38 protein-coding genes and 1 tRNA gene (1 of these 39 only partly in view) are annotated in these 41,065 nt (G+C 73.5%); 17 read left to right on the forward strand and 22 right to left on the reverse strand.

The features are described from left to right. The 3 genes from ACI79D_RS17005 to ACI79D_RS17015 all read right to left on the reverse strand — a co-directional run. Nucleotides 1-477, reverse strand: partial view of a DUF427 domain-containing protein gene (locus ACI79D_RS17005; RefSeq protein WP_456919626.1) — the 5' portion only. 321 nt of this gene lie to the left of the window's left edge; the window shows 477 of its 798 coding nt (coding positions 1-477); the start codon lies at nucleotides 475-477; its stop codon lies off the left edge, out of view. 45 nt (nucleotides 478-522) lie between these two features. Continuing rightward, nucleotides 523-1,050, reverse strand: coding sequence for a DM13 domain-containing protein (locus ACI79D_RS17010; RefSeq protein ID WP_456919627.1), 528 nt, complete (start codon nucleotides 1,048-1,050; stop codon nucleotides 523-525). A 160-nt stretch (nucleotides 1,051-1,210) separates the two neighbouring features. Beyond that, nucleotides 1,211-1,390, reverse strand: a complete 180-nt coding sequence (locus ACI79D_RS17015) for a hypothetical protein (protein WP_456919628.1) — start codon at nucleotides 1,388-1,390, stop codon at nucleotides 1,211-1,213. Nucleotides 1,391-2,089: 699 nt separating this feature from the next. On the opposite strand from ACI79D_RS17015, the gene ACI79D_RS17020 reads away from it, so the two are divergent. The 6 genes from ACI79D_RS17020 to ACI79D_RS17045 are packed head-to-tail and all read left to right on the forward strand — an operon-like array spanning nucleotide 2,090 to nucleotide 6,674. After that, on the forward strand, nucleotides 2,090-3,046 hold the full coding sequence (locus tag ACI79D_RS17020; RefSeq protein ID WP_456919629.1) for an SMP-30/gluconolactonase/LRE family protein: 957 nt from the start codon (nucleotides 2,090-2,092) through the stop codon (nucleotides 3,044-3,046). A gap of 5 nt (nucleotides 3,047-3,051) precedes the next feature. Continuing rightward, nucleotides 3,052-4,254 carry a bifunctional GlcG/HbpS family heme-binding protein/cupin domain-containing protein gene (locus ACI79D_RS17025; RefSeq protein WP_456919665.1) on the forward strand — a complete coding sequence of 401 codons (1,203 nt, stop codon included), beginning with the start codon at nucleotides 3,052-3,054 and terminating at the stop codon, nucleotides 4,252-4,254. A 2-nt stretch (nucleotides 4,255-4,256) separates the two neighbouring features. Further along, entirely contained in the window at nucleotides 4,257-4,625 is a 369-nt protein-coding gene (locus ACI79D_RS17030) for a hypothetical protein (protein WP_456919630.1), read from the forward strand. A gap of 45 nt (nucleotides 4,626-4,670) precedes the next feature. After that, a complete protein-coding gene (locus tag ACI79D_RS17035) occupies nucleotides 4,671-5,873 on the forward strand; it encodes an SMP-30/gluconolactonase/LRE family protein (RefSeq protein WP_456919631.1) in 1,203 nt (400 codons plus the stop codon). 24 nt (nucleotides 5,874-5,897) lie between these two features. Beyond that, nucleotides 5,898-6,047 carry a hypothetical protein gene (locus ACI79D_RS17040; protein WP_456919632.1) on the forward strand — a complete coding sequence of 50 codons (150 nt, stop codon included), beginning with the start codon at nucleotides 5,898-5,900 and terminating at the stop codon, nucleotides 6,045-6,047. 21 nt (nucleotides 6,048-6,068) lie between these two features. After that, the gene (locus ACI79D_RS17045) at nucleotides 6,069-6,674 is read left to right on the forward strand and encodes a DUF421 domain-containing protein (protein ID WP_456919633.1); all 606 of its coding nucleotides are present in this window, start codon (nucleotides 6,069-6,071) and stop codon (nucleotides 6,672-6,674) included. Here ACI79D_RS17045 and ACI79D_RS17050 read toward each other — a convergent pair. Continuing rightward, on the reverse strand, nucleotides 6,671-6,892 hold the full coding sequence (locus tag ACI79D_RS17050; RefSeq protein WP_456919634.1) for a hypothetical protein: 222 nt from the start codon (nucleotides 6,890-6,892) through the stop codon (nucleotides 6,671-6,673). The genes ACI79D_RS17045 and ACI79D_RS17050 overlap by 4 nt on opposite strands. A gap of 216 nt (nucleotides 6,893-7,108) precedes the next feature. Here ACI79D_RS17050 and ACI79D_RS17055 point away from each other — a divergent pair, with 216 nt between their 5' ends. Further along, a complete protein-coding gene (locus ACI79D_RS17055) occupies nucleotides 7,109-7,741 on the forward strand; it encodes an RNA polymerase sigma factor (RefSeq protein ID WP_456919635.1) in 633 nt (210 codons plus the stop codon). A gap of 211 nt (nucleotides 7,742-7,952) precedes the next feature. Here ACI79D_RS17055 and ACI79D_RS17060 read toward each other — a convergent pair whose 3' ends face one another. After that, nucleotides 7,953-10,181 (reverse strand): LuxR C-terminal-related transcriptional regulator, encoded by a 2,229-nt coding sequence (locus ACI79D_RS17060; RefSeq protein ID WP_456919636.1) that lies wholly within the window; start codon nucleotides 10,179-10,181, stop codon nucleotides 7,953-7,955. Between the two features lie 247 nt (nucleotides 10,182-10,428). Between ACI79D_RS17060 and ACI79D_RS17065 the strand changes: the two genes are divergently transcribed. From ACI79D_RS17065 to ACI79D_RS17080, 4 genes are read left to right on the forward strand one after another with little or no spacing between them, the layout of a single operon-like run. Then, the gene (locus ACI79D_RS17065) at nucleotides 10,429-11,106 is read left to right on the forward strand and encodes a hypothetical protein (RefSeq protein ID WP_456919637.1); all 678 of its coding nucleotides are present in this window, start codon (nucleotides 10,429-10,431) and stop codon (nucleotides 11,104-11,106) included. Next, the gene (locus tag ACI79D_RS17070) at nucleotides 11,103-11,924 is read left to right on the forward strand and encodes a glucose 1-dehydrogenase (RefSeq protein ID WP_456919638.1); all 822 of its coding nucleotides are present in this window, start codon (nucleotides 11,103-11,105) and stop codon (nucleotides 11,922-11,924) included. Before ACI79D_RS17065 ends, ACI79D_RS17070 begins: the two co-directional genes overlap by 4 nt. After that, complete coding sequence (locus tag ACI79D_RS17075) at nucleotides 11,921-12,853, forward strand: cyclase family protein (RefSeq protein ID WP_456919639.1); 933 nt, start codon at nucleotides 11,921-11,923, stop codon at nucleotides 12,851-12,853. The genes ACI79D_RS17070 and ACI79D_RS17075 overlap by 4 nt, the downstream gene beginning before the upstream one ends. Before the next feature lie 34 nt (nucleotides 12,854-12,887). Continuing rightward, nucleotides 12,888-14,504: a GMC oxidoreductase gene (locus ACI79D_RS17080; protein WP_456919640.1), complete on the forward strand. Its 1,617-nt coding sequence runs from the start codon at nucleotides 12,888-12,890 to the stop codon at nucleotides 14,502-14,504. A 45-nt stretch (nucleotides 14,505-14,549) separates the two neighbouring features. Here the strand turns inward: ACI79D_RS17080 and ACI79D_RS17085 are convergent, their stop codons facing one another. The 3 genes from ACI79D_RS17085 to ACI79D_RS17095 are packed head-to-tail and all read right to left on the reverse strand — an operon-like array spanning nucleotide 14,550 to nucleotide 19,009. Next, complete coding sequence (locus tag ACI79D_RS17085) at nucleotides 14,550-16,274, reverse strand: MOSC domain-containing protein (RefSeq protein WP_456919641.1); 1,725 nt, start codon at nucleotides 16,272-16,274, stop codon at nucleotides 14,550-14,552. A 16-nt stretch (nucleotides 16,275-16,290) separates the two neighbouring features. Beyond that, entirely contained in the window at nucleotides 16,291-17,589 is a 1,299-nt protein-coding gene (locus ACI79D_RS17090) for a cation:proton antiporter (protein ID WP_456919642.1), read from the reverse strand. Nucleotides 17,590-17,608: 19 nt separating this feature from the next. After that, the gene (locus tag ACI79D_RS17095) at nucleotides 17,609-19,009 is read right to left on the reverse strand and encodes a dihydrolipoyl dehydrogenase family protein (protein ID WP_456919643.1); all 1,401 of its coding nucleotides are present in this window, start codon (nucleotides 19,007-19,009) and stop codon (nucleotides 17,609-17,611) included. 116 nt (nucleotides 19,010-19,125) lie between these two features. Here ACI79D_RS17095 and ACI79D_RS17100 point away from each other — a divergent pair, with 116 nt between their 5' ends. Both ACI79D_RS17100 and ACI79D_RS17105 read left to right on the forward strand, forming a co-directional pair. Next, nucleotides 19,126-20,955 (forward strand): glycoside hydrolase family 15 protein, encoded by a 1,830-nt coding sequence (locus tag ACI79D_RS17100; protein ID WP_456919644.1) that lies wholly within the window; start codon nucleotides 19,126-19,128, stop codon nucleotides 20,953-20,955. Nucleotides 20,956-21,141: 186 nt separating this feature from the next. Further along, nucleotides 21,142-21,441 (forward strand): anti-sigma factor family protein, encoded by a 300-nt coding sequence (locus ACI79D_RS17105; protein ID WP_456919645.1) that lies wholly within the window; start codon nucleotides 21,142-21,144, stop codon nucleotides 21,439-21,441. 1,433 nt (nucleotides 21,442-22,874) lie between these two features. On the opposite strand, the gene ACI79D_RS17110 is transcribed toward ACI79D_RS17105, so the two are convergent. The 4 genes from ACI79D_RS17110 to ACI79D_RS17125 all read right to left on the reverse strand — a co-directional run bounded on the left by ACI79D_RS17110 (nucleotide 22,875) and on the right by ACI79D_RS17125 (nucleotide 28,158). Continuing rightward, a complete protein-coding gene (locus ACI79D_RS17110) occupies nucleotides 22,875-24,587 on the reverse strand; it encodes an FAD-dependent oxidoreductase (RefSeq protein WP_456919646.1) in 1,713 nt (570 codons plus the stop codon). A 71-nt stretch (nucleotides 24,588-24,658) separates the two neighbouring features. After that, a complete protein-coding gene (locus tag ACI79D_RS17115; protein WP_456919647.1) occupies nucleotides 24,659-25,465 on the reverse strand; it encodes an SDR family NAD(P)-dependent oxidoreductase in 807 nt (268 codons plus the stop codon). Then, complete coding sequence (locus tag ACI79D_RS17120) at nucleotides 25,462-26,961, reverse strand: APC family permease (protein WP_456919648.1); 1,500 nt, start codon at nucleotides 26,959-26,961, stop codon at nucleotides 25,462-25,464. Before ACI79D_RS17120 ends, ACI79D_RS17115 begins: the two co-directional genes overlap by 4 nt. 510 nt (nucleotides 26,962-27,471) lie before the next feature. Then, on the reverse strand, nucleotides 27,472-28,158 hold the full coding sequence (locus tag ACI79D_RS17125; RefSeq protein WP_456919649.1) for a TetR/AcrR family transcriptional regulator: 687 nt from the start codon (nucleotides 28,156-28,158) through the stop codon (nucleotides 27,472-27,474). A 176-nt stretch (nucleotides 28,159-28,334) separates the two neighbouring features. On the opposite strand from ACI79D_RS17125, the gene ACI79D_RS17130 reads away from it, so the two are divergent. The 3 genes from ACI79D_RS17130 to ACI79D_RS17140 all read left to right on the forward strand — a co-directional run bounded on the left by ACI79D_RS17130 (nucleotide 28,335) and on the right by ACI79D_RS17140 (nucleotide 30,562). Then, complete coding sequence (locus ACI79D_RS17130) at nucleotides 28,335-29,105, forward strand: SDR family NAD(P)-dependent oxidoreductase (RefSeq protein ID WP_456919650.1); 771 nt, start codon at nucleotides 28,335-28,337, stop codon at nucleotides 29,103-29,105. A gap of 24 nt (nucleotides 29,106-29,129) precedes the next feature. Continuing rightward, nucleotides 29,130-29,966, forward strand: coding sequence for a MoaF C-terminal domain-containing protein (locus ACI79D_RS17135; protein ID WP_456919651.1), 837 nt, complete (start codon nucleotides 29,130-29,132; stop codon nucleotides 29,964-29,966). A gap of 239 nt (nucleotides 29,967-30,205) precedes the next feature. Beyond that, entirely contained in the window at nucleotides 30,206-30,562 is a 357-nt protein-coding gene (locus ACI79D_RS17140) for a tyrosine-type recombinase/integrase (protein WP_456919652.1), read from the forward strand. Nucleotides 30,563-30,770: 208 nt separating this feature from the next. Here the strand turns inward: ACI79D_RS17140 and ACI79D_RS17145 are convergent. The 9 genes from ACI79D_RS17145 to xylA form a co-directional block, all read right to left on the reverse strand. Further along, nucleotides 30,771-30,844, reverse strand: a tRNA-Pro gene (locus ACI79D_RS17145). Nucleotides 30,845-30,920: 76 nt separating this feature from the next. Continuing rightward, a complete protein-coding gene (locus tag ACI79D_RS17150; protein WP_456919653.1) occupies nucleotides 30,921-31,808 on the reverse strand; it encodes an alpha/beta fold hydrolase in 888 nt (295 codons plus the stop codon). Between the two features lie 79 nt (nucleotides 31,809-31,887). Further along, nucleotides 31,888-33,237: a ribosome biogenesis GTPase Der gene (gene der, locus ACI79D_RS17155; RefSeq protein WP_456919654.1), complete on the reverse strand. Its 1,350-nt coding sequence runs from the start codon at nucleotides 33,235-33,237 to the stop codon at nucleotides 31,888-31,890. Beyond that, nucleotides 33,234-33,923: a (d)CMP kinase gene (gene cmk, locus ACI79D_RS17160; RefSeq protein ID WP_456919655.1), complete on the reverse strand. Its 690-nt coding sequence runs from the start codon at nucleotides 33,921-33,923 to the stop codon at nucleotides 33,234-33,236. The genes der and cmk overlap by 4 nt, the downstream gene beginning before the upstream one ends. Beyond that, nucleotides 33,920-34,282, reverse strand: coding sequence for a chorismate mutase (gene aroH, locus ACI79D_RS17165; RefSeq protein ID WP_456919656.1), 363 nt, complete (start codon nucleotides 34,280-34,282; stop codon nucleotides 33,920-33,922). Before aroH ends, cmk begins: the two co-directional genes overlap by 4 nt. Nucleotides 34,283-34,395: 113 nt before the next feature. Further along, nucleotides 34,396-35,487 (reverse strand): MBL fold metallo-hydrolase, encoded by a 1,092-nt coding sequence (locus ACI79D_RS17170; RefSeq protein WP_456919657.1) that lies wholly within the window; start codon nucleotides 35,485-35,487, stop codon nucleotides 34,396-34,398. 80 nt (nucleotides 35,488-35,567) lie between these two features. Then, nucleotides 35,568-36,476: an aldose 1-epimerase family protein gene (locus ACI79D_RS17175; protein ID WP_456919658.1), complete on the reverse strand. Its 909-nt coding sequence runs from the start codon at nucleotides 36,474-36,476 to the stop codon at nucleotides 35,568-35,570. Beyond that, complete coding sequence (locus ACI79D_RS17180; RefSeq protein ID WP_456919659.1) at nucleotides 36,473-37,894, reverse strand: xylulokinase; 1,422 nt, start codon at nucleotides 37,892-37,894, stop codon at nucleotides 36,473-36,475. The genes ACI79D_RS17175 and ACI79D_RS17180 overlap by 4 nt, the downstream gene beginning before the upstream one ends. Before the next feature lie 3 nt (nucleotides 37,895-37,897). Continuing rightward, a complete protein-coding gene (gene xylA / locus ACI79D_RS17185) occupies nucleotides 37,898-39,085 on the reverse strand; it encodes a xylose isomerase (RefSeq protein ID WP_456919660.1) in 1,188 nt (395 codons plus the stop codon). 78 nt (nucleotides 39,086-39,163) lie between these two features. Here xylA and ACI79D_RS17190 point away from each other — a divergent pair, with 78 nt between their 5' ends. After that, on the forward strand, nucleotides 39,164-40,357 hold the full coding sequence (locus ACI79D_RS17190) for an ROK family transcriptional regulator (protein WP_456919661.1): 1,194 nt from the start codon (nucleotides 39,164-39,166) through the stop codon (nucleotides 40,355-40,357). Here ACI79D_RS17190 and ACI79D_RS17195 read toward each other — a convergent pair. Then, a partial coding sequence (locus ACI79D_RS17195; protein WP_456919662.1) for a pseudouridine synthase occupies nucleotides 40,354-41,065 on the reverse strand: 712 nt, incomplete at its 5' end. The two genes, ACI79D_RS17190 and ACI79D_RS17195, sit on opposite strands and share 4 nt — an antisense overlap.

Genomic DNA, 41,065 nt, shown 5'->3' on the forward strand with positions numbered 1-41,065 from the left:
GAGCAGGTGACCGTCCAGGTGCACACGGACGTGGCGGTGCGAGGGCAGCGCGTCCACCCGCACGTACGGATTGCGGGGATGGACGAAGATCTGCTCGTCCTCCTCGTACCAGGCGTCGAGGGCGCTCCAGTCGAAGCGGGCGGTGCCGGCGATCTCGTCGACCGCGTCGGCGCCGAAGACACGCACGCTCGCGGGACGTTCCTCGCTCCCCGCCCGTAGACCGTACCGGCGAGCGGTTCCGTGCTGGAGGCGCAGCTCGCGGCCCTCGTCGACCAGGACCGCATCGTCGACGTCATCGAGCGGGATGTAGTACTGGGGGTAGTAGGGGAACTCCCAGACATAGCGCGCACGGATCGAGTCGAGGACGGTGCGGCCACCCAGGGTGGCCCTCACCCGCCGCGGTGCCGGCTCGATGCGGCCGGCCTCGGCCGCCATGACGGGGTAGTCGCGAGCTGGGGTTCCTGACAGATCGGCCATGACTTCTCCAGGAGGTCTGCTCGCCCGGCGGCCCGGCGGGCCGCGTCACGTCGACGGGTCGAGGTCGGCTGCACCGAAGGGGACGTCGAAGCGATCGCACCAGACGACGACGCTCGTGTAGGCGGTGCTGTCGACGTCGGCGGGGACGGCGTAGTTCTGGTCACCGATGTTCCCCTTCAGCGGGCCCAGGCTGACGTGGTCGTCGTCGAAGGCCTCGGCCGGGCCGAGCGCCGGGTTCTTGGTCAACCAGACGACGAGCACCGGGCCGTTCGAGGTGGCGAACCCCTCGAACCGGACTGTCACCCGGCCGTCGGGCAGGCGGAGCAGGCGAGCGGTGCCCTCGGTCTCGTGCTCGCGAGAGGTGAAGCGGCCCGAGGCCAGTTCCAGGGGCCGCGCCGCGGTGGTCGAGTCGGTCGATCCAGGACCCGCCGACTGCGTGGCGGCCACGCTGGGCAGCACCTCGTCGACCCGCTGGTCGTACAGCAGCTTCTGGGGCTGGAACCACACGAAGGTGGCGGCAGCGAGGACGGTGAGCGCGCCTGCCGTCAGCCACCCCCATCTCCTGCGCCACACCGGGAGGCGCTCCTGGGGTCTGCCCGACCGGGCGGCGTGCTCGTCCATGCGACCGGGAACTTCATCGGCACGGGTCATGACCGGTGTCCTCCGCTGGGTGGTCGTCGTCACGAGGGGCAGCGCTCGATGAGGCAGGCGCCGCGCCGGGCGTCGAGGGGGGTCAGGCGGCCTGCAGGATGTCGCCCGAGGGGACGCCGGACGCCGCGGCGAAGGCGTAGGGGTGGGCGAAGGCGTAGCCGGCCTGATCGGGATCGGCCTGCAGTTGGAGGCACACCCCGGAGCTCCAGTTCCAGACGACGACCACCGCGTCGCTGGTGCGCTGGTCCCAGAACAGCGCCACTCGACGGCGCCCTGCTCGCGGCGAGCCAGCTCGACGAGCCCGGCCCCGTTCCTCGTGCTGCTCGACATGACCCACCACTCCTGACCGTCCTCGACGTTCGCCCGTGGCGAGGCTGCCTCGGGGGTCGGCGGCCCGCCGGAGCGGGTGCCTGTCCACTCCCTGGGTCGGAGCAGCAGCCTGGTGGTTACACGCCCGGGCCGCCGAACTCTCCGCTCGTGCCGGCCCACGGCAACGCCCGGCTCCAACCGCTGACCACGCCGTCAGAACGCTCCGGGCCCAGGGCGCCGCCGGGGACCCGAGTCGCCGGGCCAGCGATGTCCGGAGGACGTCGGGGCGATGGCCCTGTCCCACGGGACGATCCTCGAGTCGCGAGCCCGGTTGACAGTGCCCGGTGGGTGATGGAGCGGGTTCCGGACCCTTCTTCCGATCCAACCGGCGGTGCGCCGGCGGGACGGGCAGGGGCGGATGCGCCGATCACGCGGGACGACGTCGACCGAACGCTGGCGTCGGCGGGCGCCCTCGTGACGGTGGCCGCGGGCGGCCGCCGGTGAAACGCCCGAGGGCGATCCCGGACAACGAGTGCACGAGCTCCCGCGGAGTGGCCGGGACGGCGACAGGAGGAACTGACATGGGTTCTCGCGGCAGCAGGACCGGCGCGGCGCGAGCGGTGGATCGAGCGCACGACCGGTCCGGTGAGCGGTGACCGACCTGTTGGCGGACGCCTTCCTCCCCGCCGACGCAGGTCTTGCCGCCGTCGTGGGCTCCCGGCCGTCGCTGTCGGTCCTGGCCCGGTGCGACGCGCACGAAGGCCCGACGTACCTGGACGGCGCCCTGTACGTGACAACGGTGCCGAGCGGCCGGCCGCCCGCGGCGGTGATCAAGCGGCTCGCGCTGGACCCCGACGAAGCGGATCCCGGAGCCGAGCGGGGAACCGCAGTGCCGGGGATGGCCGTCATGCCGAACGGCATGACCACGTGGGCCTCTCGCCTGCTGGTCTGCGAGCAGGGCGGCTTCGACTCCCCGGCGCGGCTGTCCGCCCTCGACCCCCGCACCGGGGCCACCGCGGCCGTCGTCGAGGACTACGACGGGTGTCCCTTGAACTCCCCCAACGACGTCGTCGTGCGCCGGGACGGGACGATCTGGTTCACCGACCCGTCGTACGGCCATCTGCAGCACTTCCGGCCGCGTCCCGGTCTGCCCGATGCGCTGTACCGGTTCGATCCGATGACCGGTCGGCTGCAGATGGTCGCCGACGACCTCGACAAGCCGAACGGGCTGGTCTTCTCCCCCGACGAGACGGTTCTCTACGTCGCCGACAGCGGCGCGGTCCAGGGCCCGGGCAGCTACCACCCGGACCGACCGCACCACGTCTACGCCTACGACGTCGTCGGCGGGAACGCCCTGGGTTCCCGCCGCGTCCTCGACGTCGCGCCCGCAGGTGTTCCCGACGGGCTCGCCGTCGATGAGGACGGCCGGGTCTACGTCTGCTGTGCCGACGGCGTCCGCGTCCTCTCCCCCGATGGAACGCTGCTCGGCCGCATCGCCGTCCCCGGCGGCGCGGTGAACCTCACCTTCGGCGGTCGCGCTCGCGACCGGCTCTTCATCACTGCGGACACGGCCGTGTGGGTGGCCGTCCTGAACACGAGAGGAGCGTGACCGCCATGACCGTGGTGCGCACGCGGAAGGTCCTGGACGGGGTCGGCGTGGACGCCGTGCTCACGGCCGCGGAGAAGCACGCGACGGAACACGGCTACCGGGTCGTCATCGCGATCGTCGACGCATCGGGACGGTTGCTCGCCCTGCGGCGTACCGAGGGCACCCAGGTCGCCAGCGACCAGGTGGCCATCGACAAGGCCCGGACCGCCGCGATCTTCGTCCGCCCGAGCCGGGAGATCGAGCAGCAGGTGACGGACGGGCGGCTGGGCGCGCTGGCCCTCTCCGGCGCGCGGGCACTCACGGGGGGCGTGCCGCTGACCGTCGACGGCCAGGTGGTCGGCGCGATCGGGGCCAGCGGCGAGACTCCCGACGAGGACGAGTCGGTCTCCGCGGCCGGCGCGGCCGCGCCGATCAGCACGCGCGAGGTCCCGGCGCTGAGCGTCACGGCCGCCCAGGTGGCCGTCCAGGCCGTCGCCGACGCGGCCACATCCCGTGGCGTGGCCCCGGTCGCGGCGGCGGTCGACGCCGGCGGCGACCTGGTGTACCTCTGGCGCCCGGACGCGGCGCAGGTGGCCAGCGTCGGCGTGGCCACTGACAAGGCGCGCACCGCGGCGATCTACCGGCGGCCCAGCCGGGACTTCGAGCGGCAGGCCGCCGGCGGACGACCGTCGGCCCTGCACCTGGCCGGCGCGGTGCCCCTGCAGGGGGGCATGCCCATCGAGGTGGACGGCCACGTCGTCGGCGCGGTCGGCGTCAGCGGTGCTTCCTCGGCCGACGAGGACCAGGAGCTGGCCGAGATCGGACGGGACGCCGGCCGGCGGGCCGCCTCCGGTGCCAGTGGTCAGGACGCCGTCCACATCCCCGCGGGCGACCTCGACGAGAAGTTCCGGCAGGGTGGCCTGCTCCTCGACGCCGACCGCTACAAGGTCGACGCCGGGCGGCGCACCGCACCGGGAGCAGTCGAGTACCACGCCGCCGTCGTCGACGTCATGCGGGTGGTCCGGGGCAGGGCCACGGTGGTCACCGGCGGCACGATGCGCTCCGCTCGAGAGGTGGGGCCGGGCGAGCTGCGCGCCGAGTCCATCGACGGTGGGACCACTCACGAACTCGGCGAGGGCGACGTCCTCGTGGTGCCGAACGGTGTGCCGCACCAGTTCGTCGACGTCTCGGACCCGTTCCTGTACTTCGTGACGAAGGTGGTGGCCTAGCCATGGCGGCTCCCGCGCCGATCAGGCACAGCGCGACCGCCGACCTCCCCCGGCCGACGCAGCTCCTCCCCGGCGCCCCGGCCGCCGTGATCGATCTGCAGACCGACGAGGGCGCCGCGTCGACCGGGACGACCTGGCGGTACAGCGACGCCCGGGTCGTGGAGATCGACTTCGTCGAGGTCGGCTCGGAGACCGACCCCCTCGGCCCGGGCACCATCCCCAATCGGACCTTCGACGTGCTGCCGCACGCCGGACCGGCCGACTTCGACGACTCCCACTGGCGCGTGCTGTCCCCCGCCGACACCCAGCTGCGCCTGGCCGGCGGGAGGGTCTGCTTCAACTGGTACCGGCTGAGCGTGACCGTGCCCTAGCGGATCGGGGATCTCGATCCCACCGGCTGCACGGTCGTCTTCGAGGTGGTCGTCGACGACTACGCCGAGGTGTGGGTCGACGGCCGGCTCCCCGTGGCCCTCGGGGACGCCGGAGGTCAGGTGGTGGCAGGGTTCAACGCGCCCAACCGGGTGCTGCTCACCGATGACGCTCGACCGGGGCAGACGTTCCGGATCGCCGTCTTCGGCGCCAACGGCCCCATCTCGGCGTCCCCCCGCAACTACATCTGGCTGCGCGGGGCGACGCTGGACTTCTACCGCCCGGAGCAGGCACGGCGCACGGAGCCGGCGCCCTACGGCCTCACGCGGGCGGCCGCCGCCCTCGACGCGGTCCTGGAACCCGGTGCCGAACTCGAGCGGGTGGCCGGCGGCTTCGAGTTCACCGAGGGCCCCGTGTGGACGGCGGACGGGGCGCTGCTGTTCAGCTCGCCCAGCACCAACCACATCTACCGGTTGAGCCCCCGGGGCCGGGTGACGGTGTTCCGCTCGCACAGCGGATACGCGGGCGTCGACATCGGCCGCTTCGCCCAGCCCGGCTCGAATGGTCTGACCTTCGACCCGCAGGGGCGCCTGACGATCTGCCAGCACGGCAACCGGCGGGTGCTGCGCGTGGAACCGCACGGGGACGTCACCGTCCTGGCCGACCGGTACCAGGGCAGGCAGTTGAACAGCCCGAACGACCTCGTGTACCGCTCGGACGGCACGCTGTTCTTCACCGATCCCCCGTTCGGGCTGCCCGGCGGCTACGACGACCCGAAGAGGGAGTTGCCGTTCAGCGGCGTCTTCGCGGTCCGCGACGGCGAGGTACACCTCGTCGCAGAGGAGCTGACGGGGCCCAACGGGATCGCCCTGTCCCCCGACGAGCGGCACCTCTACGTCGGCAACTGGGATCCCGCCGCCAAGGTGGTGATGCGGTACGACGTGGCGGCGGACGGCTCGCTGTCCGGCGGGCGGGTCTTCTTCGACATGACCGGCGCCGAGGGCGAGGACGCGGTCGACGGGCTCAAGGTCGACCGGAACGGCACCCTGTACGTCTGCGGGCCGTCCGGCATCTGGATCCTCACCCCCGACGGCCGGCACCTGGGCACGCTGCACCTGCCCGAGAGCCCGCACAACCTCGCCTGGGGCGACCCGGACGGCCGCGCCCTCTACATCACGGCGCTGACCAGCGTCTACCGCATCCGCACCAGCGTTGCCGGCGTCCGTCCCGGCGCGGTGGAGGACCGATGAGCACCGGGCTCGACGTCGGGGGCGATGCTGGGCGACTCCGAGTACTGGGGGCGCCCGTCCGCCGACCAGCTCTGGCGAGATCTGCAGGACCTGTTCCGGCAGACCACGGCCGACTTCGACCCCACCACCGACCAGGCGCGCGCGGCCCGGGGCCGGGCCCAGGCCGCGGCATGACCTGAGCCGTCCGCGCCTGCCATGTCGGAGATCTGGACCCTCGACGTCCCGGCGGGCGAGAAGGTCGTCCGCACGATCGCCGTCTACGCCGCGCTCGCCCTCCTCCTGCGGGTCGCGGGGAAGCGGAACCTCGCACAGCTGAACTCGTTCGACCTCGTCGTCGTGCTGCTGCTCTCCAACGTGGTCCAGGAGGCGCTCATCGGGCCGGACGACAGCGTGACCGGAGGGCTGCTGGCCGCCGCCGTCCTCATCGCGACCAACGCGGTGGTCGTCCGGGTCATCTCCCGATCCGAACGGGCGGTGCGATTGTTCGAGGGCACCGACGTCCCGTTGATCAGGGACGGCAGGTTCCTGGACAGGTTCCTCCGGAGGGAAGGGCTGCGGCGCGCCGACGTCGAGGCCGCCTTGCGTGCGCAGGGAGCCGACGGTGCCGGTGACGTCGCCGAGGCCGCCCTGAGTCCCGGCGGCAGCATCGTCGTCTGGCTGAAGCCGACCCGGATGTCCGCGACCCGCGCAGACGTCGACGCACTCCACCGGCGGCTCGACGCCCTGCACCAGGCCGTCGAGGGCGTCACCTCGGGCGCCCACGGGAACGAGCACGGGGTCGGCTCCCGGAGGCCGGGCTAGGGGCTGGGCAGGACGTCGGAGGACTCCACGCCGAGCAGTTCCAGGCCGAGATCGCGGATGCGGTCGAGGATCCCGAACAGGGCGGCGGAGTCGACGCAGACCCCGGAGAGTGCGGTTCGCCCTCGGTCGACGCCGTCGAGGCCCAACGGCTCGAACGCGGCGGCGAGGCGGTCGCTGAGGACCCCATCGACCGTGATCCGGTAGAACCGTTCGGGCATGCCGCCAGGGTGCGCCGTGGGGAGCCCGGAGGCATCCACCGCGCCCTCATCTCACCCGGGTGAGATCGCCTTCGGGGGGAGGCATGCCCTCCCCTGCCGGACGAGGCTCACTGCCAGACAGCCCGGGGAGGGACGATGCCTTCGCTCAGCCGCCCGGCGCCGGTCGATCCGGACACCGCCGACCAGGACACCGTCGAGAGGGAGACCGTGTCCGGCGTGGATGCCACACCTTCGGACGCGGAGCTGCTCGACCGGCTGCGCGCCGGGGACGCCGCCGCGTTCGCCGCGATCGTGGACGGCTGGTCTCCCGTGATGCTCTCCGTCGCCCGGCGCTACGTCCACGACCGGCACGCCGCGGAGGACGTCGTCCAGGAGGCATGGCTCGGGGTCATCAGCGGGATCGCGCGGTTCGAGGGACGTTCCTCGGTCCGGAGCTGGACGTTCTCCATCCTGATCAACCGGGCGAAGAGCCGGTGGGTGCGCGACGCGCGCGTCCTCCCCTCCGCCGATCTGACCGGCTCTCCGCCGTCCGGACCCACGGTCGACCCGGCCCGGTTCCGCGGGCCGGACGACGCCTACCCCGGGCACTGGACCTCGACCGGTGCGCCGCGGCCCTGGGACCAGCCCGAGAGCGGGCTGCTCAACCAGGAGGTCGGCACGCAGCTGGAACGGGCACTGGCCGGACTACCCGAGCGGCAGCGCCTCGTGGTCGAGCTTCGCGACGTGCAGGGCATGTCCGCCGAGGAGACCTGCGCGGCGCTGCGCCTGTCCGCCGGTAATCAGCGCGTCCTGCTGCACCGCGGCCGGGCCGCACTGCGAGCCGCGCTCGAGGACTACTACGACGGCTGACGGCTGGTCCATCCTGAGGAACGCGGAGGCCTCACCCACGAGACCTCGCTGACGTGCCGGGGAGCCCCATGGACGACCTGACCGGTGACACCGTGCTGGTCACCGGGGCGGCGTCCGGGGTCGGCCGGGCGAGCGCTGTTCTGTTCGCCCGAGCCGGCCTCGCCGGGGGACGCCGGGGGACGCCGGCCGGTGCCCGGCCTCCCAGCTGTCGTCAGAGCAGGTCCAGTGACCGGGCGCGCAGGACCGCGTCGTCCCGCGACTCGGCGCCCAGCTTGCGGTAGATCGACCGCAGGTGCGTCTTCATGGTGTTCGGGCTGACGAACAACGACCCGGCCATCTCCCGTTGCGACATCGTCGTCGGGAGCAGCGCGAGAATGGCCAGCTCGCGCTCGGTGAGCGGCTCGGTCAGCGCCGCGGCGGACGGACGGACCCGCCGGGCGCGTTGCTCACGGCCGAACCAGTCCCGGACGGTCGGCCCCGGGTCGGCACAGTCGCGGAGCGCCGCGGCGGCCGCGTTCAGCCAGCGCTCGGCATCTCCTCCGCCGTCCGGGCCGGTGTGACGCGCCGCCTCCGCCGCGGTGATGAAGGCGGCGGCTCGCTCCACGCGCCCGGCGCCGCGACCGGCCAGCTCCGCGGCCGCACCGGCGGCGACGGTGGCGTCGTCCCACCGGCCACGCAGCACGGCCAGCCGCGCCGCGGCCAGGGCGGGGAACATCCCGACGAAGTGGGAGCCGACGGCGGCGTCCGCGGCTACGGCGTCCGCCCGGCCGAGCACCGCCTCCGCCGACCGCAGGTCTCGGGTGAGCACTGCGACCAACGCCTGTGCCCCGAGGGCGTAAGTCTGGGCCAGCCGGTTGTCGGTTTCCTCGGCCAGGGCCGCCGCGCGCCGGAGCCGCTGGTCGGCCTGCTTCAGCTCGCCCAGCCAGAGCGCGCAGTTCCCGCTCACCAGGTGCTGCACGGTGACGAGGAAGGGGTCGGCGGGCCGGCCCCGCAGGTCGGCGAGCCGCCCCACGGCCCGGGGCAGGTCTCCGGCCTTGAACGCGTGCAGCGCCCGGAGCACCCCGACGTGCACGTCGTCGGCGGCGAGGGACCCGGCGGCCGCCAACGCCGCACCGGCTTCGTCGAGCCGTCCGCGGTCCATGTGCAGCCAGACCCGGGCGACCGTGAGTCGGGGGTCGGCGGCGAGCTGCGCGGGGGGCAGCGCGTCCAGCCAGCCCTGGACGGTCTGCAGATGGCCGAGGTTGAACTCCACCCGCCACGCCTCGGCGATCAGCGCCCCCGCGAGTCCGAGATCCGACGACGCGATGGCGTGCCCGATCGCCTCGCCGGGCCTCCCGTGGTCCCGGAACCACTCGGCCGCCCGCCGGTGCAGCACCACCGGATCCGCGAGCCGGGACAGTTCCAGCTCGTACCGCAGCAGGTCGCGGAACAGCTGGTGGTAGCGGAACCACCGGCCCTCGTCGTCGAGCGCGCTGAGGAACAGGTTCGCCCGCTGGATCTCGTCCAGCAGCCGGGCGGCGTCGTGGCGCCCGGTCACGGCATCGGCCAGCGGCGCGCACAGTCGCGGCAGCACCGAGGTCTGGAGCAGGAACGCCCGCAGCCCTGGCGGCAGCGAGCCCAGCACCTCCTCGCCGAGGTAGTCGACGACGTGCCGGTCGGCGCCGGTGAACCGGTCGATGAAGGCCCCGCGGGCCTGCCGGTCCGGGCGATCCATGAGTCGCAGGGCCGCCAGCTGCAGCCCGGCCGCCCAGCCCTCCGTCCGCGCAACCAGCCGCTGCACGTCGTCGGCGGAGAGGTCGGGCACCGCTGCGCGGTCGAGCATGCGCGCCGCCTCCTCGGCGGTGAACCGCAGCTGCTCGGCCCGGATCTCCACCAGGTTCCCGGCCACGCGCAGCCGGCTCAGCGACAGCGGTGGATCGGTCCTCGAGATGACGATCAGGTGCAGCGCGCCCGGTGCGTGGTCGAGCAGGGCGGCGACCGACCGGTGCACCGGCCGGCTGCCGACGACGTGGTAGTCGTCCAGGACCAGCACGAGGTCGGCGGTGGAGGCCAGTCCGTTGACGAGCACGGGCAGGACGTCGCGCTCGACGTCGGAGCCGGCCGCGTCCAGGCGTCGCAGAGCCGCGGACCCGACGGAGGCGTCGGCCTGCTGCACGGCCAGGAGGAGATACCGCCAGAAGCGGGTCACGTCGCCGTCCGCGGCATCCAGTGACAGCCAGCCGCTCCGCACGCCGACCCCGCGCAGCCACTGCGCGACCAGCGTGCTCTTCCCCCAGCCGGCCGGGGCGACCACGAGGGTCAGCCGGGCGTCCACGGCTCGCGAGAGCCGCTCGTGCAGGCGCGGTCGCTCGATCGGCCGCGTCCCGAGCGACGGGACGAACAGCTTGGTGGTGATGACGGGCTCCACGGAGGCGTCCTCGCGCCCAGAGGGCGCCAGCACCGGCTCCTCCTGCGCGGGTGACACCGGCAACCTCTCGACCGACGAGAGCCTCATGGCCCGTCCCGCTCCCTCCCGGTGCGCGCCGCTCGCGACGCCTCCGTCGGGTCGGGGACCAGCCTGGCAGCCCTCGCGCCAGCGGGGGTAGAGCTCTCCAGCACCGGGTCGCGCGGCTCCATCGCCGGAACGCGCCCCGGGACAGCCCGGGATCCGGATGTAACGCAACCGGGCACGGGCAGGACTCCGGAGCATGACCATGACCGCACCGCGGGTCTCGGCGGCCACGCGGACGAGCTGGCATCGGGTGGCCGAGCACGTCCTCGCCGCGGGGCAGTTCGCCGCGAAGGGCACCATCCGGCTCCGGCCGTGTCCGGGGGGCTTCGCCACCACGGTGGGGCTCGGTGACCGGCAGCTCGCCGTCGTGGGCGACGAGCTGCTGGCGATCCGCGGGGACACGCGACGTTCCCAGCCGCTCACCACCTTGGGTCGCGCCGCGCGGTTCGCCGGCGTGGAGCTCGGGCTGCGCGGCAGCTACACCCCGGCCACGCCGGCCGACCCCGACGCGCAGCTGCCGGTCGATCTGACGGCCGCCCGCCGGCTCGCCGACTGGCTCGCGCTCGGCGACGCGGCGCTGCGCCGCTTCGCCGAGCAGCTCGGCGAGCCGATGACGCCGGTGCTCTGGCCCGAGCACTTCGATCTCGGCGTCGCCGCCGGCGCCGTCAACTACGGCGCCTCCCTGGGGGACGAGGCGATGCCGGAGCCGTATCTCTACGTCGGGCCGCACGAGGGACCGCCGTCCGCGGACCCGTTCTGGAACGCCCCCTTCGGAGCCGCGTCCGGCGCACCCCACATCGTCACGACCGACGACGCCGTCGCCTTCTTCTCGGAGGGACGCCGACAGGTACTCGAGGACAGGAGCGGGATGTGAAGGGTCTGCGGGGCAAGAAGGCGCTGGTCACCGGCGGCAGCTCGGGAATCGGCCAGGCGATCGCCATCCGGCTGGGCGAGGAGGGCGTCGACGTCGCCATCAACTACGTCGGCCCGCCCGCGGGCGCCGAGGAGACCAAGGAGGCCATCGAGCACGGCGTCGAGATCTGCATGAAGGAGATGTCGGCTGCCGGCACCCGCCCGATCCTCGTCGCCGCCGACGTCTCCCAGGAGGAGCAGGTGGCCGCGATGTTCGAGCAGGTGCACGCCGAGTACGGCGGGATCGACTTCCTGATCAACAACGCCGGGATCCAGATCGCCGCCGACAGCGACGAGCTCCCGGTGGACGCGTTCGACAGGGTGCTCGCGGTCAACCTGCGCGGCGCGTTCCTGTGCGCCCAGCAGGCGATCCGCTCCTGGCTGTCCCCGGGGAGCGGCGGCAGCATCGTCAACGTCTCCAGCGTCCACCAGGTGATCCCGAAGCCCCGGTTCGTCGGCTACTCGGTCTCCAAGGGCGGCATGCAGAACCTCACCCGCACGCTCGCGCTGGAGTACGCCGGCCGCGGCATCCGGGTCAACGGCATCGGTCCCGGCGCCACGGTCACGCCGATCAACCGGTCCTGGATCGACGACCCGGTCAAGCGGCGGATGGTCGAGAGCCACATCCCGATGCGCCGCGCCGGCGGGGCGGAGGAGATGGCGGCGGCCACCGCGTTCCTGTGCTCGGACGAGGCCGCCTACATCACCGGTCAGACGCTGTTCGTCGACGGCGGGCTGACCCTCTACCCGTCGTTCGAGACCACCTGGTCCTCGGAATGACGGCGCTCTCGCACCCGCCGTCCGTCGACGAGCGGACGGCGGGGTGGTTCCCGTCCCGGTGGGGACCCGACGACGAGGCCGGAGCGCTCAACGAGATCACCCCGGCCGGCGTCCTGGCCGCGGTCTCGCTGGTGCGAAGCGGCCGGGTGTTCGACCTCGCTCACGTGCTGCACGCCGACGTCCCCGCGTTCCCGGGCCGCACGTTCCGGTCGTACCTGACGACGAACTCCCACTTCGTCAACCGTCGGCGAACGGACGGCAGCCCGGAGGGCTGGGGCCGGAACTCGGTGAACTGGATCGTCGAGCAGATCACGGCCACCCAGCAGATGGGCACCCACCTCGACGCGCTCAACCACCTGCAGGCCGGCGACCGGACGTACAACGGCCACCGGCTGGCCGACATCGCCGAGGACTGGGGCACCAACCGGCTCGGCGTCGAGACCCTGCCGCAGATCGTCACCCGTGGCCTGCTGCTCGACATCGCCGCCGTCCGCGGCGTCGGCCGGCTGGAGCCGGGCGAGGTCGTCACGGTCGCCGACGCGGAGACCGCGCTGGAGGGTCGGTCGCTGCATCCCGGGGACGGGGTGGTGTTCCACACCGGCTGGGGCGGCTGGTGGGGGGTGGACGACGACCGGTACTCCGCCGGCGAGCCCGGGCCCGGCCGGGAGCTGGCCGAGTGGCTGGCCGCCCACCGCGTCGCGCTGACCGGCTGCGACACCTGGAGCTACGGCCCGGTGCCGGCCGAGGACCCGGCCGAGCCGTTCGTCGTCCCGCAGACCCTCAACGTCCGGCACGGCGTCGTCGTGCTGGAGAACCTGCGGCTGGCCGAGGCCGCCGCGGCCGGGCTGCGCGAGTTCCTGCTCGTCGTCAGCCACGCCAAGTTGCGCGGCGCCACGGGTGCGTGGGTGACGCCGCTCGCGATCACCTGACACCGCGCCACCGGAGACCTCCTGGAGAGACACCATGACCGAGCACGCCGACGTCATCGTCATCGGCTCCGGAGCCGGCGGGGGCGCCGTCACCTGGGCCCTGGCCCCCACCGGCAAGAAGATCCTGCTGCTCGAACGGGGGGACTGGCTCCCCCGGGAGACCCAGAACTGGGATCCGCAGGCGCTCTGGGCCGACAAGCGCTACCACAACAGCGGGCAGTGGACCGACGGCGCCGACGGCCGCCGGTTCTCCCCCAAGCAGCACTACTACGTCGGCGGCAACACCAAGTTCTACGGCGCGATCCTCTACCGCTTCCGGGAGCGCGACTTCGGCGCCGTGCGGCACGTGGACGGCGTCTCCCCCGCCTGGCCGATCTCCTACGCCGACCTCGCGCCGTACTACGACCGCGCGGAGCAGCTCTACCAGGTGCACGGCACCCGGGGCGAGGACCCTGACGAGCCACCTTCGGACGGCCCCTACCCGTGGCCGGCCATCAGCGACGAGCCCCGGATCGCGCAGCTGCGCGCCGACCTGACCGCCGCCGGCCTGCACCCGTTCTCGCTGCCGAACGGGATCCTGCTCGACGAGGCGCAACCCCACCTGTCGGCGTGCATCCGGTGCGCGACCTGCGACGGTTTCCCGTGCCTGGTCAACGGCAAGGCCGACGCACAGGTCATGACGGTGGAGCCGGCGCTGCGGCACCCCAACGTGACGCTGCGGACCCGCGCGCGTGTGGTGCGGCTGGAGACCGATCCCTCCGGGCGCAGCGTGAGCCGGGTGGTCGTCGACCGCGACGGGCAGCGGGAGGAGTACTCCGCCGACGTCGTCGTCCTGGCCGCCGGCGCCATCAACTCCGCCGCCCTGCTGCTGGCCTCCGCCAGCGACCGGCACCCGGCCGGCCTCGGCAACGGCAGCGGGCACGTCGGCCGGCACCTGATGCTGCACAACAACTCCGGCCTGGTCGCATTCTCGAAGACGCCCAACCCGACGCGGTTCCAGAAGACGCTCGGGGTCAACGACTTCTACTGGTCCGACCCCTTCGACCCGGAGTGGGAGTACCCGGTCGGCTCGATCCAGATGAACGGCAAGAGCGACGCCGTCCTCATCGGCTTCGACGTCCCCGACGCGCGGGACCCGGCCGACCTGGCCCGTCACTCCATCGACTTCTGGCTGACCACCGAGGACCTGCCGCTCGACGAGAACCGGGTGACCGTCGACCGCGATGGCGGGATCCGGCTGCACTACACCCGGACCAACGCCGCCGAGGTGGCCCGCCTGCGGATGCGGCTGCAGCAACTGCTCGACTCGATCCGCTGCGAGCAGGACGTGTACGAGAACCGGCAGTACGCCGGCGGCCAGCTGGGGATCGGCGGGGTGGCGCACCAGAACGGCACCATCCGCTTCGGTCCCGACCCGGCGACGGCGCCGCTGGATCTCGACTGCCGGATGCACGAGGTCGACAACCTCTACGTCGCCGACTCGAGCTTCTTCGTCTCCAGCACCGCGGTGAACCCGACCCTGACGATCATCGCGAACGCGCTGCGGGTGGCCGACGGGATCGCCGACCGGCTGGGCGTCCGGACGTCGGTGGCGGACACGCTCCTACCCGCGCCGCGGCGGCCCGACCTGGTGGTGGGCCCGGCCCGCTGACCGCCGGCCCGCGTGCTGCCGGGGTCCGAGGGGCCCCGGCAGCACTCACAGGTCGACGGTGACCGCGGTCGTCGGCCGAGCACAGCAGATGAGCACCAGCTCGCCGCCGGGTGCCTCGAGCGGCTCGGGGTCGTAGTCCACGGAACCGTCGATCAGGGAGGTCTCGCAGCTGTGGCAGACGCCGGTGCGGCAGGACCATCGCACCGGCAGCTCACAGGCCTCGGCGAGCTCGAGGAGGCTGGACCACCGCGAGGGATCGAACGCCGTGGTGACGCCCGCCCGGGCGAAGGTGACGGGGGGTCCACCGGCCGCAGGCGGTGTCGGTGCGCGGGCGGGCCGGCCGGTCGTGCCGGCCTCGCCCGGCGCCGGACCGAACGACTCGACGTGGACGGCGTCGGCCGGCAACCCCAGGGCGTCCAGCATCCGCCGCACCCCGGCGGCGAACCCGTCCGGCCCGCAGACGTACGCGGAGAAGGAGGCGTCCACGCCCAGGCCGGCCAGGGCCTCCAGGGAGAGCCGACCGGCTGCGTCGCCCCGCGCCGCTGCATCCGCGGCCGTGTAGCGGAGATGCCGCACCGCCGCCGGCATGGCCGACAGCGCGGCCTCGGCCTCCGCGGCGAGGGAGTGCTCGGCCGGTGAGCGGGCGACGTGCACCCAGATGATCCAGCGCTCGGGATGGCTGACGGCCTGGGCCAGCAGACAGCAGAGCAGCGGCGTCACCCCGATGCCCGCGCTGATCAGCACGGCCGGTCCGGCGACTGCCGGGTCGAAGCCGAAGCCACCCCTCGGGGCCGCGACCTCGACGGCTCCGCCGACGGGGAGGGCGTGCACGAGAGCGCTCCCCCGGCCCTCCCGCTTGACCGAGATCCGCAGCTCAGGACCCGCCGGCGCGGAGAGCGAGTAGCTGCGGACCACCGACCCGTCGGCATCCTCCAGGCGCAGAGGGACGTACTGGCCGGGCAGCCAGGAGGGCGCCGCGCCGCCGTCCCGGGGCGCCAGGTGGACCGAGACGACGTGCGTCGACTCGCGCACCACGCGGGTGACGGTGAACGGGCGGAACCCCGGATACGCGGGCTCGCTGGCGGCCGGCGGCGCCAAGCCCGGGTTGCCGGGCCGGTCACCGGCAGCGAGCAGCTGCCGGAACGACCACTTCCAGCCCTCGGCCAGCGCCGGGACGGCCAGCGCGGAGCGCAGCGACGCCTCGTCGCGAGCGGCCGTGTAGAGCAACTGGGAGACGCGACGGACGGTGAGGCCGGCGGGATCGCGGTGGATGACGTGGATCCGGTCGCCGGCCCCGACCCGGCCCTCCCGCAGCACGCGGAGGTAGAAGCCGGGGCGACCGTGAGCGGTGAGCAGCGCCGGCATCCGCGGCTCTCCGAGGCGGATGCCCACCTTGTGACAGGTGACCCGCGGCTGGGTGACCTCGAAGACCGCGCCGCTGATCGCCAGCCGGTCGCCGACGCAGATCTCGTCGTCGGCCATCCCCTCGACGGTGAAGTTCTCGCCGAAGGTGCCGGGGTCGGGCAGCGAGCGGCCGAGGTGGCGCTCCCAGTAGGCGTAGGACTCCCACTGGTAGACGAAGACGGCGCGGTGCTCGCCGCCGTGGCCGACGAGATCGGCTTGCGCGTCCCCGTCCACGTTGAGCCTGCGCACCCACCGGCGGCCGACCACGGGGGCCTTCCAGATCGAGGTCCGGACCTGCCCCCCACGCCAGGCGACCGTCCGGGGCCGGCCGACGGACACCGCACGCAGACGGCCGGACGGGGTCATCGCCGCCTCCGGACGGTCATGGACGCCCCTTTCCCGAGCCATCCGGCGCCCGCCGGGCATCGACCGTGTCGGCGCTCTCGGCGGGCTCGGGTCTGCCTGTCTCGTGGCCGCGGGGGTGGCGCGGCTCGGGCACTCCGGCCGCCGGCCGCCGGCCCAGGACGCCGAGCGCCGCGGCAGGGAACAGCAGCACCGACAGCAACCCGGCGAAGACCAGCGCCGCGGCCGTGGTGGCGGACAGCCGACCGGACTCCAGGCCGATCTGCGCGGCCGTGACCAAGAACGGCAGGGAGGTGGCCTGCAGCAATCCAGCGGCCAGGGACCCGGCCGATCCCAGGGAACGGCGGTACAGCACCGCCGGGAGGCCGCGGACGACGAGCAGCGCGAGCAGGAAGACCGGCACCTGCAGGAGGGCCGTCGGGTCCTCGAGCAGACCGCGCAGGTCCAGTCGCACCCCGCTGGCCACGAAGAACACCGGGATCACGAACCCGTAGCCGATGGCGTCGAGCTTCGCGCGGAACCGGGGATGGGTGGCGGAGTCCCTGTCGACCAGCCCCACCAGCGCGCCCGCGAGGAAGGCACCGAGGATCGTCTCGAGGCCCAGCCGCTCGGCCAGGGCGACGAAGGCGACCAGCAGCAGCACCACCAGCCGGACACGGATCTCGGCCGTGGTGTCCTGCAGCCGCACCAGCACGTCGCCCAGCCGCATCGACATCCGCGCCCGGCCGACGCACAGCGCGAGGAGCAGGACGAGGACGCCGAACGCGGCGAGGAAGGCCGCCGTCGTCCCGGGGCCGCCGCCCGACATGGAGAAGACCAGGGAGAGCAGCACGATGGCGGCGAAGTCGGCCACCGATGCCGCCGCTATGACCGTCTGCCCGACGCCGTCCCGGGCGCGGCCGGCGTCCTTGAGCACCGGGACGACCAGCCCGAGCGACGTCGCCGTGAGCGCGATGGCCAGGAAGAGCGGGGCCGACGTCCACCCGGCGGCCTGCGCTCCCAGGCCCACGAGGACGGCGAGCACGAGGCCGACTGCATAGCCGAGGGAGGTGACGGCCAGCAGCCGGCCGCGCAGCCCGCGCAGGTCGATCTCCAGCCCGGCGAGCATCAGCAGGAAGGCCAGCCCGAACAGGGCCAGCACCTCCACGGGGACGTCGACCTCGACCCAGCCGAGGACCGACGGGCCGAGCAGCACGCCGGCGACGATCTCCAGGACCACCGAGGGGACGCGCAGCCTCGGCGCCCAGCCGAGCGCCAACGGCACCGCCGCCGCGACGCCGGCGACGACGAGCAGGTTCGTGAACGAGACGTCGGGCACCGCGAGCCTCCGGAGAAGGTCAGAGACCGGCCGCTTCGAGGGCGTGCAACCAGACCTCGGCGACGGTGGGAAAGGCCGGGACGGCGTGCCGCAGCTCGCTCAACGGCAGTCGGCCGGCGACCGCGACGGCGGCCGAGTGCAGCAACTCCTGGACGCCGCTGCCGGTGATCGTCGCGCCCACCAGCACATCGGACGCCTCGTCGACGACGAGCCGTGTCGTGCCCTCGAGGCCGTCGCCGAGCACGTACGAGCCGGGGACGTCACCGGTGCCGACGTCGAGGACCCGGACTGCGATCCGGCGCTGCTGGGCCTCGGCCACGGTGAGGCCGACCGCGCACACCTGCGGATCGGTGAAGGTCACCCGTGTCACGATGTCCAGGCTGGCCCGGTCGCGGGCGTCCCGGCCGGTGATGACGTCGGCTGCGATCCGCGCCTGGTACTTCCCCATGTGGGTCAGCGGCGCCAGCCCGGTGCAGTCCCCCACGGCGTACAGCCAACCGCCGGGGACCCCGGTGGCGCGGAGCCGGTCGTTGACCTTCACCGGCCGCCCGGGCTTCAGCCCCACGCTGCCCAGCCCGAGGTCGTCGGTGCGCGGGCGGCGACCAGTGGCCACGAGGACCTCGTCGGCGGTCACCTCCTGGCCGGTGCTGAGCGTTGCGCGCACCGGCCCGTCGGTGCCGTCCCGTCGGACGGAGGTCAGCCGGGTGCCCACCCGGACCGTGATGCCCTCCCGTTGGAACGCCGCCCGGACCTGCTCGCCGGCGAAGGGCTCCTCGCGGGGCAGCAGTCTCGGGCCGCCCTCGACCACGGTCACCTCCGCGGCGCCGAGCCGGTGGAACGCCTGCGCGAGCTCCAGCCCGACGGCCCCGCCGCCGAGCACGAGCAGCCGCCTCGGCACCTCCTTCGCCGCCGTGGCGGCGCGGTTGTCCCACGGGCGCACCTCTGCCAGCCCCGGCACCGGCGGCACGGCGGCGCTGCTGCCCGTGGCCAGCACGACGGCCCGGCGGGCCGTCACCTGCCGGCCACCGTCCACCTTCACCTTGCGAACGCCGGCGAGCCGGCCGATGCCCCGCAGCAGCCGGACGCCGTGGTCGGCCAGCCAGCGCTCCTGACCGGCGTCCATCCAGTGGGAGGTCATGTAGTCGCGGCGGGCGAGGGCGGCCGTCACGTCCACCACACCGGTGACGGCCGCGGCGGCGCCGGGCACCCGCGCGGCCGACGCGAGCGCCTCCCCGGGCCGGAGCAGCGTCTTGCTCGGGATGCACCCCCAGTAGGAGCACTCCCCACCGATCAGCTCCTGCTCGACCAGCACGGTCTCCAGGCCGCGGTCGGCGCAGCGGCCCGCGACGACCTCCCCCGCGGGACCGCCCCCGATCACGACGACGTCGACCTCGAGCTGGGTGGGCTGGATCTCGGACATCGGGCCTCCTCGGACTCGCTGCCGTCGTCCGCCGTCGGCCGTCCGGCGTTACGCGTAACGGGCGGCCGATCGGCGGGACCACAGGAACGAGACCCGCTGACCTCCGGGAGATCCCCATGAGCTGCACGCCGATCGCCGACCACGCCTTCCTGTCCGACCGGCACTCCTGCGCCCTGGTCGACCGCGCGGGCACCGTCGTCTGGCTGTGCTTCCCGCGGTTCGACGGCCCGTCGGTGTTCGCCGCGCTGCTCGACGACGACGCCGGCCACTGGTCGGTGCAGCCGGCGGCGGAGTGGACGGCGACCCGCCGCTACGCCGGCCGCTCGCTGGCCCTCCAGACCACGTTCCGGACGGCGGAGGGCGAGCTGGAGCTCACCGACGCGCTGGGCCTCGGCCCGGACAACGAGGGGCACCGGCTGGGCAGCGACGTCCCGCACGTCCTGGTGCGCCGGCTCGTCTGCACCTCGGGCGAGGTGGACGTGCTGGTCGACTACCGGCCGCGGCCGGAGTACGGCTTGATCGTGCCGCTGCTCTCGCACGTGGACGGCGGGGTCGCCGCTCGGGGCGGGGCGGACTGGCTGGTGCTCACGCTGCCCGGCGAGGCGGCGCTGGAGGACGGGCGGGCTCGGGCGCGGCTGCACCTGCGGGCGGGCGACGTCGTCCACCTGGCGCTGCAGCGGAGCACCCTCGGCGACGCGGTGTCCGCGCACGTCTGGCCCCAGCAGGAGCTGGCCGACCTCCTGGACCGGACTCTGTCGTCATGGGAGTCCTGGTGCGACCTGCACCAGGCCTACGACGGGCCGTGGGCCGACCTCGTGCACATGAGCGGCCGGGTGCTGCAGGGGCTGTCGTACCAGCCCAGCGGCGCCGTGGTCGCCGCCGGCACGACGTCCCTGCCCGAGGGCGTGGGCGCCGAGCGGAACTGGGACTACCGCTACGCCTGGGTGCGCGACGCCAGCTTCACGATGGAGGCGCTGTGGGTGGCGGCCTGCCCGGACGAGGCTGAGGACTTCTTCGGGTTCATGACGACCGCGGGCGCGGGGGGCATCGGCCCCGACATGTCGCTGCAGATCATGTTCGGCGTGGGGGGCGAGCACGACCTCAGCGAGCGGACCCTCGACCACCTCCGCGGCTGGCGCGACAGCCGGCCGGTGCGGGTGGGCAACGGCGCGTGGAACCAGCGCCAGGTCGACGTCTACGGGGAGTTGCTGGGAGCGGCGGCTCGCCTGGCCGACCAGCTGCCCGCGCTGGACGACGAGACGCGGTGGTTCCTCGCCGCGTGCGCCGACACCGCCGCCGTCCGCTGGCGGGACAAGGACCAGGGCATCTGGGAGGTGCGCGGCGAGCCGCAGCACTTCCTGTACTCCAAGGTCATGTGCTGGGTGGCCCTCGACCGGGCGATCGCGCTGGCCCCGCAGCTGCGCTGCGAGCACCGCGTCGACGAGTGGGCGAAGGTCCGCGAGGAGATCTCCGACGCCGTGCTGGAGCAGGGCTGGAACGAGGAGGCCGGCGCGTTCACCCAGTACTTCGGGTCCACCGCGCTGGACGCCTCCAACCTGATGCTGTCGATCGTCGGGTTCCTCCCCGCCGACGACCCCCGCATGCTGGCCACGATCGACGCCATCGCCGACCGGCTGACCGACGAGCGGGGTCTGGTCTACCGGTACCGCACCGAGGAGGGCGTCGACGGCCTCGCCGGGGAGGAGGGCACTTTCCTGCTCTGCACCTTCTGGCTGGCCCAGGCCCTCGCGCTCGCCGGCCAGGTGGAACGCGCGCGCGAGGCCTTCGGGCGGGCCGCCTCGTACGTCAACGACCTCGGCCTCCTGGCGGAGGAGGTCGACGCGGTCACCGGCGAGCAGCTCGGCAACGTGCCGCAGGCGTTCAGCCACATCGGTCTGGTGAACGCGGCATGGGCGATCGACCAAGCCCAGCGGGGTTCACGATGAGAACGATCGACGCCGATGGGCTCCGCGGGCTGCCCCGCGTGCCGGGCAGCCGCGGGTCGACCCCCGCTCTCGTCGACGCCGGGATGGGACCGCACCTCGAGACGGGCGCCGCCACGGATCCGCCGGACGACGGCCGCGAGAGGTCGGAGCGCGTGTGCTGCGGCGTCACGGGGGAAGGAGAGCACCGTGGCTGAACCTCCGGCGTCACGACCCACCGCCGATCAGGACGTCCTGGAGATCGCCTGCCAGGAGTTCGTCGAACTGGTCACGGAACATCTCGAGCAGACCCTTCCCCAGGACGTCGAGAACGCCATCGCCGCGCACCTCGAGCTGTGCGAGCCGTGCCGCACCTACCTCGAGCAGATCCGCCGCACCGCTGCCGCGCTCCGGAGCCTGCCCACCCCCACGCTGCCCGAGCCCGCGCGGAAACGACTGCTCGAGGTCTTCACGACCCTGCACGAGGACACCCACGGCGAGAACCCGTAACGGCGCAGGACAGGCGGACCCCCTCCGCTCGGCGACACGCGCCGGTTCAGGTGCCAGCCGGCTGGATCCCGACAATCGCGACGGCCGCGTCCAAGCGCTCACCGGTGTGCTCATGACGAGCAGCAACGAGCAACGGGAGTCGATCATGAACACCTACGACCCGGCGGACTACATCACCTACGTTCCCATGGATCGGCAGCACCGCCCGTCCGTCGACGCGCCACCGAGCGAGGCGATCGAGAACCATCTGCCCGAGGGATACCCGAACGCGTCCCCGAAGACGCGCCTGCGGAGCCGCGCTGCGGTTCGGGCCTCCCAGTTCGATGGACAGCCCCTTCTGGGACTCGCGGCTGGGATCAGTCCCGGCAGGCGACACCATGTGCCACCGCGGGCCAGCAGTACGGCATGAGGCGGGACACGTGCGCGTGGCGGTCCTGGTGATAGCAGGTCGGAGCGACAGCGAGGAGCCGCCCTCCAGTCCGACCGTCGACATCCGATGACCGGACCGACAGGTCATGACCGACTCAGGGTGACCAGATGGTGGTCGAACCGCTCCAGGAAGCGGTCACGGGCCGTTCCGGATCTCTCCGGAACGGCCCTTTGTGCGCTCTGTCGGGCTGACAGGATCTGAACCTGCGACCTCTTGACCCCCAGCCGACGGCAGCGGGTCCGCGGCCGTTCACAGAAGTCCATCTGCGCAGTCCAACTGGCATACGGAACGACGGCGAGCCGCACCGAACCGCCCCGGACAGGGCGCAATGGTGGTCAAAACGGCCGCACGGACCTGTCCGGACAACCCTCTCGCACCGCCGCACCGCCAGTCGCCGAGCGTGACGCGCCACCGGCCGGAGCTGTCAACCGAGCCGCTCAGCGAGAGCCGGTACCAACGGCCCAGCGCTGCGCTGCCGCGCCGACCACCGCCAGACACAGCGTCACTGCGGGGGCGACCACGCTCACGAGCGCGACCGCCGACCACGCTGAGCCGCAATGGTCGTGGCCGGCAGGCATAGACGAGGGCACCAGCACCCGGTGTGCCGACGGCAAGCACGCCCGCGTGCACCCACGTCCGACGCGAGGGTCCCAGGACGAGGTGCGTCGCGCAGGGAAGGCACGTCATCGCCATGGCCAGCATCAGGAGGACGTGCGCGCCCGATCCTGCTGGAGCGCCCGAAGCCGCGACCAGGTGCAAGGCGGCACAGAGGCCCATCATCGCCGCCAGGACCAGCCGCAGTACGCGCCACCTGAGCCGGCACGGATGCTGGCGGCTTCCAGTTCGCCCTCCAGCGCCTGGCGGAAGCCGGAACGGCTGACTCCCCGCACAGCCGGTGTGGACGGTCGCGGTGACGGATACGCCTCGGCGCGCGGGCGAGTAGCTGCCGACTACCGCCACGGCCCTTGCCGTGACGGGTTTCGCCCCCGCCGCTGACCGATGGTCAGGCGACTACGAAGAACTTCTTGAACGGCGACAGAGTCCGCCAGGTAGCGGTGAAGCCGTCGGGAAGTGACACCACGTCGCCTGGGGTGAGCCGGATCTTCTCCCCCGTCGGGGTCTCCAGCTCCGCCTCGCCTTCGAGGACGTGGATGGTCTCGCTGCCGGCCACCGCGTAGGGCAGCTCGGCGCCCTCCTCGGGGCCGATCCGCCAGATGCCCGCGGCCAGCACGCCCTGGGCGCGCTGGCTCTGCACCAGCCAGTGGACCTCGCCGAGCTCCTGGCCCTGGACGACGAACGGCTCCCAGGTCTCGGGGGTGACGGTGGCCTGCGGAACGGTGCTGGTGGTCATGTCCTTCTCCTCGTTCTCCGGGGTGGGGGTGCCGGTCGGGTCGGCCCAGGAACGGACCGTGGCCGCCGCGTCGAGACCGCTCTGGATGGCGCCGTCGACGAAGCCGGCCCAGCCGTCGGCGTAGTCGCCGCCGGCAAACAACAGCCGCCCGTGCGGACGGCGCAGCTGCGCCCATCCACCAGTCAGCTGGCCGGTGCGGAAGGTGGCCCAGGTCTCCCGGCTCAGCGGATCGGCGACCCAGTCGTGGGTGACGGACTCGACGACCTCGATGTCGGGGATCCAGCCGCGCAGGATCTCCTGGACGGCGTCGGCGTCGTTGCCGTCGAACGCGTCGGCGTCGGGCCCGAAGCCGACGATGATGCTGGTGCCGTCCTCGAGGTAGTACTCCGGCCAGGCGAAGTTCAGCGGGTGGCCGGAGGGCGCCTGGGCGAGGAAGGAGCGGTGCCCGCGGATTCTGGCCCAGATCTTGGTGCCGGTGGAGTTGAGGCCGGTCTCGACGAACTCGGCCTCGGCAGCGGGCAGCGGCGGGTCGAAGGTGATGCCGCGCAGCGCGTTGACCGGTGCGGTGACGATGACGGCGTCGGCGGCCAGGACCTCCCCGTCGGTAGTCCGGACCCGAGCGCCGTCCTCGCGGTAGCTGATCGCCTGCACCTGGGTGCCGAGGGCGACGGTCCCGCGGACGTCGGCGGCAATCCGCTCGTACAGCCCACGCATCCCGTCGACGAGCTTGTAGGCCAGCGTCGTGTCGTTGAGCAGGGCGAAGTCGTTGCCGGCGAGGGCGAACCAGCGCAGCGCCATTGTGGCCGAGCCGGTCTGCGAGCTGCCGTTGAAGCACGCCGTCCAGAAGGCGTCGGCGAGATCGATCTCCTCCTGGCTCAGACCCGCCTCGCGGAGACGCTCGATGAGGGGCTGCTGATCGAGGGCGAGGAACTCCTCGCGACGCTTGCCCCCGTCCTCGTCCGCGGCGTCCAGGATGGCGAGGACGTCGTGGGGCTGCGGGAAGTAGGTGGCTGAGCCGGCGACGACGGCCTCGTGCGCCCGGGCGCCGCGCTCGGCGAGCTCCTCGGGCGAACCCTCGACGAGCTTGCCGTCAGCGATCCAGTAGGCATGCTCGGGGATCGGGCTGCGCACGATCTTCAGCCGGTAGCGGGTGATCTCGGCCCAGACGTGCGGCTGGAGCCAGTGCGCCCAGGTGCCACCCATCTCCAGCTGGTGGCCGAGGCGGTGGTCGGTCCACGCCCGGCCGCCGATGCGGTCCCGGGCCTCCAGCACGGTCACCCGGTGACCAGCCGCACCCAGCTCCCGGGCGGCGACCAGCCCAGCGAATCCGGCGCCCACGACGATGACGTCCAACTGCGTGTCCATCACGGCCTTTCTTGGGCCGGTGGGTCGATCGCCCGATGGTTCGTCGCCCGGCCTCGTTGGCGAGGTGGTGGTCATGCCGCTCCCTCCGTGGTCGGAAGAGTCGCGTCCGGAAGGAAGGCGAGGCTGCCGGCGTCCATGGCGGTGCTGCCGCCGTCGACGGGCAGCACGGCGCCATGCACGTAGGAGGCGGCCGGGGACAGCAGCCAGGCGATGGCGTCGGCGATCTCGCCGGGTGCGGCGGCGCGCCGCTGGGGAACGGCGGCGGTGACACGCGCGTACGTCTGCTCGAGGTCGAGGCCGAGCGGGCCGCCGAAATCGGCCATCTCCTGGTCCGCCATCTCGGTGCGGACCCATCCCGGAGCCACGCAGTTGACGCGCACGCCACGCGGCCCGAGGTCGACCGCGAGGTCCTGGGTGAACATGTGCAGCCCGGCCTTGCTGGCTCCGTAGGCGACGTAGGCGGGGGCCCCTCGCAGCCCGGCGACCGAGCCGACAGTGACGACCGCCCCGCGACTCGCAACCAGCGCGCCGACGGCGGCGCAGACCATGAGGAACGGCGCGGTGAGGTTGATCCGCAGCGTTTCCTCCCATTCCTCCACCGTCGTCGAGCCGACGGTGCCCAGGTACGCCACACCGGCGTTGAGGACGAGGGCGTCCAGGCCGCCGAACCACTCCTGCGCGGCGGCGACGGCCGCCGCGGCACCCTCGGGGGTGGCCACGTCACCGGGCAGCGCTCGGGCACCGGTGCGAGCGGCGACCTCGTGCAGCGGGCCCGACCGGCGCCCGCAGGCCACCACCTGATCGCCGCGGGAGGTGAGGGCCTCGGTGACGGCAGCGCCGATCCCGGAGCCCGCGCCCGTCACGACGACGACGCTCACGGGGTGCCGCTTGACAGGTCCGTGGAGAAGTCCACGGAGCGCTTGACCGTCGCCCGCGCCCACCCGGCAGCGGCGCACACCGGGATGCCCAGCAGTAGCCACTTTCCCGCACCGGTGCCGCCCAGGATGTCGTAGTTGGCAATCGCCAGGTACAGCACGGTGGCGAAGCCGATCAGGGCGATGGCCGGTGCGACCTTCGTCCGCCAGGCGCCCTCCTCCACCTCGGTGCGAGAGAAGAACGCGAGCATGGCCACGCAGGTGAGGACGAGGACGGCGATCAACGCGACGGTGCCCAGCGCCAGCAGCCAGAAGAAGGTGATGCCGATCGGATCGGCGCCGGCGAGCTCGAACCCGGTCAGCACGAGAATCTCCATCACGCCGATGGCGATGGCAGCCACGGCCGGCGTGCCGTTGCGTGCGGTAGTACGTGCGAGAGACGCGGGGAGGACTCCGGCGCGGCCGAGGGCGAAGAGGTAGCGGGCGAACATGTTCGCGAAGCCGATGAGCATCGCCAGGAAGCTGGTCACGACCAAGACGTCGAGCAGGGTGACGAACCAGCCGCCCACGTACTCGCCGGCCAGGTCGGGAACGAAGGTGCCGGCGGCGAGCTTGTCGCCGGCCTGCTGCTGGACCGCGTCGAGCCCGGCCGCGTTCGACAGGCACCAGGTGGTGAAGGCGTAGAAGATCCCGATGAAGGCGATGGACAGGTAGGCGGCCCGCGGGATGGTGCGGCGTGGGGTCTTGGCTTCTTCGGAGAAGACCACGGTCGCCTCGAAGCCGGTGAAGCACGCGAAGGCGAACAGGAACGCCACGCCGAGCCCGGCATTGAAGACGTTGCCGGGGTCGAACCCCGCCAGGGACGCCCCCGAGGCGCCGCCGCCGTCACCGAGGATCGCCAGGTCCAGAACCACGAAGGTGAGCACCTCGATGGTCACCAGCACACCCAGAACGCGCAGGCTCATGTCCACTCCGCGCGCCGTCAGGGCGGTCACCAGGATGATGGAGAGCAGCAGGATGATCTCGCGGGGGATGTTGAGCCCGAGGCGGACGGACAGCAGCTGCTCCGCGAAGACGCCGTACTGGCTCAACAACCCGCACAGCAGCGACACGTAGCACAGGACGGTCACCCCAGCAGCAGCGGCGCCCGCACGAGCGCCGAGGCCGCGGGCGATGTAGGCCACGAATCCGCCGGCGTTGGTGATGTGCCGGCTCATCGTCACGTAGCCCACGCTGAAGACAGCGAAGAGCAGCGCAGCCAGGAGGAACACCGCGGGGGTGCCCGCCCCCACGGTGGCGAAGACGACGGGAGAACCGCCGACGATCGCTGCCATGGGGGCGACGGCCGCGATCACGAAGAACGCCACGCCGAACACCCCCAGCCGGTTGCGGCGCAGCCCGCTGCCCTCGGCGAGCGCGGTGCCCCCGGCCGGGCCGTGGCCGTGTCCGCCAGGGACGAGGGGCTCGCTCGGCCTTTCAGAGGAACCGGTGTTGACCATCGGGGGTCCTTCCTGCAGAGGCTCGCCCCTGACGGGTCGTGGTGGGCGCAGAGGCGGGTGGGTGGTTCGTTGGGGTTGAGCGGATCGCGGCGCGGCCGGAAGAGTCGGCGCGCTAGTCGCCGGCGACTCTCCTGCGGGAAACTGGCCAGTTGGACAGTGAGCGATGGCACAGAATGGTGCCCGTCACACGCGCACTGGTCAAGTGGACAGCCCCAGTTTCTTGCGACCGCGGTCCACGCGCGTCGACGCGTCCAGTCGGGCCGGTCCGCACCAGCGGATCCAGTTGCGCATTCGAGGTTGCTGCGACCGTCTCGTCACGAGGGCAGAGGGGCCGACCCGCGAGCGGATGCCACCGGCGAGCGCCACGATCGACAGTCGAACGGGCGAGGGGTGGCGGTCGCACAGGCGCGCCGCCTCGACGCACGGGGCGAGGGCGGGCCGGCACCGTTCGGCGTCAGCCGGTGGAGAGATGGGCGTGCGGCCTGCCGCGACCGGCGGCGCAGTGCGTTCTCAGCGCAGGCGGCCGAGCAGCCCACGCAGCCGCTCGAGGGCTCCTTCGGTCGCCACAGTCTCACCGAGGCAGACCTGCTGGAAGACCAGCCCATCGAGCGCCGCGAAAACCAGATGTACCAGGTCCGGATCGTCGGGCAGACCACAGGCTTGCAGCTCGGTGCGCAAAGCCTCCCGATACGCCTGGTAGAGGCGCTCTACGTGGGGGCGGAGGGCCGGTCGCCGGCGCGATTCGAGGATGAGCTCGTACTGGAACACCGCGTCGTCGGTTTCCTGCTCGAACCACGTCTGGACGCCCACGAACAGCGCCTCGACGTCACCACTTCCGGGGGCCGAGCTGAGCGAGGCCACGCCGTGCTCGAGGGAGTACTGCAGGGCCTCTTCGATCAGAGCGTCCCGCGTACCGAAGTGGTGCGCGACGAGCCCGTGGGCCACGCCTGCCTCCGCCGCCACCGATCGGTACGTCAGGTGACGCAGCCCCTGGGTCGCACCCACATGCACTGCGGCGGCCAGTAGCGCGGTCCGCCCCTCGCCGTACCGAGGTCCCTCCCGGTGGGGCGAGGTCCTGGCGACAGTCATGGCGTAGCTCCCGGCGACGAAGTTCCAGTTCGGTGATGCCACAGGTCCGCAGCTGGCTGCGACGAGCCTCCCACGACCACGAGGACGTCCCCGACATCGACCGAGCATGCCCTGGCACAATCTCGCTGTCCACTTGACCAGTTCTGGGAACTTCGTGCATCGTGTGCCAGCGGTCACTCCCGCCCGGAACGTTCGGAGTCCATGTCGGCGGGACCGTCTCGTTCGGCCGCGCTCACCAGTGGATCTCGACCGGCCTCAGCCGCATTCCCTCGACAGGAGTCCCCGTGGACCTACACCTGACGAACCGCGTCGCGCTCGTCACGGGCGGCGCCTCGGGCATTGGGCGCGCCTGCGTCGACGCCCTGCTCGCCGAGGGCGCCCGCGTGGCCGTCCTCGACCGCAGCCCCAACGGCAAGACCGCCGTCGACGGGCTTCGGCGGCGGGGGCTCCCCGTCGAGTTCGTCCAGGCGGACGTCACCGTCGAGGCCGAGGTGGCCGACGCGGTGGCTCTGACCGTCGACTCCTTCGGCCGGCTGGACACCGTGCTCGGCTGCGCAGGCGTCTCCGGTCCGGTCGGGACCCTTGCGGCCGATGTGTCCGAGCGGGACTGGGACCGGGTGATGGCCGTCAACGTCAAGGGCAACTTCCTCGTCGCCAAGCACAGCATTCCCCTGCTGGCCGGAAGTGACGTCGGGACCATGGTCTTCATTGCGTCGGACTCGGCTCTCGTCGGGTTCGAGGGCATGACGCCCTACTGCACCTCGAAGGGCGCGGTCCTCCAGCTCACCCGGGCGTTGTCCGTCGATCACCCTGGCATCCGCGTCAACTGCCTGTGTCCAGGCGTTGTGGACACCCCGATGTCCCGCGCAGACCTCGGCCGCCCGCAGGGCTTTGCGGCGGCCAACCTGCCTGTGATGCAGCCCGAGCAGATCGCGGCGCACGCCGCCTTCCTCGCCTCGCCCGTCAGCGCGCCGATCAACGGGTCACCGATCGTCTCCGACTTCGGCTACGTCGCCCGCTCCGCGCTGCCCCCGTTCGACTTCGACACCCCCTGACCGAATCCACATGGAGGACCTGACATGACCACCACCACCCCCACGTTCAGCTGGGCGAAGGACGACTGGGCGTCGTTGACCGAGATGGCCGACGGATTCGACGAGTACCGCCCACCGCTGTCCGCTGCGCTCGCGGGCCGACGTCTGGAACTGCGATGCCGCGTTCCGGGCGAGGCTGGCACGGACTTCACGCTGATCCACGAGTTCGAGGCCGAGACCCTGCGATGGACGGTGCAGGACGGCGCCGGGACACGCGAGGGGTCCGAGACCTACGAGCTGTTCGAGATGCAACCGGGCCTGTTCTTCCTGCACTACCGACGCAGCGGTGAGGACCACCCGGTCGTCGTCACCATGGCGCTCGACACCGACAGCGGCCAGGCCACCGGCGCCGTCGGCGAACTCGGCCTCCAGCCGGAGCCTCACCTGGCTCGTCAGCGCTGGTTCCAGGGGCAGCTCGCCGGAACCGACGCCACTGGCAACGGTGCGCACGAGCGAACGACCGAGCTGATCGGCCACCGAGTCCGGTACGCCTACAGCAGCGACGACGTCTACGACCACGTCTACCTCAACGAGAACCTGTTCACGTGGCTGTGCCTCGGCGGCGCCGAGCTCGGCGTCGGGGACACCGACAGCGCCACGTACTGGAAGCTGCGGGACGAGACCTATCTGTTCTCCTGGCTGGAGAAGAACGTCGGCGTCGAGGGCATGGTGCTCATCGACCTGGCCGCCCTGCGCACCGTGGGCATCCAGTTCGGCCTCGATCAGCAGAGCGGCGATCTGGTGAACCTGACGATGGGGGCCTACGCGCAGGACTTCGGCCGGGTGCCCGGGGTGGACGAGAGCCGCCCGCGCCCCGCCTGACGGCTCCCCTCACGAGTCGGCGCTGCGGCCGCACCAGCCGCACGCCGGCCGTGGCGCCGTCGACATCATCCCTGACCCGTCGCCGTACCGGTCATCGGAAAGAACCAGGACGGCTCGTGGAGACCGACGTCTGGTCTACGACAGCGTCGAGCAAGCCCAGGCGGCCAACGCGAAGGCCGTCGAGATGCCTGCTGTCGACCGCATCGCCACCGTCACGAGACCGTCTCCACCGACATGGCATGGACGCCCGTGTCGTGACGCCATGCGCTCCGGCGCCCGGGATCCGACGACCTCCGTCGGGGCCCGGGCAGACGGGATACGTCTTCACCACCGAGTTCGGGGAGCCCTGCGATCCCCGCAACGCCTTCCGCGCCCTGCGCGCCGCCGCGACGAAGGCCGGCCTCCCGCACGCCGGGCTGCACACCCTCCGGCACTCGGCGGCCAGCGTGATGCTCACGAGGGGTGTGCCGCTCAAGGTGGTGTCGGACATCCTCGGCCACTCGTCGATCGCGATCACCGGCGACATCTACGGCCACGTCTCCCCCGACGTCGCCCGCCAGGCGATGGACACCCTCGGCGACGCCTTCGACCGGTAACTCACCGCGCAACCACACCGAGCAGCCGTCACCCACCGTGACTGCCGAACCCGTCAGGAACAGCGCCCGCGGCCTCGACCCGGCAATCGCAGCAGCCCGCCGTGGCGAACTCAGGGTCGTCTGATGGTGGTCAAACCGCCTCGGAAAAGCGGTCAGGGGCCGTTCCGGATCTCTCCGGACACGGCCCCTGAGCTGCGGTTTCCCGCTGTCGGGCTGACAGGATTTGAACCTGCGACCCCTTGACCCCCAGTCAAGTGCGCTACCAAGCTGCGCTACAGCCCGAGCGTCGGGCGGCTCGCGCCGCCCGATCGCTGCAGGAGGTAGGTTACCGCACCGCTCCCGCGCCCTGACCCGGAGGTCAGCCGCGCGCCGCGACCGGGGCGTCCGCGTCGGTCAGGACCCGGCGCAGCGCGGCCGCGAACGCCTCCGGCTCCCCGGTCTGGCCGTACTCGCCGCCCAGGAAGCCGCCGTGGTCGCCGGGGAACTCGACCGGCTCCACCCCGATCCGCTCGGCGACGGCCTCCCCGCCCCGGCGGGCCAGCTGGCCCTCGGACCCGGCGCCGACCGCCAGCAGGATCCGCGTGGACGCCGCGCGCAGGGCGGCGAAGTCGTGCTCGTGGGTGGTGCAGCTGATCAGGTTCTGCCCGAGCAGCACGTCGTCCCGCGAGCCGTCGTCCTCGGTGGGCAGGCCGAACGCCGCCGGGTCCGCGGGCGTGGCCGCCCAGTCCCCCGGCACCGGCCCGCGGTGACCCACCAGCCGGATGAACTCCGCCATCCCCGCGCCGAAGCCGCTGCGCCGGTAGACGTCCTCCACGTGACGCGTCGCGGCCAGCGCCGTCTCCCCGTCCGGCAGGGCCGCGATCGCCGGCGGCTCGTGCGCCACGAGGGTGCGGACCTGCTCCGGGTGCCGGGCCACCAGCACCAGCGCGTTGACCGCTCCCCCGCTGCTGCCGAAGACGTCGACCGGCCCGGCGTCCAGCGCGGTGATCAGCCGGGACAGGTCATCGGCGTGCTCCTCGGGCGTGGACCGGTCCGCGCCGTCCGTGCGCCGGCTGCGCTCCACACCTCGCGGGTCGTACGTGACGACCGTGCGGTCGGTGAAGTACCCGGCCAGCGTGCCGAACCCGGCCGCCCCCATCGGGGACCCGACCATCAGCAGCACCGGCCCGGGGCCGGGGCCGGGGCGGACGTCGTAGGTGAGCACGGCACCCGGGACGTCCAGGGTGTGCGTCTGAGCTGTGGTCATGGCCGGCCTCCGGGGTGGGCTGCGAGGGGACTGTCGTCCCTCAGACCGCCGCCGGAGGCCGGACTCATCGGCGCCGGGCTCAGCGCTTCGGCCGCTCGCTCCCCCGGCCCTCGCGCACCTTCACCGAGATCTCGATCGGGGTGCCGTGGAAGCCGAACCGCTCGCGCAGCTTGCGCTCCAGGAACCGCCGATAGCCGGCCTCGAGGAAGCCGGTGGAGAAGACCACGAACCGCGGCGGCCGGACGTCGGCCTGCGTCACGTACTTGATCTTCGGCGCGCGGCCGCTCCGCGCCGGCGGCGGCGTCTCCTGCACCAGCGCCCGCACGTAGGTGTTGAGCTCCGCGGTCGGCACGCGGGTCTCCCAGGAGGCCAGGGCCTCACGCAGGTGCTGGGCGAGCTTGTTGACCCCGCGCCCGGTGGCGGCGGAGATGTTGACCCGCGACGCCCACTTCACCCGGGCCAGGTCGCGCTCGATCTCCCGCTCCAGCTGGCCGTGGCGGTCCTCGTCGAGGGTGTCCCACTTGTTGATCGCCAGCACCAGCGCGCGGCCGGCGTCGACCACCTGGCTGATCACCCGCTGGTCCTGCTCGCTGATCACCTCGTCGGCGGCGAGCAGGACGACGGCGACCTCGGCGGCCTGGATGGCGGCCTCGGTCCGCAGGCTGGCGTAGTACTCCATGCCGCTGGCGGTGTTGACCTTGCGGCGCAGGCCCGCGGTGTCGACGAACCGCCACTCCTCGCCGCCGAGCGTGATGATCGAGTCCACCGGGTCCACGGTGGTGCCGGCCACCGAGTCGACGACCGAGCGCTCCTCCTTGGCCAGCCGGTTGAGCAGGCTCGACTTGCCGACGTTGGGCCGGCCCACCAGCGCCACGCGGCGCGGCCCGCCCTCGTCCAGTTGCTCGCGCGGCGCCTCGGGCAGCGCGTCGAGCACGAGGTCGAGCAGGTCGCCGCTGCCCCGGCCGTGCAGCGCGCTGACCGGCTGCGGTTCCCCGAGGCCCAGCGACCACAGCTCGGCGGCGTTGGCCTCGCTGCGCTCGTCGTCCACCTTGTTCGCCACGACGATCACCGGACGGTCGCTGCGGCGCAGGATGCGGGCCGCGGACAGGTCGGTGTCGGTGGCGCCCACCGAGCTGTCGACGACGAAGACGATGACGTCGGCGGTCTTCATCGCGTACTCGGCCTGGCGGCTGATCGACGCGCCCAGGCCGGCGGCCTTCGGGTCCCACCCACCGGTGTCGACGACGGTGAAGCGCTTGCCGTTCCACAGCGCCTCGTAGGAGATGCGGTCGCGGGTGACGCCGGGCACGTCCTGCACCACCGCGGCGCGGCGGCCCAGGATGCGGTTGACCAGCGTCGACTTGCCGACGTTGGGCCGCCCGACGATCGCCACGACCGGCAGCGGGGCGCCGTTCCCCTCGACGGTCACCGTCGCGCCCCCAGCGCGGAGTGGGCCAGCTCCACCACGCGGTCGACGACGCCCTCGCGGTCGAGGTGCGTGCTGTCGACGACGACCGCGTCGGCGGCCGGCCGCAGCGGGCTGTCCTCCCGGCTGCTGTCGTACTCGTCCCGGCGGCGCAGGTCGGCGGCGAGCGCGGCGATCTCGTCGGCGGTGGTGAGGCCCAGCTGGGCGGCGCGGCGCTGGGCGCGGGCCTCGGGCGCGGCGGTCAGGTACACCTTCAGCGTCGCGTCCGGCAGGACGACGGTGCCGATGTCGCGGCCCTCCACGACGACGGCGTCGGCCGACGCCACCAGCGCGCGCTGCTGGTCGACCAGCCGGCGGCGCACGGAGGGCACCGCCGAGACCGCCGACACCGCGCGGGTCACCTCCGCGCCGCGGATCCGGACGGCGACGTCCACGCCGTCGACCTGCACCAGCTCGGTGTCGGCCGCCGTCCCGACCTCGATCTTGGCCCTGGCGACGACGGCGGCCACGGCCTCGGCGTCCTCGGGGTCGATCCCGGCGTCCAGGACGGCGACGGTCGCGGCACGGTACATCGCCCCGGTGTCGAGGTAGTTCGCGCCCAGCCGGGTCGCCACCGCCCGGGCGACGCTGGACTTCCCCGTCCCCGACGGCCCGTCGAGGGTGATCTGCCCCCGGAAGTCGGCGGTCACTGGGCGATGTCCCGTCGCAGCGCCACCGCACCCCGCAGGTACACGTGCTGGATCTCCGCGCGCGGCCGGGCGGTCTCCACGTGGGCCATCAGCCGCAGCACCCGCGGCAGTGCGTGCGGGACGTCGATCTCGGTGGCGCACATCAGCGGGACGTCGCCGAACCCGAGCTCGCGGGCGGCCAGCGCCGGGAACTCCGAGACCAGGTCGGGGGTGGCGGTGAACAGGATGCTGATCACGTCGTCGTGCTGCAGCTGGTTGCGCTCCATCACGGTGGAGACCAGCTCGCGGGTCGCGTCGAGGACCAGCTCCCGTTTGTCGGCGTCCACCTGGGTCGCGCCACGGATGGCTCGGACGGCCACTACCACTCTCCTCGTTCGACCAGGAGGGCGCGGGTCGCCGCGCCCCTCGGTCGAGTCTAGGTAGCGCCCGCCAGCACCCTCCGGCCGCGCCCGGGGACGCGGGCGCGCCCGGGTCAGGGCACGGGGAAGACCTGCCCGTCGCTCGCCACCGTCACGGGGCCGGCGAACGTGGTGCGGGCAGCCGATGCCCACTGCTCGTCGGTCGCCACGCCGGCCAGGTGGCTGAGCACGAGGTGCCCGGCACCGGCCGCCGCCGCGACCCGGCCGGTGCCCTCCGGGGCGGTGTGGCTCTGGGCGAGGTGGTTGATGAACTCCTCGGTGTAGTCGGGGTTGTCCCGGTAGAAGTCGAGGAAGACCGCTTCGTGGACGAGGACGTCGGCCCCGCGGGCGAGCTCGACGACGTTGGGGTGCTCGGCGGTGTCGCCGGAGAAGGCGATCACCCCGTGCGGGGTCTCGACGCGGAACCCGTAGGACGGGTACACCGGCGGGTGGTCGACGAGCGCCGCCAGGATCCGCACCCGCTCGTCCTCGTACACCACGAACGGGGCCATCGGCGGGGCCAGCGGACCGCGCGGGCCGGCGGCCACCTCGTCGGGCAGCTCGATGTCCTCCCCCACCACCAGGTCGTCCAGCGGCGGGCGGGCCTCGTCGTACACGCGGATGTTGACGTCGTAGGCGAAGGCGCCCAGCACACCGGCCACGGTCTCCCGGGTGCCCGGGGTGGCGGGGGTGACGACGGCCTCGGCCCCCTCGGGCAGCGCGCCGGCACTCCCCGGCCCCACGACCCGGAAGGGACGGGTGAAGCCGTCCACGGGGGCGCCCCAGTTGAACAGCAGGACACCGGGCAGCTCGACGACGTGGTCGGAGTGCAGGTGCGTCAGCAGCACGGCGCGCAGGTCGGACAGCGGCAGCTGCGCCTCCACCGCCTGCCGCACGACGCCCAGCCCGCAGTCGACCAGGTACACGTGCCCGTCGACGACGACGGCACTGGCGATCCCGCGCCGCGGGCTGCGCACCGCCGGCCCCGCGGCCGTCCCCAGCGTGACCAGGGCGCTCCCGGTGGCCGGCAGCGCCTGCCGCGCCGCGTCGGCCGCCGCCGGCGCGGCACCGAGGGTGCTGCCCAGCGCGGAGCCGCCGACGACGGAGGCGCCGGTCAGGAACGACCGGTGGAGGAACGCGCGACGGGTGGGACCTTCGGCGGTCATCGGGGCTCCCCGGACGGACGGCGTCTGGCGACTCCAGGGTCCGAGCGACCCCGGAGGGTGTCAAACGGCGGCCGGGGTGCTCAGCCGAGCGGGCGGATCCCCCACGAGGCCGTCGTGGACTCCCCCGGCTCCAGCCGCCGCACCGCCTCGCCGGTGGCGAAGGCGTTGGGCGGGCAGGTCATCGGCTCCACCGCGAGCCCGCGTCGCCGGCGCGGCTCGGGCACCACGTCACCGGTGAACAGCTGCAGGTAGCCGTAGCCGGCGTCCGCCCAGACCGCGACGCCGCGGCCGTCGGGGGCGACCAGCCACACCTCGGCCAGCCCGTCGGCGCCGCGCGCGAGGTCGGTGAAGCAGGAGTCGACGACGAGGTCCCCGAGCCGGCGTCCGGACCGCAGGTCGTACGGGGTGCCCTCGACCGGCACCGCGCGGGTGGGGATCGCCCGGTCGTCGGTCTCCAGGATCGTCGCGGCCGGGACGGTGAGCGTGCAGTCGTCCAGCCGCGGGCCGGCCAGCACGTACGGGTGGTGGCCCTCCCCGTAGGGCAGCGCGTCGGCGCCCTCGTTGGCGGCGGTGGTGGTCACCCGCAGGCCGGCCGCCGAGAGTTCGTAGCCGACCCGCAGCCGCAGGGTGAACGGGTACCCCGGCCGCGGGAAGAGCACGTGCTCGAGCACGACCCGGTCCTCGGCGCGCTCGACCGCCCGCCAGGAGACGAACTGCACCAGCCCGTGGAGCGCGGTGCCCCGCTCGGGCTCGGTGACCGGCGTCCGGTGCTCCTCGCCGTCCCAGCTGTAGACGCCGTCGCGCAGGCGGTTGGGCCACGGCGCCAGCACGTGCCCGGTGGCGAACCGGGCCGGCTCGTCGACGGGGTAGCCGTCGAGCACCTCCCGGTCCCCCACCCGGTAGGTGCGCAGGCCGCCGCCGACCTCCACGGCGGTGACCTCGGCGTCGCCGCAGCGGAGGACGAACTGCTCCCCGGTGGGCGGGATCACCGCACCCGCTCCGCGGTGAGGTCGCGGACCTCGGCGTAGCGCTCGCGGACCGCCGGCACCGGGTCGGCCTCGTACACCTCCGTGCCGGGGCGGGGCCAGTCCGGTGGAGCCTCGCCGCCGGCCAGCACCCAGGCGGCCTGGCGGGCGGCGCCGTCGGCCACGTACTCCCCCGGCGGCGGCACCAGCACCGGCACGCCGAGCACGGCCGGGGCGATCCGGCGGACCGCCTCCGAACGCGCGCCGCCGCCGACCAGGAACACCCGGCGGACGGGCGTGCCGGTGGCGGCGACGGCGTCCAGACCGTCGGCCAGCCCGCAGAGCAGGCCCTCCACCGCCGCGCGGGCCAGGTGCGCGGGGTCGGCGGTGGCGAGGGTGAGCCCGTGCAGCGCGCCGGTCGAGGTGGGCCGGTCCGGCGTCCGCTCCCCCTCCAGGTAGGGCACGAGCACCAGCCCGCCGGCGCCGGGCGGGGCCGACAGCGCCAGGCGGGACAGCCCGTCGTGGTCGGTGCCGAGCAGCCGGGCCGTCGCGTCCAGGACGCGGGCGGCGTTGAGCGTGGCGATCAGCGGCAGGAAGTGGCCGGTCGCGTCGGCGAACCCGGCGACGGTGCCGGTCGGGTCGGCCGCCGGGGTGGTGGACACGATCGAGACCACGCCGGAGGTGCCGATCGAGCAGACGACGTCCCCGGGCTCGGCGGCCAGGCCGAGCGCGGCCGCCGCGTTGTCCCCGGTCCCCGGCCCCAGGACGGCGCCGCCCGGGGTGCTCGGACCGGCCTCGGCCGGGCCCAGCACCCGCGGGACGACGGCGGTGCGGCCCAGCGCCCGCTCCAGCAGGTCCAGCCGGTACTCCCCGGTGGCCGGCGACCAGTAGCCGGTGCCGCTGGCGTCACCGCGGTCGGTGACCAGGGCGTCGAAGCCCTGCCGGCCGCCGAGCACCCAGGTCAGCCAGTCGTGCGGCAGGCACACCGCGGCCGTCCGCGCGGCGTTCTCCGGCTCGGACTCGGCCAGCCAGCGCAGCTTGCTCACGGTGAACGACGCGACGGGCACCAGCCCGACCGCGTCCGCCCACGCCCGCCGCCCGGCCTCGCCGTCGCCGAGCTCGGCGATCAGCTCCCGGGCGGCCGGCGCGGAGCGGGTGTCGTTCCACAGCAGCGCCGGCCGCACGACCGCGCCGTCCTCGTCCAGGCAGACCATGCCGTGCTGCTGGCCGCCGACGGCGACGCCCGCGACGTCGTCCAGGCCGCCGGCCTCGGCGAGCGCCCGCTCCAGCGCCGCCTCCCACGCGGCCGGGTCGACCTCGGTGCCGTCCGGGTGCGGCGCCCGGCCCTCGCGGACCAGCGCGCCGCTCCCGGCGTCCCGGACGACGACCTTGCAGGCCTGCGTCGAGGTGTCGATGCCGGCGACCAGCGTCGGAGCCGCCATGGGTCAGCGGGCCCCGAGCAGGTGCTCCAGCGCCAGCTGGGACAGCCGCACCACGCCGGCCCCGCGGGCGGCGGCCGCGTCGACGTCGAAGTCCTCGAACGCCGAGCGGTCGGCCAGCAGGTCCTCGTAGGACTCGCCGTCGGCCAGGGTGGGCTCGGCGAGCTCGGCCACGCGGGCGGCCGCCAGCGCCTCGGCCACCTCGGGGTCGGCGCGGAAGGCCTGCGCGCGCTCCTTGAGCAGCAGGTAGGTGTGCATGTTGGCCGCCGCCGAGGCCCACACGCCGTCGACGTCCTCGGTGCGCAGCGGCTTGTAGTCGAAGTGCCGCGGGCCCTCGTAGCGCGGGCCGCCCGACGGGAAGCCGTTCTCCAGCAGGTCGACGGTGGCGAAGGCCGACAGCAGGTCGCCGTGGCCGAACACCAGGTCCTGGTCGTACTTGGGCCCGTGCTGGCCGTTGAGGTCGATGTGGAACAGCTTGCCCTGCCACAGCGCCTGCGCGATGCCGTGGGTGTAGTTCAGCCCGGCCATCTGCTCGTGGCCGACCTCGGGGTTGAGGCCCACCAGGTCGGCGTGCTCGAGGGTGGAGATGAAGCCCAGCGCGTGGCCGATGGTGGGCAGGAAGATGTCGCCGCGCGGCTCGTTGGGCTTGGGCTCCAGGGCGAAGCGCAGCCCGTAGCCGCGGTCGATCGAGTACTGGGCGAGGGTGTCGATGCCCTCGCGGTAGCGGTCCAGCGCCGCCTTGAGGTCCTTGGCGGTGTCGACCTCGGCACCCTCGCGGCCGCCCCACAGCACGTAGGTCGAGGCGCCCAGCTCGGCGGCGAGGTCCATGTTCCGCATGACCTTGCGCATCGCGAAGCGGCGGACGTCGCGGTCGTTGGCGGTGAGCGCGCCCTCCTTGAACACCGGGTGGGTGAACAGGTTGGTGGTCACCATCGGGACGACCAGGCCGGTCTCCTCCAGGGCCGCCCGGAACCGCTTGACGTGGTTCTCCCGGGCGGTGTCGTCGCTGCCGAACGGGATGAGGTCGTCGTCGTGGAAGGTGACGCCGTAGGCGCCCAGCTCGGCCAGCCTGTGCACGCTCTCGACCGGGTCGAGGGCGTCGCGGGTGGCGTCGCCGAACGGGTCGCGCGCCTGCCAGCCGACCGTCCACAGACCGAAGGAGAACTTGTCCTCGCGGGTGGGCTGCACGCTCATGGTGGGGTTCCTCCGGAGGGGCGAGAGGGATTTGTTTCGGTCTAGAACATAAACCACGGACGGGGCTAACCTCAAGAGGTGACCGCCCTCCGGCCGGCGGGCGCGCGTCCGTCGTCGGTGCGCGCGGCCAACCTCGCCCTCGTCCTCCGTACGGTCTGCGCCGCTCCGGAGCCGGTCTCCCGGGCCGGCATCGCCGCCGCCACGGGGATGACCCGCGCGACCGCCTCCCGGCTGGTCGACGAGCTGGTCGCCGGCGGGCTGCTCGACGAGGCCGAGCGGGTGCCGGCGTCCGGGCCCGGCCGGCCGGCGACGCCGCTGCTCCCGGGCTCCGGGGTCGCCGCCCTGGGGCTGCAGGCCGACGCCGGGCTGCTCGCCGCCCGCGTGGTCGACCTGCGCGGCAGAGTGGTCGCCGAGGCCGTGGAGGACGGCGACTTCGGCGGCAGCGACCCGGCGGCCACGCTCCCCCGGCTCGGGGAGCTGGCCGGCGACCTGCTGGCCGGGATGCCCTCCGACCGGGTGCTCGTGGGCGCCGGGCTGGCGCTGCCCGGGATCGTCCGCACCGACGAGGAACTGCTGCTGCGCGCGCCCACCCTCGACTGGTCCGACGTCCGCCCGGCGGACCTGCTCGCCGCCTCCCTCCCGGCGGGGCTGCGCCCGGTCCTCGGCAACGAGGCCGACCTCGCCGCGCGCACGGTCGCCGAGACCGCGCCGGGCCGGCCGGGACGCCGGGACTTCCTGTACCTGTCCGGCCAGATCGGCATCGGTGGGGCCGCCGTCCTCGGCGGGCAGGTGATGACCGGCAACGCCGGCTGGGCCGGGGAGGTCGGGCACGTCTGCGTCGACCCCGCGGGCCCGCCGTGCCGGTGCGGTTCCACCGGCTGCCTCGAGCAGTACGCCGGGCGGCACGCGCTGCTGGCGGCGGCCGGGCTGCCCCCCGACACGCCGGCCGGCGCGTTCGCCGCCCGGGTGGCCGACGGCGACCCGGACGCCGTCCGGGCCCTGGGGTCGGCGGTGCGCGCGCTGGGGGTGGCGCTGGCCGGCGTGGTCAACGTCCTCGACATCCCCACCGTCGTGCTGGGCGGGTACCTGGGCGCCCTGGCCGACCTGCTGCGGCCGGGCGTCGAGGAGCTGCTCGCCGCGCGGGTGCTCTCGGCGCGCTGGCGCCGGCCGACGATCGAGGCCGCGTCCGCCCCGCCCGCCGCCGGGGCCACGGGCGCGGCGCTGCGCGCGCTGTCCGGCGTCCTGGCCGACCCGGCCGGCCTGACCCGCTAGAGCCCGACGGACTCCTGCAGCGCGCCGACCTCGGCGCGGGTGAGCCGGCGGATGGAACCGACCCGCATCCGCTCCAGCTTGACCGGGCCGACGGCGATGCGGGTCAGCCGCGACACCGGCAGCCCGACGGAGGCCAGCAGCCGCCGCACGATGTGCTTGCGGCCCTCGTGCAGGACCACCTCGACCACCGACTGCCCGGCGTGGGTGTCGACCACCCGGAACGAGTCGACCTTCACCGGGCCGTCCTCGAGCTCGACGCCCTGGCGCAGCCGGCGGGCCAGGTCGCGCGGGACGGAGCCCGACACCTGCGCCAGGTAGGTCTTGCGCACCTCGTAGGAGGGGTGGGCCAGCCGGTGGGCGAGCTCGCCGTCGTTGGTGATGAGCAGCAGGCCCTCGGTGTCCTGGTCCAGCCGGCCGACGTGCACCAGCCCCGGCGCGAGGTCGCCGATCATGTCCCCGACGGTCGGCCGGTTGCGGTCGTCGCTCATCGCGGTGATGACGCCGGCGGGCTTGTTGAGCGCGTAGGTGACCCGGTCGTCGCGCAGCTCGATGCGGACGCCGTCGACGGCGACCCGGTCCCGGGGGGGGGGGGCCCCCCCCCCCCCCCCCCGCGCCACCGCGCTGCGGTCGTGCGCAAGCTCGGCGAGGACGGGGCGACCGACGACGTCGGCGACCTCGTCCGCGGACAGCCCGCCGGGGACCGGCCGC

This window comes from Geodermatophilus sp. SYSU D00708 (assembly GCF_054050115.1).

What these genes read in the sequence shown, in the direction of transcription:
- xylA (WP_456919660.1), bottom strand. Translation starts at nt 39,085, where the DNA reads ATGAGCGTGCAGCCCACCCGCGAGGACAAGTTCTCCTTCGGTCTGTGG.
- ACI79D_RS17065 (WP_456919637.1), top strand. Translation starts at nt 10,429, where the DNA reads ATGACCATGACCGCACCGCGGGTCTCGGCGGCCACGCGGACGAGCTGG.
- ACI79D_RS17095 (WP_456919643.1), bottom strand. Translation starts at nt 19,009, where the DNA reads ATGTCCGAGATCCAGCCCACCCAGCTCGAGGTCGACGTCGTCGTGATC.
- ACI79D_RS17025 (WP_456919665.1), top strand. Translation starts at nt 3,052, where the DNA reads ATGACCGTGGTGCGCACGCGGAAGGTCCTGGACGGGGTCGGCGTGGAC.
- ACI79D_RS17100 (WP_456919644.1), top strand. Translation starts at nt 19,126, where the DNA reads ATGAGCTGCACGCCGATCGCCGACCACGCCTTCCTGTCCGACCGGCAC.
- ACI79D_RS17125 (WP_456919649.1), bottom strand. Translation starts at nt 28,158, where the DNA reads ATGCTCGGTCGATGTCGGGGACGTCCTCGTGGTCGTGGGAGGCTCGTC.
- ACI79D_RS17180 (WP_456919659.1), bottom strand. Translation starts at nt 37,894, where the DNA reads ATGGCGGCTCCGACGCTGGTCGCCGGCATCGACACCTCGACGCAGGCC.
- ACI79D_RS17050 (WP_456919634.1), bottom strand. Translation starts at nt 6,892, where the DNA reads ATGCCCGAACGGTTCTACCGGATCACGGTCGATGGGGTCCTCAGCGAC.
- ACI79D_RS17135 (WP_456919651.1), top strand. Translation starts at nt 29,130, where the DNA reads ATGACCACCACCACCCCCACGTTCAGCTGGGCGAAGGACGACTGGGCG.
- ACI79D_RS17120 (WP_456919648.1), bottom strand. Translation starts at nt 26,961, where the DNA reads ATGGTCAACACCGGTTCCTCTGAAAGGCCGAGCGAGCCCCTCGTCCCT.
- ACI79D_RS17075 (WP_456919639.1), top strand. Translation starts at nt 11,921, where the DNA reads ATGACGGCGCTCTCGCACCCGCCGTCCGTCGACGAGCGGACGGCGGGG.
- ACI79D_RS17085 (WP_456919641.1), bottom strand. Translation starts at nt 16,274, where the DNA reads ATGACCCCGTCCGGCCGTCTGCGTGCGGTGTCCGTCGGCCGGCCCCGG.
- ACI79D_RS17140 (WP_456919652.1), top strand. Translation starts at nt 30,206, where the DNA reads ATGGACGCCCGTGTCGTGACGCCATGCGCTCCGGCGCCCGGGATCCGA.
- ACI79D_RS17080 (WP_456919640.1), top strand. Translation starts at nt 12,888, where the DNA reads ATGACCGAGCACGCCGACGTCATCGTCATCGGCTCCGGAGCCGGCGGG.
- ACI79D_RS17110 (WP_456919646.1), bottom strand. Translation starts at nt 24,587, where the DNA reads ATGGACACGCAGTTGGACGTCATCGTCGTGGGCGCCGGATTCGCTGGG.
- ACI79D_RS17045 (WP_456919633.1), top strand. Translation starts at nt 6,069, where the DNA reads ATGTCGGAGATCTGGACCCTCGACGTCCCGGCGGGCGAGAAGGTCGTC.
- ACI79D_RS17170 (WP_456919657.1), bottom strand. Translation starts at nt 35,487, where the DNA reads ATGACCGCCGAAGGTCCCACCCGTCGCGCGTTCCTCCACCGGTCGTTC.
- ACI79D_RS17040 (WP_456919632.1), top strand. Translation starts at nt 5,898, where the DNA reads ATGCTGGGCGACTCCGAGTACTGGGGGCGCCCGTCCGCCGACCAGCTC.
- ACI79D_RS17150 (WP_456919653.1), bottom strand. Translation starts at nt 31,808, where the DNA reads ATGACCACAGCTCAGACGCACACCCTGGACGTCCCGGGTGCCGTGCTC.
- ACI79D_RS17030 (WP_456919630.1), top strand. Translation starts at nt 4,257, where the DNA reads ATGGCGGCTCCCGCGCCGATCAGGCACAGCGCGACCGCCGACCTCCCC.